This window comes from Bacillus sp. 220_BSPC (assembly GCF_001054655.1).
Lineage (GTDB): Bacteria > Bacillota > Bacilli > Bacillales > DSM-1321 > Peribacillus > Peribacillus frigoritolerans.
On record NZ_JVPL01000054.1, the window covers coordinates 1 to 57671 of the forward strand.

Below are 57671 nucleotides of genomic sequence, written 5' to 3' on the forward strand. Positions count from 1 at the left end.
CAGCGAAACTCACGAGTAAAGTCGTTGAATTCACGAGTAAAACAGCGAAATTCGCGAGTAAAGTCGTTGAATTCACGAGTAAAACAGCAAAACTCACGAGAAGACGTTGAATTCACGAGTAAAACAGCGAAACTCACGGGTAAAATCGTTGAATTCACGAGTAAAACAGCGAAACTCACGAGTGTAGCTAATTTGACCCCGTAACAAGGGGGGCCAGCAGGGGGAATGAATCAATAAGCTTAGGAATATGTCTTCTTGCCAGCTTTTTTCATAGGATGTTGCCCGAGGAAGGGGCTATCTTTTGGAAAGAACAAAGCTTACCGGGCGTATCGTTACACCATTAAAGATTGACCAGCTGCGTATTATGGAGAAAATTTCAAACGGCTTCGAGTAGTGAAAACGAGGTATGATCCATACAATGCGTTTAAGTTCCCGCAAAGCATACCGCCATTAAATAAGTGGGGGTGAAAAAGCTTGGATTCAACAAATACATTCGTTATATAAAGGCCTATTCCTGGATTTGGATATAGGCCTCTTTATTCTTGTTTTGAATCAATTAATCGAGATAATCCCCAAAATCATTCCGCTTGCTGAGCTTGTACTGTATTGTAAACCTGATTTACGGAAGATTGGGCTTGGGCAATTTCTTGAGCAGCTTGTTTAATGGCTTCTTGTGCCAAAGTTGGATCAGAGGAAGATTTTTCAATTGCTTGTGAAAGTAAGGTTTGCGTAAGGGTAACGTTTGCTTTTGCTTGATTTAATTGATATCAATTTGTTGTTGAGGAATTAATCCATTAGGATGACCGTTCTTTTCTATTTTGTAAAAAAGATGCACACTTAGGATTGAAAAGCGGGCAGTAAGAGAATGGGATTATTCGTTTTATTTACTTAGAATACTGAAATTTTCATCTGCATAAATAGTATTGAAATCAAATTGTAAGATAACGGAAAAAAATGTGATCTATTCGTTGTTGTGATGTTTAAATTATACTTTACTTATTGGATTTATCAGATTAAAATCGGAGAAAGAATCATTATAAGTGGATGGGCTGATTGGACAACCGAAAGCTCCTGAACGCGATAAGCGAACAGGAGCTTTTTGCGTTCATTTTGGAAAAAGGAGTTGGCAAGATGAATATTGATCATATTGAAGCGTTTATGTATGTTGTTCACCTTAATAGTTTTCATAAAGCCGCAGAGGCGATGTTTTTATCACAGCCAACGGTTTCGGCAAGAATTAAGACGCTTGAGAGTGAACTCGATTCAGTACTATTTGAGAGGCAAGGAAGAGGGATTATTTTAACCGAAAAAGGGAAAGCCTTCATTCCATTTGCGGATCAAATTATTCGTACCTTTCACCAGGGGAAACAGCAGTTGAAGACAGGAAGCGAACTGGAGGAAATAACGATAGGGGCTAATATCATTACATCGCAATACTTTATTCCATTTGCTCTTCCTCTATGGAAAAAGGAAAACCCAAATTTACGCTTTAAATTCATTTCAGCAACAAATGATGCATTAATGGAAAAATTGCTTCAGAAACAGGTTGATATAGCCTTTATGAAGGATATTACACATAGTGGTCTGCAAAATTACAAAACCCTTGATAATTCGATTCGTTTAGTCGTGTATCCAGGACATCCATTTCAACTTCGAACTGGGCTAACAGTACAGGAATTAGCAATGGAGCCGTTGGTATTTTTTGAGTGTGGTGCGCTTGACTGGAACCACGTTCATAAAATTTTTGAAGTATCAAATGTAGAGCCGCGCATTGATTTTCAGGTTGATCACCTGGAAGTGGCGAAGTCGCTAATTCTTAGCAGAAGCTGTATCGGATTTTTACCGTACTTATGTATTAAAAAAGAGTTAGAACAAGGTACGTTGGTTGAAGTGGATGTGTCACATTTAATCAAGATAAAGCAGCACATCTATCTGACGCATTTAAATCATGGAGTGGAATCCCCTTTATTATGGAAAGACATTCTTTTATCAATTCGGAAATTTGAGAAAAAACATCAGCAATTACCAATACAATCGAATTGATAGATATTTTCTATCAATACAATAATTTTTTCTATTAGTAAAACCATTGCCATTAGCATGTTTTAGGTGATAGGATATGTCAAAATATAATTATTCGCATAAGTAAACTTTGAATTAAAAAGGAGGAGAGAATATGAGTTATAAGCTTGGCATTTTAGACCAGAGCCCGATATTTCCAGGAGCTTCAGCATTTGATGCACTACAGCAAACCATTAATCTGGCTAAACATGCAGAAGAGTGGGGGTATACCCGTTTCTGGGTATCGGAACATCATCATGCCGAACAGCTGGCGGGGTCTTCCCCGGAAGTTTTGATTTCTTATTTATTAGCTCAGACAAAGTCGATTCGGGTAGGGTCCGGAGGTGTTATGCTTCAGCATTATAGTCCATATAAAGTGGCGGAAAACTTTCACGTATTATCGAATCTTTCGCCAGGCAGGGTAGACCTTGGCATCGGAAAGGCACCAGGTGGGCTCCCCTTATCAACGAAGGCGCTACAGTTTGGAACTGTGAATGATGGAAAAGATTTCGAAGAGCGGTTATCTTTCCTGCAAGAAATAATCGAGAATTCAGTTAATGAATCTCACCCGCTTGCAGGCATTCAAGCGACACCGCTACCTTCCGAAAAGCCTAAGATGTTTCTGCTTGGTGCAAGTACTGACAGTGCCAGGTTAGCAGCCGAACTTGGGATAGCTTATGTATTTGCTCGATTTATCAACAGTAATGAGACTGTACTTGAAGATGCTGCACACATTTACCAAAGTATCTATCCAACTGGTAGCTTTAAGGTATCGGTTTCAGTGATTGCTGCTCCTTCACAACAAGAAGCAGAACAGTTAACAGGTGACCGGAAGATTGTGAAAGTTCATCTCAAAAGCGGTCGTTCTGTCACGGTCCAAACCTTAGCGCAAGCAGAGATATTCGGGAAGCAGTCTGGGGAGCCTTACGAAATAGAAGAACAGGATTCCGATATTATTGCTGGAACTCCTTCTTATGTAAAAGAAGTCTTAGCAAATTTACATGAAAAGCACGGAGTAGATGAGTTTATCCTACATTCGCCAATTTTAAAGGAAACAGAAAGGTTCAGATCTTTTCGATTGTTGAGTCCACTTCAATTAGCCTTATCTGAAGAGAAACACGTTACGAGCCAAAATTAAAAAGGCATCAGCAATTAGGGGAGATGTGGGATGTCAGCAAAGTTGAAAACCGACTAATTAAAGGAGGAGTATCGATGTCTGAACAGAGAAAGTTGAAATTTGGAGCGCTTATTCATGGAGTTGGAGGGAGTATATCCGGTTGGAGACATCCAGACATTCAAGCAGATGCCAGTGTTAGTCTTGAATTTTATAAGGAGCAGGCCCAGAAGGCTGAAGAGGGAAAGTTCGATTTACTTTTCATTGCTGACGGATTGTTTATCAATGAGAAGTCAATACCGCATTTCTTAAATCGATTTGAACCACTTACCATTTTATCCGCACTCGCTGCTTTCACATCAAGAATAGGGCTTGTCGGTACAGTTTCCACCTCATACAGTGAGCCATTTACTGTAGCTCGGCAATTTGCTTCACTTGATCACATTAGTCAAGGTCGTGGCGGATGGAACCTTGTTACTACCCCTCTTGAGAGTACGGCCTTGAACTATAACAAAACGATTGAAGAACACCCTGATCATGCCAAACGCTATCGGATAGCATCAGAATATATACAAGTCACCAAGGGACTTTGGGATTCATGGGAGGATGACGCGTTTACTCGGGATAAAGAGACCGGTGAGTTTTTTGATCCTTCTAAAATGCATCAATTAAAGCATAAAGGAGAATTTTTCTCCGTGCAAGGACCACTCAACATTGCCAGATCAAAACAGGGGAGACCTGTCGTTTTTCAAGCTGGTTCATCAGAAGCTGGCAAAAATTTTGCGGCTAAAGAAGCGGATGCAATCTTTACAGGTCAACCAACATTGGAAGATGCCAAGATATTTTATCAAGATGTAAAAAACAGGGCTATTGCATTCGGGAGAAATCCTGATGAAATTGTTATTCTGCCAGGTATCGCGCCAATCATTGGTGCAACTGAGGAAGAAGCGGAGCACAAATATCAAGAACTCGCTAACCTGGTTTCTATAGATAAGGCGCTTGACTATTTGGGACGATACTTCGATCATCATGATTTTTCCCAATATGAACTGGATGCACCTTTCCCAGATCTCGGAGACATCGGAAAAAACAGTTTCCGAAGTACGACTGACCGAATCAAACAGGAAGCGAAGGAGAAACAGTTAACGCTCCGTCAAGTAGCACTTAAGGAGACAACACCCCGGACTTCTTTTATTGGAACTCCCGAGAAAGTGGCGCATCTGATTCAGCAATGGTTTGACGAGAAGGGTGCGGACGGATTTATCTTTTCTTCAAGTGTTCCAAATGCTTTAAGTGACTTTGTAGACTATGTGATCCCTATCCTTCAAAAAAGGGGAATATATCGTACTGAATATGAAGCAGAAACATTAAGAGGCAACTTGGGGCTTCCATTCCCGGAAAATCGTTATGCGAAAGAAAGCATTAATCAATGATTGAAGAATCAATTTAAAAATTGAAGGAGGAATAAGAATTGGGAGAAGCGTTATCTGTCGTCGTTTGGTCAAAACAAGGATGTCACTATTGCGAAGAGGTTAAACAATACTTAAAAGAAAAGGAGATCGCTTATCAAACGGTGGATGTTACCAATCATGATGATCGACGAGATATTCTAGAAATCAAATATGGTGTTCGGTATGTGCCCATTATTGAAATTGGGCGAGGTAGCGTATATGAGAGCGTTACGGAAATTGGAATTCCTAATCTTGAAAAAGTACTTAAACGTGTACAATAACAAAAAATCACGCGATTAAAACTGAGTCTAAAAGAATGACTGATTGAATTAAGGAAAGATTGCATAAATAAATCCGACTATTCTTGTGTAATTAATATGTTATAGAAAAGGGGAGTTAATCATGACACAGCTAATCCGTCTTGCCACTGTAAAGGATGCTCCCGAAGTGCTAAACGTTACACTTCGGGCTTATGAACCAATCAGGGAATTGAATATTAACTTTCTCGCTGCGACTGCTGATTTGCAGCTAGTGACGAATAATATTCGGCGGAATCTCACTTATGTTTTAGAACAAGAGGGCCAAATTGTTTCCACTGTGACAGTTCGTCATCCATGGAATGATCCTGATCAGTTCAGTCCGTACCCATTCATTTGGTGGTTTGCAGTCGACCCCCTATACAAACAAAAAGGTTTTGGCTCGACTTTGTTAACCTGGGTGGAAGAAAACATACTTCGGAAACAGGTGAAAGCGCCGGCCGTCTATTTGGCGACAGCTGAACGTCATCCTTGGCTTGGTTCCATTTGAAAGAAGGGGCTATGAGATTTTTGCTGAACGAGATCACGATGGAGAAAAAATTGTGTATCTTCGTAAAATTCTAGATGAAACGCTGTATCGCATTATTGAAAATAAAGAACCAATTGTTAGTAATTAAAAATGTTCGGGGGAATTGAGATGAAAAAAACATTATTACTTGTTATGGCACTGCTACTTACCTTTTTGGGAGCTTGCTCTTCGAATGAAACAACGAGTACAGCAAAATCCAGTTCTGGAGATTCAAAGGATAAAAAAGTACGGAAAATCATTGTCGGAACTGGGACGCAATTCCCTAATATTTGCTTTTTGGATAGTAATGGTAAGCTGACAGGGTATGATGTCGAGTTGGTTCGTCAAATCGATGAAAAGCTGCCTGAATATGAATTTGAATTTAAAACGATGGAATTTTCTAATCTATTATTAAGTTTAGAAACGAACAAAATAGATTTTGTTGCGCACCAAATGGAGGTGAATGATGAACGAAAAGAAAAATTTCTATTTAATAAAGAACCATATAATGTCTTTCCCCTTCAAGTTACAGTTCATCAGGACAACAATGATATTCACTCCATTAAAGATCTAAAAGGAAAAAAAGCGATAGTGAGTGCAACGAGCAATTCTGCTGTTTTTCTTGAAAAGTATAATAAAGAAAATAATGCCGGTATTGAAATTGTCTATTCTGGTCAAGGCGTAGATGATACGAAGAATCAAATCAAAACTGGTCGGGCGGATGCTACCATTACTACACCATTTGCCGTCGACTTCTTAAATAAACAAGCAGATGCACAGCAAAAGGTTGTGGGTGAGCCACTTCTTAATTCAAAAGTATACTTTTTGCTAAGAAAAGACGAAACGCCATTACAGAAGAGAATTGATGAAGCACTTGTGGAGCTTAAAGAAGATGGGGTAGTTAGCGAACTAAGTAAAAAGTGGCTTGGCGCAGACTATTCAGTAGGATTTTAATTAGATAGTAGCAAGCGCGGAGGTGCTAAAGCATGGGGAAAGCATTTGATCCTTCATTAATCGTCGATTTCATTCCGACGTTAATATATTACCTTGGAGTAACATTGCAAATTCTGGCAGCATCCGTTTTATTAGGAATGGTAATCGGGATAGCGTCAGCCATCCTGAGATTATTTCGTATCCCAGTATTGAATCAACTAGTCATTTTGTATATTTCATTCATTCGAGGAACGCCTATTTTAATACAATTATTTCTAGTTTTTTATGGACTGCCTGCAATTCTTTTATTCATTAATATTGATATTTCAAGAATGGATGCTCTGTATTTCGTCATTATTACTTATGCATTAAGTAATGGGGCGCATTTCGCAGAAATATTCCGAGGAGCGATTAAGGCTGTAGATTATGGGCAAACGGAAGCAGCCTATTCTGTTGGTATGAATAATAGTCAAAGTTTTTTTCGAATTGTGCTTCCTCAGGCCATACGGATTGCTTTCCCGAATATCGCAAACTCAATTATTGGATCCTTGAAGGATACCTCACTTGCCTTTACCATCGGCGTAATGGATATGATGGGCAGGGGAGAGACATTAATTGCTGCAACTGCACACGCTCTCGAAGTCTATCTCTCATTAGCTGTCATCTATTATGCAGTCGTGCTATTGTTCGAGAAGATATTCAGACTTTATGAAAATCGCATTAATCGGCATCAATCTGTTGATGTGTCTGTTACTGGATAACAAAGGGAGGAGGGAAGGACTTGACGATTGATATATTATTCATTTGGACTGCTTTTAAGGAGATTATTAGAGCACTTCCGATCACACTTATCTTAACGATTCTTCCTCTTCTTGCAGGTTTTATTATCGGTCTCGCTGTTGCCTTGATTAGGATTTATAAAGTGAAATTTCTAAGTAGAATTGCAAATGGCTATGTCTCCTTCTTTAGAGGAACACCGATTATCATGCACATAATGCTCATTTATTTCGGTTTTCCATTATTAATCGATCAAATCTCTAAGAAATTTGATTTGGGTATACAATCTAATTCCATTCCGATCATTTTATTTGTCTTAACCGCTTTATCGTTGAGTGCGGGTGCTTATTTATCAGAAATATTCAGATCGGGAATTATCAGTGTCCCCAATGGCCAAATGGAGGCAGCCTATTCCGTGGGGATGAATTCGTTTCAAGCCATGACGCGAATTGTTTTGCCACAGGCCATTGCTCAGTCCATCCCGAATTTCACGAATATTTTCATTGGATTTCTGCATACGTCATCCATTGCTTTCATTGTATCCCAAAAAGAAATGACAGGAGCAGCCAATATTGTTGCATCCACCAATTTGAAATTTTTGGAGTCTTTTATCGCTGCTGGTTTAATTTATTGGGGTCTCACAATCATTGCAGAGGGGCTTTCGTTTTTAATTGAGAAAAAGGCCACTGCCTATAATCGAGGAGGAATACAATGATTTATTTAAAAGATATAAAAAAATCATTTAACCAGCAGCCTGTTTTAAAAGGGATTAATTTGAAAATAGGCAAGGGAGAAGTAGTTACCATTCTAGGACCAAGTGGATCTGGGAAAACGACCCTACTTAGGTGCTTGAATTTTCTGGAGAAACCAGAAGAGGGTATCGTTCAAGTGGGAAATATACAGGTGAAGTCCAAGAAGGCGACCAAAAGGGAAATCTTATCCCTTAGGAGACAATCGGCAATGGTTTTTCAGCATTATAACTTATTTGCTCATAAAACTGTTTTGGAAAATGTAATGGAAGGGTTAATTGTTACAAAAAAATTTAAGAAAGCTGAGGCGAAACGGGAAAGTGAGCTGTTATTGGAAAAAGTAGGTTTGGGAGATAAGCATGACCATTTCCCTTCGCAATTGTCAGGAGGTCAACAGCAACGTGTTGGAATTGCCAGGGCACTTGCTTTAAATCCGGAGGTCATTCTATTTGACGAGCCAACGTCGGCACTCGATCCTGAGTTGGTTGGGGAGGTGCTTTCTGTCATTAAAGCAATTGCACAGGAAGGCATCACGATGGTGATTGTAACCCATGAAATGAGTTTTGCTAAAGAGATTTCGGATCGTGTTCTTTTCATGGATGGCGGGGTGATTGTAGAAGAAGGGTCACCATTGGAGATTTTCAATGCTCCAAAGGAAGAGCGAACACGACAATTTTTAAATCGGATATCAAGAGATTTTTCCGTATCGTTTTTAGAAGAAAGGGCGAATTAAAGGAAGGGGGCCAAGGGAGGACGTATGATTAATACAATCGTAGTCGATGAATTGATTGAAGCAGATAAAGAGACGGTGCGCCGCTTATTGGTAGAAAGTTATCAACAATATGAACATGAATATTCGAACCCGGAAGCTTGGGAAGGATATTTAAAAAATATTGAATCCTCGTTGGATAATCCACATGTTGATAAGGTGTTGGTTGCAAAGTGCAATCAGGATATCCTTGGCACATTACAGCTTTTTCAGTCATCTGAAAAAGCATATGAAAAGCCGGAACTTGGGATTTTTTCACCAATCATTCGGTTGTTGGCGGTTCATCCCGAATCAAGGGGACGCGGTATCGCTCAGGAATTATTAAAGGCTAGTGTAAATTATGCAAAATCGCAAGGTGCGTCCAGTTTGTATCTACATTCTACTGATAAGATGCATAAGGCCATTAAACTATATGAATGGTTTGGCTTTAAACGGGATCGAACGAAGGAATTTCAAAATCATGATATTTTAGTAAAATGCTATCGCTTAGATTTATAGAAGGAGGCGACTGTATGAGTCGAGAGCTGGAAAAGCGCTTAATATCGATACGGCGCCATTTACATCAATATCCTGAGTTATCAAATGAAGAATTTGAAACGACAAAATCAATTCAAAATTGGCTCGAGGAAGAGGGCATTGAAATCCGTCATACAGGATTGAAAACAGGTGTTTTTGCAGATATAAAGGGTGGCAGACCCGGACCGACAGTAGCCATAAGGGCGGATATCGATGGACTTCCGATTGAGGAACGAACCGGGCTGCCATTTGCTTCGAAAGTAAAAGGGGTGATGCATGCTTGCGGCCATGATTTTCATACGGCAGCTGTTATAGGTGCTGCCTACCTTTTGAAAGAATATCAATCAGAGTTGTGCGGGACAGTGCGATTGCTTTTTCAACCCGCAGAAGAATTAGGTGGCGGAGCGGTACATGTGATAAAAGATGGTCAAATTGACGATGTAGCGGCTGTGATTGGGCTGCACAATAAACCCAATTTGCCTGTCGGCACCATTGGGATAAAAGATGGTCCGTTAATGGCGGCAGTAGACCGTTTTCATGTTGTTCTTCAAGGGAAGGGGAGCCACGCGGCCATCCCTCAACACGGAAAAGATCCAATAGCGGCAGCGGCTCAGCTTATTACCGCTCTTCAAACTATCGTCAGCCGGAATGTATCCCCATTAGAAAGTGCCGTGGTGAGTGTTACGAGAGTAACAGGTGGAAACACGTGGAATGTAATTCCGGGTGACGTCATATTGGAAGGAACGATCCGAACCTTTAGTTCTGGGATCCGCGAAGAAGTAAAAGAAAAGTTTTATTCGATTGTGAATCATATTGCTGCTGCTTTTTCACAGGAAGCTGAGATTGGTTGGTTTCCTGGACCGCCCGCGCTTCTTAATCATCCGGCAGTCACAGAGATGGCACGCAGGTCTGCTCGGCAGCAATCATTGCATGTAATCAATCCAGAACCTTCAATGGGTGGTGAAGATTTCGCTTATTACCTTCAACATATCCCCGGTACCTTTGCCTTTTTTGGTACAAACGGAAACGAAGACTGGCATCATCCAGCTTTTACTGTTGATGAAAAAGCCATTATTAAGGCCGCTCATTTTTTATATGAAAGTGCCAAGGATTTATTATATAACCATGATAAGTGGTGAACATACATGACAAAGGTGCCAGACACATTTTCGTGCCTAGCACCTTTGTTGTTGTAATTCCTAAGGTTTCGGTCAAATTTGATTTCAAGCATATTCATGATGCGAACATTCCCCCCATTTTAGCTTCCACACATAGCCACTCTTCATTTTTTTATTCCAGCTTTTCATAGACTCCTCTCTCCATTTCTCTTCCTCTCATTGATTAATCCTATTCTGATAGCGGTAAGAAGAATAAATCTCAAACCATGATAGGCGAGAGCGTGGTTAATTATTAGGCAAAGGCATTCCAAATTCATAAGTAATTGATAGAATTTTTTTATGAATTAAATAAATTTTTCTATCAAATAAGGTGTTGTCAAGTGCTTGTTCACAATGTTAGGATGAATTTCAATTACATTAAAACAACTAATTCAATTTGTTAACTCGGTATTAATGATTGGAGAGAAAGTCATATGAGTTTTAAGCTTGGAATATTAGATCAAAGCCCCATTTTTCCTGGGAGTTCGGCAGTTGATGCACTTAAGCAAACCGTAAACCTAGCTCAAAAAGCTGAAGAATGGGGATATACCCGTTTTTGGGTATCGGAACATCATCATATGGAACAAGTTGCTGGATCTTCACCGGAAGTATTAATTTCTTATTTAGTATCGAAAACCACATCCATTCGTGTAGGTTCGGGAGGTGTCATGCTTCAACACTACAGCCCTTATAAAGTCGCTGAAAATTTTCATGTTTTATCCACTCTTGCCCCGGGCAGGGTAGATCTTGGCATTGGTAAAGCACCAGGTGGATTTCCTTTATCAACAAAGGCGTTACAATTTGGAACTCTGAATGATGGAAAAGATTTTGGGGAACGTGCATCCTTATTACAAAAGATAATTGAAAATTCAATCGATGATGTTCACTTGCTCTCTGGTATTCAAGCAACACCGATACCGCCTGAAAAGCCAGAAACCTTTCTGCTTGGTGCAAGTTCAGACAGCGCTCAACTAGCCGCTAACCTCGGAATGGATTTTGTATTCGCCAGATTTATTAATAGTGATGATACCAAGCTGTATGAAGCGTCTTCTGCTTACCGAAGCAAGTACCCAGAAGGGCGCTTTATCGTATCAGTAGCGGTTGTGGCAGCTCCTACCCAACAAAAAGCAGAGGAGCTGGCAAGCGAACACAAACTATTTAAAGTTCATCTACAAAGTGGCCGGACGCTGACAGTTCAATCACGTGAGCAGGCTGAGTCATTTGAGAAGCAGGCTGGTGAAGCTTACGAAATAGAAGAGCAGACCGCAAGTGTTATTGCTGGAACTCCAGGATATGTTAACGGGATTTTAAAGGAACTTCAGAAAGTTTTTCAAGTGGATGAATTTATTTTGCATACACCGCTTCGAAGAGAAGCAGAACGGGTCCAATCCTTTCAGTTGTTGAGTCCGCTTCTCTTAGGGGAAGAGACTAACATATAGAAGGAAAAGAAAAGATCCAGAGGGCATGAAGCAGCTGATTAATGTTTGTTATTCCAATATAAAAGGATAAAAAAGGAGCGAGAAACATTGAAGAAAATTAAATGGCTGTCCGTTACGGTTTTAACAGTAGTATTGCTGGTATTAGGAGCTTGTGGAAATAATGAGCAAACATCATCGGGGAGTAAAGGAGACAAGGATGAGGAAGTGACTTTGAAAATTGGTGCAGCCTCAATACCACATGCAGAAATTTTAGAGTTTATCGCACCGGATTTAGAAAAACAAGGCGTGAAACTGGATGTAGTGATTTCTACGGATGGTATTCAAACGAATCAACAAACAGCAGACAAAGAATTGGATGCAAACTTCTTCCAACATACCCCTTACTTAGAGCAAGTAAATAAAGATAGTGGTTTGAATTTGGTTAATGTGAAGGGTGTACATATTGAACCATTTGGTGTCTATTCCAAAAAAATTAAGTCTATAGGTGAATTGTCAGACGGAGCGAAAGTAGCCGTACCGAAAGATCCAGTAAACTTTTCGCGGTCGTTACAGCTTTTTGCGGCAAATAATATCATTGAGTTGGATGCTTCCAAGTCAGGGGATTATACGATTGAGGACATTACAAAAAATGATAAAAAAATAGAATTCATTCCAGTCGATTCCCCTCTTTTAGTTCACTCGCTAGATGATGTGGAAGCATCGGCCATTAACACAAACTATGCTCTGGAAGGACGGTTAAAACCTCTCGATGATGCATTGATAATTGAAGGGAAGGACTCACCTTATGTAAACATTTTAGTTGCTCGTCCAGACAATAAGGACGATAAAGCGATCCAAAAGCTTGCGAATGCATTAACGACGGAAAAGGTCAAAGAATTTATTTTTGATCAATATGAAGGAGCCGTCGTGCCCGCGTTTTAAGGGGTGTCTATACCAAGCTAGTTAATAAGAGGAGGTGGCCACTTTGATAGAATTTCGTCGGGTTTCAAAAGTTTTTGATGGCGGGGAGAAGAAAATTGAAGCGTTAAAGGAGATTAATATAACCGTTGAAAAAGGGGATATATTCGGGGTTATCGGTTTTAGTGGAGCCGGAAAAAGTACACTCATCCGAACTGTGAATCTACTTGAATATCCTACTTCAGGCGAAGTGATTGTAGAAGGAAAAGACCTTGCCAAGATGTCTGAAAAAGATTTGCGTGAAGCTAAGAAAAATATTGGCATGATATTTCAGCATTTTAATTTACTTAATTCCAAAACAGTCTTTGATAATGTGGCGATGCCATTATTGTTAAGTAAAAAAAAGAAAAAAGAGATTGAAGAACGAGTTAATGAGATTCTCCGCTTTGTTGGTCTAGAAAACAAAGCAATGAACTATCCAAATCAACTTTCAGGTGGACAAAAGCAGCGTGTCGGGATTGCCCGTGCTTTGGCTACAAACCCTTCGATTTTATTATGCGATGAAGCAACATCGGCATTGGATCCACAAACAACAAAATCAATCCTGAATCTGTTGAAACGGATTAATGAAGAATATAAAATTACCATTCTAATTATCACGCACGAAATGGAAGTGATTAAAGAAATTTGTAATCGGGTTGCAGTGATGGAGGATGGGAGCGTGATTGAATCAGGAAATGTAATCGATATTTTTGCCCGTCCACGAACAGAAACAACACGTAACTTCATTCGATCGGTTGTTCGTGATGAAGTGCCATCAAGTGTATATGGATTGCTCAATGAGGATGCCTATTTCAGTCGAATTTTTAAAATTGATTTTTTGGGATTGAGCTCTGGGCAGCCTATCGTTTCAAAAACAGCGAAGAGGTTTAGTGTGGAAATAAACGTTTTGTTCGGCAATATTACTGAGTTACAAGGCATCCCATTTGGTAATTTAATTGTTGAAATAATAGGAAATGAAGATGAAATTGATCGGGCATTACAGTTTATAAAGAATCAAAATGTCAAAGTGAAGGAGGTTACGAAGGATGGAAGTAAGCAAAGAGCTCATTTTAAACGCCTTGTGGGAAACTCTGTACATGGTTAGTATTTCACTTTTTTTTGGAAGCATCATTGGAATATTCTTAGGCATTTTATTGGTTGTAACTAGAAAAGGTCATATTTATGAAAATAGATTTATTTTTTCTATCGTGAATCCGATTGTAAATATTTTCCGATCAATTCCGTTTATTATCTTACTTGTGGCGATTATTCCATTTACAAGACTAATGGTTGGTACGTCGATTGGTACAACAGCAGCAATTGTGCCACTCGTGCTTCATATTGGCCCATATATCTCAAGACTTGTGGAGAATTCGCTAATGGAAGTGGATGAAGGCATTATTGAAGCTGCGAAAGCCATGGGAGCAACGCCGTTACAAATTATTTTCAGGTTTTTAATGCCTGAGGCTTTTGCGTCATTAATTCTAAGTATAACAACTGCAACAATTGGTTTAGTGGGCGCTACAGCCATGGCAGGAGCTATAGGTGGCGGTGGACTTGGAGATGTAGCGATAACATATGGCTATCAACGCTTTAGCACTATTACGATATTCGTCACCGTTGTAATTCTAGTAATTGTTGTTCAGGGAGTACAAAGTTTAGGAAATTTATTCGAACGGAAAATTAGAAGAGTGTAGTGGCGGTAGTGTACAAAGGGAGAGTGGAATGAATGATGAAAAAATATATTTTACCTATACTGCTTATCTTGGGGGTGTTATTGGCAGGTTGCTCAAGTGATTCAACGAATGCAGGAGGGAAACAGAAAGTGAAGGTAGGGATTAGAAATTCTGAACTTCGAACATGGGAATTTTTAAAGGAACAGGCTGAAAAAGAAGGGGTGGAAATTGAACTTGTTAATTTCTCTTCGGCATATGATCCGAACGAAGCGCTGGCAGAAGGGGATATTGATATCAACGCCTTTCAACATGTTGCCTATTTAGATTCATTTAATGCGAACAATAATACAGACATCGTTCCAATTGGGACTACGATTATTGCTCCTCTCGGTTTGTATTCAAGCAAATATAAATCGGTGGAAGAGATCCCAAATGGTGCACAAATTGCTGTGCCCAATGACCAAGCTAACTGGGGAAGAGCTTTATTGCTATTACAAGAAGCAAAACTCTTAAAGGTTGTGGATGACTTTGACGGGAATGGCGGACAGGACAAAATAAAGGAAAATCCGAAGAAAATCAAAATTGTTCCTGTCGATGGTGCCAGTGCCCCGCGTGTGATGGAAGATACAGCTGGTTCAGTGATTAATAATGGGGTTGCGGTAGAAGCGGGACTAAATTTAATAGATGCTCTTATTTATGAAAGCAGTACTGCAAAGCCTTATATTAATATCATAGCGGCTAGGAGTGAAGATCAAGACAATGAAATTTACCGAAAATTAGTTGATCTCTATCAATCAGAGAAAACCGCTAAATTTATTGAAGAAACTTACAATGGAAACTATATTCCAACATTCATTACCTTGAAAGAATTGAGCAGTTATAAGGAGATTTATTCTAATAAATAAGGAAGGAGAGATTAGAATGGCTCAAGACAGACAGATGAAGTTAGCTGCTTATCTGATTGGAACAGGTATGCATGTTGCGTCGTGGCGGCATCCGACATCAAATCCGAATGCAAGTATTGATGTGAAAGCTTTGCAAAGACTCTCGAAAATTGCAGAAAAAGGGAAATTTGACCTTGCCTTTGTGGCAGATAGTTTGGCCATTAATCATGAATCGCATCCTCAAATACTTAATCGATTTGATCCGATTGTACTAATTACAGCATTAGCTTCAGCGACAGAAAAAATCGGCATTGGGGCGACAGCTTCTACAACGTATAGTGAACCATATGTACTCGCTCGCCAATTTGCTTCTGTTGACCATATAAGCGGCGGACGGGTGGGATGGAATGTTGTTACTACAGCTGATGCGACCGGAGAGACGGCCTTGAATTTCAGTCGTGATAAACATTTGGCACACGATCATCGTTATGAACGAGCGGAGGAGTTCATCGACGTTGTCCAAGGATTATGGGATTCGTGGGAAGATGATGCGTTTGTGCATAACAAAGAAACGGGACAATTTTTTGATCCTGATAAAGTGCATGAGCTTCGGTATAAAGGCAACTATTTTTCGGTAAAAGGTCCGTTGAATATTGCACGTTCGGCGCAGGGGCAGCCGGTTATCATTCAAGCGGGTGCGTCTATACCAGGGCAGCGATTAGCCGCTCGAACAGCCGAAGTCGTTTTCACACATTGGGATAACATTGAAGAATCCAAACGATATTATCAAGAATTAAAATCGTCTTTAATGGCCTTTGGAAGAAGCGTGGAAGAGCTTCACATCCTTCACGGCATTTCCCCTATTATCGGAGAAACCGAGGAAATAGCCATTCAAAAATACAATAAACTCCAAAGTCTCGTCGACCCTTATGAGAGTTTGAAATTCGTTTCTGGTTATATGGGCAACGTGGATTTTTCAAAATATTCTTTAGATACACCAGCGAAGGATGTCGAATTTCCATTAGTAAATAGCATACAAAGTAACTTTAATGAAATGAAGAAAATTATTGGTGAAGAAGACATAAAAGTGGGTGAATTATATGCGAGATTTTTCAGTCCTGCCAGACGAGATAGATTTGTCGGTACACCAACTCAAGTAGCTGATGAAATGGAGGTATGGTTTACTGAAAAAGCTGCTGATGGCTTTATGCTTCAATTTCCATTGTTACCAGGCGACTTAGAGGATTTCGTCGAGAAGGTTGTTCCCATTTTACAGGAGAGGGGTTTGTTCCGTTTGGACTATGAAGGAGACACTCTCCGTGATCACCTTGGATTAAAGAATCCAAAAAATCGCTTTGCTAATGAAGAAATATCAAATTATTTGGAATAAGGGATATCTCGCATTTTCATTAGAATCATTAAAGTCATATATAATGGGAGTAAAAAGGAATGAGGGACATAGGAAAAATCCTAGTCCCTCAAATTCTTTTCTCCTAAATATCAACCGCTACTAAAACTAACAAGTTAAGTTCAGCCTTTTCCTGCTTGGAAACCTGGATATTTGGTCATTCCGCCATCAGCATATAAGGTCATTCCCGTTACATAGCTCGATTCAGCGGAAGCGAGCCAAGCGGCACAAGCGGCAATTTGTTCCGGTTTTCCGATGTATCCCATCGGTATCAGGTTGATGACTTCTTGTTTAGCTTTCGGGTCATTGAATTTTTCGGCATTGATGGGTGTGTCGATTGCACCAGGTGAAATATTATTAATGCGGATCCCTTTAGGAGCATATTCAAGTGCAAGGGTTTCTGTCATCATCTTGACTCCGCCCTTACTAGCTGCATAGTGGACAAAATGAGGCCAAGGTATCCGGTCATGAACGGAAGACATGTTAATGATATTGCCCTTAATGCCATGATCGAGCATATAACTGATTGCTTCCCTGCTTGCCAGGAACATCCCCGTTAAATTTACATCGATGACTTTCTGCCAATCTTCAAGAGTCAATTTTTCGCTGGGCACTTCATTTTCAATACCAGCATTGTTGATCATGATGTCGATTGTACCAAAGGTGTCCACAGCGAAAGAAAGCAATTTCTTCACATCCGCTTCCTTTGAAACGTCACCTTGAATGGCTGCGGCTTTCCCGCCTGCTGCTTCAATCGTTTTGATGATTTCCTTATGGCCGCCATTTTCAGTGTGATAATTTAATACGACATGTGCTTTTTCTTTACCGAACCTTTCGGCCATGGCTTTTCCTAATCCTTTTGCCGCGCCAGTGATCACGACCACTTTTTTCTCTAAATCTTCATACATCATTCAGCTCTCCTTTGACTATTCTTTTGTAAAGCCAATCATGATTCCACCAGCAATTACGAGTACACACCCGATGATGACAAAGGCCATTTGCTTTTGGGATTTTTTCTCTCCTAAAAGAAAGATGCCGCCTAAAGTGGAAATGACGATTCCCATTTGGGAAAATGAGAATGCGATGGCCACGCCCACTTTAGGATTAGCGAGCAGGAGACCGATATTACCGACAGCCCACATCATTCCGGTAAGGATATTTCGTCCGGCATACTTATTAAATGGTTTATGTTTAATGGAAAGGAGCAAGGCAGCCAGGAACATGCCAATTGCTTGCGGCAGGATCGCCGACCATCCGTCAACCTCATTCCATCTGACGACGATGACATATGTAACATAACCCACCGTAGAAATGGCAAGGTAAAAAACCCCTTTTTTCATGCTTCCTTCTTTTTTGTTATCACCATCGCCATAGCTTGTTAGCAAGACACCTGTAATCAAACAGATGATTGCAACAATGCCGATGATGATTGTCATCTTGTCATTCCATTCCCTGAAAATGATAACCGCAAAAAGTGTATTTCCTAGAATTTGCAGTCCTGTTGAGATTGGAACGGTTTTCGATACCCCGATTTCCTTGACGCTATTGAATTGAAATAACTGCCCGAATGCCCAGCCTATCCCGGAAATGATGCCGACAATCCATACTAGACTGCTCCATTCCGGCGGATTGATGAAAGTCATCATGATGGCGAACAGTAATGAACCGATTGTAATGCCAAGTGTTTGATTATAAGAGTTGCCTCCGAGTTTTTCGGAAACAAGCACTAAGCTGCCCCATGTCAATGCAGGGAGTAGCGCAAAGAGAAAGCCTTCCACAAAATTTCATCTCCTAAACTAGAAAACAATGTTTCTATCAATATAAAATAGTTAGTAAGCTATTGAGTGTATGTATAGTTTTCCCTTTACACGGGAAAGAAAACATGGTTTTAATTTACCAATTTGTCATTTTATTCTTCGGAGTGGAAACAATGAAATAATAAGTGGTTTATGGTACTTTTAATTTAAAAAATAGTTAGGAGAAATACGATGAAGACACTGAATGAATGGTTTGAAAAGGGGATTCCTGCTCAAGAATTTGTATCTTCGATGAAAGTTCATAAAGAAAACTTACAATCGATCCAGCAAGGTTTTTCCACTTCTGCAGAGGACCAAGATTTTTTTGATGCATTAAAGAAGAAGGAACTTCGAGTTATTGTCATTACTGAAGACTGGTGCGGAGACGCGATGATGAATATTCCTATACTGCTGAATATATCTGAAGCGGCAAATATCGAAACTCGCATGATTTTACGAGATCAAAATCTTGAACTGATGGATCAATATTTAACGAATGGAACAGCGCGTTCGATTCCCATTTTTATATTCATTGATAAGGATGGTGAAGAAAAAGCTGTTTGGGGACCTCGTGCACCAAAGGTACAAGAGTTCGTAATGGAGTTAAGGTCTGACCTGCCTGCCAAGGATGATGAACGTTTCGAGGCAGAGCAAAAAGCAGTTATTAAAAAGATAACTGCGGCTTTTGCTGAAGAAAAACACCTGTGGGACGAAGTATACGGAAGTATAAAGGAAACATTGGGGAGCTGCTGATTGCGGGTGCATCACTTTTAGTCATGACCCATAACGGGTGGTAAGCCCATTATGGAATTTATAGGGCTGTTTCAAAACATGGACTGCAATCTGACTGGTTGGTGAATATATAGATATGTTTCCTAACGGTTTTTTCTATAATATTCGTTTTTGAGTCCAAGGTTTTGGAACAGCCTTTTCATTTTTTATGATTCTGGAATAATTGTAACGCCGATTGTTCGAATAGGAGAGTCTTGTTTGGCACTTTGATTCGTTGCTTTGTAGTATTTTAACATTAAATCGTTCAATTCATTTTGGAAGTTAAGGAAGCTTTCATCATCAAGCTTTAGTTCTAAAAGGGAAAAGGTTGAACCATCTTCTGCGCAGTCTCTTTCTTCCAATTTAGTAAGATAGTTTTGATATTGGGTCATAAGGGATAATTGATAATAAGAAAAATAGTTCACCTTTTTTTCATTAGAGGATTTTTTCCATTCTTCCCCGCTAAGTCGTGCTTCTTCTTCATTTAAAACGTAGTATTTTTCGGAAACGGATCTCACTTTTTTCTCTTTTACTATGCGAATGACCCCTGAATCCAAAAGAACCTGTATATGTCTATATAATGTTGCTTGGGGTACATCTTTAATGATTTTTAACATTTCTAATGGTGTTAAACCATTTTCCCTATTTCTCATTAAAGCTTGGGTAATCTTTATTCTTACTGGGTGCATTAAAATTTCAGCTTTATTAATCATCTTATTCTCCTCACATTGGAAATTATAACTGGATAATTTTTAGTGAACTTTCCTGTTGGTCATGAATAATAAGTTTAATTCGTCATATATTGTAATGTTTGAATCATTGTCATTTAAATAAAAATGACACGGTTCGAAAAATAATAGTACCGAAATATTTTTTCGAAGTAAATAATAAGTATTTTTTAATTGTTTTAATTTTTTTGAAAAATGTCTACATTTAATGAAAATTAATAAATATCGCTATATTTTTATTATTATTCATTATGATAATATTATCATTATAAATAACAATAAAAACTAAAACAATATTTTATTAAGAAAAAAATAGGTGCAAAATTCCAAATTAGATGTTATCATTATCGATAATGATAATAATATTTCGTTACCAAAGGAGTGGTATATATGGAATTGCATTATGGATGGAACGAATTGAAAGATATTGATTTCATGTCTATTCTGCCGATCATTTTACCGGTAATTGCAATTGGAATGATTTTAGTGCTTATAGCATTAATTGATTTATACAGAAATCGAAAGACGAGGAAAAATGTTTTATTGTGGACACTCATCATTATTTTTGCAAATACTATCGGTCCAATTCTGTACTTCGTTATCGGTAGAAAGGACAGTGAAAGAATATGAAATTAGAAATTAAAAATGTTACAAAAAAATTTAAAGAAAAAACAGCGGTCAATAATTTTTCAATGGAATTGCAATCAGGGGAATGTGTTGGATTGATTGGGCCAAATGGGGCTGGTAAATCGACACTGATAAAAGTGATTGCAGATATTATAGATCCAAGTATGGGAGAAGTATTGCTTGACGGTAAGAAAATTTCAAAAATGAAAAAGGAAATAGGCTACTTACCACAATATCCTAACTTCTTTCAATGGATGACCGCCAAAGAAACCCTTACTTTCATGGGGCAGCTTTCGGGTATCAAGAGGGAGGAATTATTAAACGGCATCCCAGAGATATTATCGAAAGTGGGGTTGAGCGGGGAAGAGAATTCAAAGGTACGGACTTTTTCGGGCGGAATGAAACAAAGGCTTGGCATTGCACAGGCGCTGTTACATAAACCGGCATTGATTGTCATGGATGAACCGGTTTCGGCATTAGATCCCATTGGCCGGAGAGAAGTGTTGAATATCATAAAAGAGATAAAGAAAGATACGACAATTTTATTATCGACGCATATATTAAGCGATGCAGAAGAAATATGTGAGAGGTTTGTCATTATAAAAAGCGGTAAAAAAATTGAGGACACAACGATGTCAGAATTATTGAATAGAAATAGCGGAAATAAAATCAATGTCGACATAACCTCTAAAAGTCAAAAATGGATTGAAAACGTTAAAAGCTTGAACTTCGTCAAAGGTGTAGAGGTAATGGGAAATAAATTGAAGATAGAAGTGGAAGATATTGAGTCAAACAAGAATATGTTACTGGCGAATGCTTTGGAGCATAATGTTGATCTTGTTAGGTTCGAAATAGATAACGATACATTGGAAGAGATATTCTTAAAATTGGTGGTGGAAAAATGAATAATTTTGCCGTTTTAGCTAAAAAGGAATTTGTTCAGATGGTACGTGAATTTAAAGTGATTTGGCTGCCGCTTGTATTTATATTTTTAGGAATAACTCAACCAGTTGTAAGCTATTATTTACCTTCAATATTAGAGGCACTGGGCGGGGGCCAAGGGATCACCATTGATCCAAGCATGGCTGCCCAAAAAGGCGGCGAAGTTCTTGCCAGTACTTTAGGGTCTCAATTTGATCAGCTAGGGGTCATGATCATCATCGTTTCCATGATGGGAGTCGTTCAATCCGATAAAGCAAATGGGATGCTTGCTTTCATACTTACAAGGCCTGTGACGGTTGGATCTTATATAAGCGGGAAAATCATTTCCAATTACCTGTTTGTTGCCTGCAGTGTGGCATTGGGATATTTGGTTTCATATCTGTATGTAGTTTTTTTGTTTACGAGTGTTGATTTTGGGGATTTAATAGTGGCTTTATTGTTCTATCTGCTGTGGATCCTATTTATCGTTTCATTCACGACGATGATCAGTACCATTTTTAATAGCCAGGGTATCATTGCATTAATTTCGATAGTATTTCTCCTTGGCTGTAGAATCATAGTTGGATTAAGTCCGGTAATAGACAATGTGAATCCGGCAAGCATGAGTAAGCATGCCATGGAAGTACTGATTTTAGGCACAGTCAATTCACAGGCGATTTGGGGTGCATTAGCTGCACTTGCATGGACGGCAGTAACGATATTGATAACGAACATATGGATTTCTAAAAAGAAGTTCAATAATGAATAAGTTGGGGATGGAAATGTGTTAATCATGAAGAGATGGGAGGATGATAACTTTGTTAAGCATCACAGATTTGGAGAAAAGCTACTCGGCCAAGAAGATTTTGAATGGTGTAAATCTAGAAATCAAAAAAGGGGAAACCTTAGGTTTTATAGGAGCAAATGGTGCAGGGAAAACCACGACGCTGAACATTATTACAGGCATTTTAGATTCAGAAAATGGTAAGGTTGAAATAAATGGCCTGACCAAAGAAGACGGCATTGAATATAAAAAACAATTTTTCTTCATTCCTGATACTATCAATGTGTTTAACAATGTTTCGGGATTTGATTGGATTCGTTTCTTGATGAACCTATATGGAAATGATGACAAAGAACGGTTGGGGAAATATATCAATCGGTTTGGGATGCAGGAGTCCATTAAAAAGCCAATGGGAAGTTATTCTTATGGAATGATGCATAAGGTATCCCTGATAGCGGCTTTTACCATTAATCCCCCGATCATCATTATGGATGAACCATTGAACGGATTAGATCCAAACGCCGTTTTAGTTTTTAAGGGGTTAATCAAACAATATGTTGAAATGGGCGGTACAGTGTTTTTCTCGACGCATCTGCTGGATGTGGCGGAGAAAATTTGTAATACAGTGGCTATTTTAAAAGAGGGAAAAATCATCCTGCATGATGAGATACAAAATATAATAGGTGAAAGTTCATTAGAATCTACCTTTATGGAGGCTCAGGTATATGAAGGAAAAACTTCAGTTAACTAGATTTTTCGTTTCTTCCTTCTATAAAATGCCCAAGCAGACAATGTTGCAGGCTGTCCTGATAATAGCCGTTTTTTATATGTTTTTGCAGCTGACTGTCGTTAACGCCGTTGTTTATTTTCTTGGAGATACCCAGGTCTTCCTATTTTATAATTTAACGATTTCCAGCATTCTCGTCTTTGCGTTGGTTTGCTATTTGTCCACATCACAAATATTTTCTTATGATGAATTTAAAGTATTGGCACCTCTGCCACTCACCTATAAGGAAATATCAAGGGCCAAAGTGTTAAGTAGCTTATGGGTCCCGATCACCTTATCAATGATGATCCAAGTGCCAACATTAGGCTTCTTGATAGTCGATCTAAAGTTTATCGAAGCGATTAAATTAATCACGTTTTTACCAATTGTCAATGGTTTAACGGCTTTGTTCCTGCCTTTTATCCTATCGTGCATGAATAGGCATTATTATAGATTCAAAAGTAAAGTAGCATACTTAATGGTTAACATTGCTATCATCCTAACGCTTACGATTATTTCGATTGTATATTTTGCAGGAAAATCATCAGTTGCCATTTCAAAGGTCATCTCGGAAATAGATTTGAATTCTTTTGAAGGGCTAAAAAACTCGTTGGAATTGTTGATGAGACATATATTTGAAACCGCAAATATGATTCCAGTGATTAAATGGATACTGGATGCTTTTGTATCAAATGAAATAACCGTTCAATTCTTTATTATTTATATTTCGATACTGGCAATTGGTTTCCTTTTGTATTCAATGATTATAGAGAACATTTCTGTTCATTACTTTAAAAACGGGATATTGGGAAACAACAAAACGAATGTGAAAAACTCAAAGGTTAATATATCAAAAAATCAATGGAGTAACTATTTACAAAGAGAGATATGGATCATTAAGTCAGAAGCATATTTTAAGATGCAAATCGCTTTAGGTCTTCTTTTGCCGCCGATTTTTTCACTTGTCATGTTATTGCTGATTCAGAATGAAGTGTTCCCGAATTATTTGAATATAACGAAAGAGGGAGTCTTTGATAAATATTTTTCCTATTCGGTCCTTTTCTTGTGTTGTATAAATAATATAAGCGGAACCCCATATTCAAGAGAAGGTAAATATCATTATTTACTGAAAAGCGTCCCGTTTGATGAAAAATATGTTTATTTTTCTAAAGTGATATTTTCATCAATAATCAGTATTATAGCCGTAGTGATCAGCTTTTTGATATTTGCCCTATTTGGCTATTGGGAAATGGAACATGCAGTCATGTTATTAATCACTTCTTGTCTAGTGGTTTGCTATAATCTTCTAACACCATTATATGATATGAAAAATCCTAGTATAGAATGGGAGAACCCATCTGCTGCAATTAAATCCAACCCCAATGTATTAATAAGCCTGCTTTATGGATTGCCATTATTAATCTTGGTAACAGCGATTCATTTTGGCTTGGTGTGGTTCAGTGTCCAACCCCTGATTGGAGCGCTAATGATTTTAGTGATCTCAATAGCGATCAATTCCATTTTGATTAATAGATTGAAATTAAATTTATGAAAGTCTTTATATTAGAAAAATATTTTCGTTTGATAAAGGAAGTACAGAAAATCGGCACTAAATAAATTTAAAAAAGGAGTGTCTTATTATGGGGAAGCACCATGATAAAGATTTTAAAATTTATGCTGCTCGATTAGTATTGGAAGAAGGCAGAAAGCCTAGAGAATTGGCCGAAGAACTTAATATATCCATACCTACATTAAGAAATTGGATCAATATCTATAAGGAAACAAATGAAGTTGACTTGGCGGACTCCAGTAAAGGTTTTTCGGGGCTCAGTCTGAAAGAGGAAAAGGATAAAATAATTAAAGATCTACAGGAAGAGAATGAGATATTAAAAAAGGCCATGCACATTTTTATTAAACAACCAAAATGATGGAACAGTATTAAAGCCATATTTTATTTTTCACAAATTATAGTGAAAAATAAAATATGGCTTTTTTAATTAGAAAATTTCAAGGGATTTTTTCATTCTAAATTCCCACGATAAGTCCTATGAAAATACTACTAAAAAAGAAAAATAATAAAAATTGGTAAAGTTATTATGTAATGTAGATAATTTACAAATTTTTAATAGACTCGGCAAAATTGTTGTGATAAAGTGTTATCGATAATGATAATAGGTAATATTTAACCCAGGAATTGAAATAATTGTTTTAAAAAAGAAATTTTAGAGGGAAAAAATGGAGAAAAATGCGGAATAAAAGAGGGGAGGAAAATTATAATTGATTGAATATTTTATGAATAATAAAAAAATTTATAAATCTTATATCAAGTTTTATGAAGCGGATTCAGTCAATTTGGACTATATTGATGATGTTTTCAACGAAAAAGAATGGAATTATCTAAATTTGCAAAATGGTCCCAAAAGATCCATCGAAGCAAGGAAAAGTTTGTACTTTGGAAAAAAAGCAATTATGGAGTTTTTAGGTATTGGTTTGGATGAAATAAAGAATGTATCCCTGTTGAAAGGAGTCTTTGGACAGCCGGTTATTGTTACTAACTTGTTCTTATTAATGAACATGGGTATATCCATCACACATACGGATAAAACATTCGGAATATTGCTTTTTGATCAATTGCATCCAATGGGAATCGATATTGAGACTAAAACGAAATCAGATTCTGAATTTTTAGAAACCTATTTAACGGAATCCGAGAAAAAAATGATTAAGGAAAGCGATGGTGTTTTAAGTAAAGAAGTTTTCTTTAGTGCAAAAGAAAGTCTATCAAAGATACTAAAAACAGGATTGACCTCTCCACTTGAAATCTATGAAATTTCCAAGGTTGATATGGATCAAGATAGCATCTCACTTTTCTATAAAAATTTTACCCAATATAAATCAACGGTTGTACTCGTGAATGATGAAATAAGGAGTGTTACCTTTCCGATAAATTCTACGAAAATAATTGAGGGGGAATACCAATGGAATTGAAAATGGAAGCGAATGCTGAATTAAAAAACAATAACAGATTAGTACACTATCTTTTTAAAAAAGAGGAAAGAGTTCACAAGTTAATCATTTCGTTATTGCTACTCAGTTTAATAGCAGGTGTCGAAACGACGCTTTTGTTATATTCTGCAGATCAAAAAGGGATGAACGTATTAAATGGCATGTCCATTTCAGAGATCGGGGCAACGAGTTTTGCCATTAACACAATTGTAATGGGAGCTCTTGGATTATTGGTTACATTCATCATTCAAATATTAATTGTGTGCCTATTATTTTTAGTTTTAAAAGAAAGGCCGGTAAATATAAAAGGGATTTGCCAAGCTGTCATAAATGCAGGGATATGCATCGTGATTGGATCTGGTGTTAATGCAATCATCGCATTATTGGTTAAGAGCAAGGAAACGACATTCACTAGTTTATCCTTACTGGTGCATGATAAAAACTCCATCCTTCACACATTCATGGCCGAGTTTGAGTTGTTTTACATTGTCAGTTTAATTCTATTCAGCTATAGTCTCGAAAAATTGGCGCTCATTAAGAGAAGAAACGCATGGATCATAACGATTGTAATCGCTTTGGTTTCTTTGGTTTTTCATATGTTGACAGTTGCATCAGGCACATATTTAAAATAATGGGGGAAAATGATGAATATGAATTCTTTAGCGAATTTATTTGAAGAAAGTGTCAGGAAATATGGAGACCATATTGCAGTAAGAAATAAGGATATGCAATTTACATATAAAGAAACGAATATCTTGGCAAATAAAATGGCAATGTACATAAAGGACAAAGGGATAAATAAAGGAGACAATGTCGGAATCTATATTGAAAAATCCGAGCATGTTTTATTTTTAATCATAGCCCTGCTTAAATTGGGTGTTACTTATGTACCTATCGATCCTAAAAGTCCTGATGAAAGAGTAAAGCATATAATAAAGAATTCAGAATTGAAGTTATTAATTGGAGATAAAAGCCGGATTAAAGACATTGATTGTAATTATGTATCCATTGATGAAGTGATAGAGAATTCAAAAGAAATGACAGGTGAGAATCTACATACTTTAATTGACCCAGAGGATCCAGCCTATATCATTTTCACATCGGGCTCTACAGGAAAACCTAAAGGAGTTTGCGTTTCACATGAAAATGTCATGAACTTATTTTATGGCTGCGACGATTTGTTCGAATTTACTAATAAAGATAAATGGACATTTTTCCATTCCTACGCATTTGATTTCTCCGTCTGGGAGATATGGGGGGCTTGGATATATGGCGGAGAAGTTGTAGTGGTTTCATTTGAAGAAAGCAGAAATCCAATATCCTTTGTTGAATTATTGATAAATACACAAACAACCGTTTTTAATTGTACGCCAAGCGCTTTCTTCGAAGTGAGTGGTGAGCTCCTAAATCGTCAAAATGAATTAAGTTTAAAATACATTATTTTTGGAGGGGAAGCATTAAACTTCAAGAAATTGACGCAGTGGTTTTCTCCCAAAAATGGCAGGCTGCCAAAGCTAATAAATATGTATGGAATAACAGAAACTACCGTTCATGTAACATACAAAGAAATCGCCAATAGTGATGTGGAAAAAGGAATGACCAATATCGGAAAAGTCCTGCCTCATCTTGGATTCAAAGTGATGAATCAAAATGGACAAGAAGTAACTGGAGATGAAGAGGGAGAGTTATACGTTTCAGGAAAAGGTGTATCGCTTGGCTACTATAAAAATCCGATGATGAATGAGATGAAATTTACGGATATTGATAATGTCCGCTACTATAAGTCAGGGGATGTAGTGAAACTGTTGGATGATGGTGATCTGCAATATATCTCCAGGAATGATGAGCAAGTGCAGCTAAGAGGTTTCAGGATTGAATTAGGGGAAATTGAGAGCGCGTATAATGAATTGCAAAACATCAAGAATGCAGTTGTTACGATGGATAAAGCGTTTAACGATGATATGCATTTATTTTTATACTATGTTGCTGATGAAGAATTCGCTGCTGATTATTTGAGGGAAAGTGTAAAAAGCTCATTGCCAGCGTATATGATTCCAAGCTTTTTTATCAAGGTGGACAACATCCCCCTAACTGTAAATGGAAAACTGGATAAATCACTATTACCAAAATTCATAATAAAAGACTGTGAAGCTACACCGAATATCAAGAGTCCAGCAGATGAAACTATAAGTGAAAAAGTAAGGGAATTGGTTGTTAGCATCATAGGCAATGGGGTTATAAAAAATAATCAGTCGCTACTTGAAAGTGGAATGAACTCATTATCGATAATGAGATTGATTGTCAATATTAAAAATCAATTTCAGATTGAAATTGCTCCTTCCGTTTTATTGGAAAACGATACGATTATGAAATTATCCGAAGTCATAGAAGCTCGTCAAAAAGAAGAGGTAAAGCAAGATTATACACCTATCCATATCAATGTCAGAAATACATACCCTTTAACATATGAGCAAGAAAATTTGTGGTTCATTCATCAAACCAATGTGGACAAATCATTATATAACATCGTTTTTTCGTATGAAATAGCAGGTGAAGTGAATGAAGGAAACCTGGGATTATCGTTAAATAAGCTAAGCAATAAACATCAAATTTTAAAAAGTGTCATTAGGGAAGAAGCTGGAATGGGCATCTTGGTTTTCGATGAGTCGATTCATCATGTTATTAATTATTTCGATGTTTCGGACCTTCCTTTAGACATGCAGGAAGAAAAAGTGAATCACTTCGTGAAGGAAGAAGCGGAACGGCAATTTGATTTAGAAAATGGTCCCCTCCTATCAATTACGTTAGTGAAGACGAATGAAAGTGAATATCAATTATTATGTAACATCCACCATATTATTTTTGATGGTTGGTCGATTCCAATAATGATCAATGATTGGTTTTCCATTTATGAGGAAATCGAGAATGGCGACCGAAATGATAGAGATAACCAAGCAATCCAATATGGTGATTATGCTTTATGGCAAAAAAACTCACCAAATTATGTAACAGGTAAGGATAATGAGTTCTGGATCAATGAAATAGCGGCATTACGGCAAAAGTCTTTTTTACAATATGATCATCAAAAAAACGGAGAAGGTAAAAGCGCGTCCGATATTATCAGCTTTTTGTTACCTAAAGAAATTAAAGACAACCTGGAAAGCCTTCATAAAAAAACGAAATCGACTTTGTTCATGAGTTTACTTACCGCCTATCAAACCTTTTTATCGGTTTACTTTGATGAAGAGCAAGTTGTCGTCGGCAGCCCTTTGGCGAAGAGAAACCATGTGGATACTGAACAATTGATAGGATATTTCGTCAACACCTTGCCCTTTAAATTACATGTATCCCAGGAAGATTCATTTGAAGGGATTTTGCGAAAAAACATAAAAAAAATTGCAGGTGTTTTTGACCATCAAAATTTACCTACTAAGGAGATTTTGAAATATTTATCGGCAGAAAGAACCATGGAAAATACGCCATTGTTCGATACAGTATTCGTCCTGCAAAATAACCAAAAAGAAAAGCTGGCATATAGGAATTTCAAGTTAAAACCGAGAAAAATCAATACCTTTAAAGCTAAATTTGATTTGGTTGTTCAGGCAGAAGAAATGGATGAGGATGAATTAGTCATTTCATTTGAATTCAACAACTCATTATTCAACAAAACGACGATTCAAAGAATGGCTAGTAATTTTCAGCATTGGCTGTTAGAGATTACAACCAAGGCAAGCAAGCGGATAAAGGACATTACCTACTTAGAGCCTGCACAGTTGCGATCATTAATCGAAATGGGGACAGGCAATGTAACTCAAGAAGTGGAAGATCATCGTTTTGAAGATGTAATAACCAGGTTTGAGAATAAAGTGAGTACAAATTTCAATGATGTTGCCATTGTTCATGGTGATGATCAGGTGACGTATAGCGAGTTAAATGCCCGGGCAAATCAAGTGGCACAACGCTTATTCCTAAATCATGTAGGTGTAGAGGATAGAATTGGGATTTTTATGGATCGATCGATCAATATGGTTACGGCCATTTTAGCCATTATGAAAGTTGGGGCGGCATATGTGCCTTTGGACCCATCACAGCCAGAGTCACGGCTGAAACATATGATTGAGGATTCTCAAATCACATATTGCTTAAGTAATGAAGAAGGACTTCCAAAGTATCCCGGTGAAGAAGGAAAACTATTATGTATCGAAGACATACTAAAAGAACGGGAAATGGAGTGCTCAGAATTCCATTCAAGAAAGATATCGGAAAGTGATCTGGCCTATATCATCTACACTTCAGGAACAACGGGAAAACCTAAAGGGGTCATGATTGAACATGGAGGGTTGGCCAACCTCTGTAATTGGCATATCAATTATTATTCAGTAGATGGAAAGGATGCAGCAGTACTGGTTTCGAATACATCTTTTGACGCTTCCGTTTGGGAGATATTCCCTTATCTGACGAATGGGAATAAACTCCTGATACTGGATTACTATGATTTATTGGATGTAGAGATCCTTTCGGAGAAGATGGAAAAGGAGAAGGTAACACTCGCTTTTTTTTTAACGGGGCTGCTCGAGCAATTATTTATTAACGATATGAAATTTCCAGAATCTATCAGAGCTATTTTGACAGGGGGAGATCGTTTAAAAACGATACCCGAGCGTTTGAGCTTTGATTTATATAATAATTATGGTCCAACGGAGGGCACGGTCGTTGCGACAGCATATAAGGTACTTCCAAGTGATGATACAGTGATTCCGATCGGAAAGCCAATCTTAAATGCAGAAGCATACGTGTTCAATTCCAGGATGAAGCCTGTTCCTAAAGGTCAAATAGGCGAGCTGTATATCGGTGGGAAAGGCATTGCAAGGGGGTATATAAATAATCCGGGGAAAAACGATGAAAGTTTCATTCAAAATCCGTTCAATCCCTCAAGGAAACTATATAAAACTGGAGATTTGGTTAAGTATGCCGAAGATGGAAATCTACTCTTTGCAGGCAGGGCTGATGACCAAGTGAAAATACGCGGATATCGTATCGAACTTGGGGAGGTCAGTGCAGTTCTAAATAAATGCCCTGGTATAAAGGATTGCTATATAGCGATAAAAGATGAATCTAAATCGAAGAAATTCATCATGGCCTATTATATCTCCGACAATGACCTTGAAGAAAATTATATCCGGGATTATATGAAGAATCATCTTCCCCATTATATGATTCCTTCTTATTTCATTAAAATGGAGTCCTTTCCGCTAACCGTTAACGGCAAGGTGGATGCGAAGAACTTGCCGGATACAAAAACGAACCCGGAAGGAACTAACAGTAAAAGTGTCATGAATGGAACGGAACAAAAATTGTTAAAGATATGGAAAGAGGTGCTGAATAATCAGGAAATAACCATCTTTGATAACTTTTTCGAATGTGGGGGAGATTCCATCCTAAGCATTCAAATTTGTTCACTTGCCAAGAAAGAAAATCTTCTCATCACATCAAAAAACATCTTTGAAAAACAAAGTATCGAAGAGCTGGCAAAGGTTGTGGAATTGGCGGGCGATGTAACGATAAATCAGTCTGATGTTTTTGGAAAGGCACCATTTACACCTATTCAAAGTTGGTTTTTCACTCAACAAATAAATAATTTTAATCATTGGAATCAATCTGTAACGTTAAAGGGCTACCCGCAATTGAATGAGAAAGCACTGCAAAGAATCATGGCCCATATCGTCAGACATCATGATGGGCTCAGATCAAGGTTCAATAGAGAAGAATCATTTTCGCAGGTGGAAAAGCAAATCGGCCCGTCTGAAAATTGGACTTTGAATTACGTAAATCTATCAAACCTGAATAAGGACCAACAGGAACGGGAAATAGCTAGACTCGGGATCGGTGCACAACAGGGCATCAACATTTCAAACGGACCACTAATGAAAATAGTATGCATCAATACTGGGCAAAACGAGCATGTAATCATTTGGATCATTCATCATTTACTTGTTGATGGGGTTTCCTGGAGAATCTTGATCGAAGATTTTGACCGGCTATATATTCAAGATATAAACAATCAGGAACTAAAACTGGATAATAAAACGACATCATATAAGGAATGGGCGAATAACCTCAATGAATATAAAAATAGCATTCCTTTAGGCATTAAAGAGTACTGGCTGAATGAACATGAAACGGTATATGAAAACGCCCTGGTCAAAACAGGAAATGTTTACGATGGAAAATCATTTGAAATGAAACTGAATAAAGAGATTACAAACAAAATCTATAATGATATGACAAAAACGTATAAAGCATCTATCGATGAAATATACTTATCCATTTTCGCAGCGCTAATCGGGAAATATTTTAATAAAAAAGATATTCATTTTACTTTGGAGGGACATGGTCGCGAAGAGTTATTTGCAGGTGTCGATCTGTCCAGGACAGTAGGCTGGTTTACGACCATGTGCCCGGTTTATATAGAAAATAAAGAATCGATTTCGAACACGATTCAAGGTACAAAGAAAAAATTAAGGTCCCTGCCTAATAAAGGGATTGAGTATGGAATCATAACCGAATTATGCGGCGAGACACATATGAAACAAAATAGGCCGATCATCAGTTTCAATAATCTAGGTAGATTTCATCAAAACAATGAATGGGCTGCAAAAGACGTCACCTTTTTTAGTGAACAAGATATTCAACATAATTCCTATACCGAACATGAAGTCGATATCGAATTGCTTGTAGTGAATGAGGAGCAAACCATAAAAATAAACTATAACAGACATTTCGTAAGAGAAGATTTTGAGCAATATATGCAACATAATATGCAGGAATTGTTACGGACATTGGAAGAAACAAGGGGAAAACAGATGTACCGTCCGGAAGACTTTCCATTGGTGGATATGCCTGAAGAGGAACTTAACCAACTCTTGCACAAAGAAACAAGAATTGTTGATATTTATGAATTGACGGCTTTGCAAAAAGGGATGTTGTACCATAGCTTGTTTGATAGTGAAAGCAGCCAGTATAAAGTGCAGCTCATTTTTGATATTAAAGGTTTTCTGGACGTCGAAAAATTAACCAATGCCATTGTGACAACTGCAGGGAAACATGACATTTTAAAAACCAAATTGTATTCAAGCAGAAAAGGGGTATTCTACCAACTGTTATTGAGTTCCATGGATACCGAGATTGAATATGAAGAAATGATCGATCATCAAGAGAAGTTGGAAAAGTTGTTAGCTGATCAATATAAGATCATAGATATCGAGAATAATAAGCTGAATCGCTTCATGATCGTTAAGCTTGCGGAAAATCAATACCAATTAATATGGACATTCCATCATATTATTATGGATGGCTGGAGTTACTCGATGGTGATTAATGATATTTTTGCTGCTTATCATTCAATAACACCATCATCATCCGTGAGTCCTTCATTTAAAAAGTATGTTGAATATATGAAAGATTATACAAGTAATAAGGAACTGCGGGACTATTGGGCAGGAAAGTTGGAAGGTGCCCGAAATTCCGGATCCAGTTTAATGGGAGTGCAAGAAGGCGAGGGGTACATTGAGAATAGCTACTTGAAAGTATTGGATGAAGAATTAAGTGATTCCATTCAACGATTCTGTCAGGAATACAAGATTACCATGAATACTTTCTTTCTAACCATTTGGCTAGCCACTTTGAAAGAAATAAAAGGTACGGAATATGTATGCTGCGGCGTAGTGACATCCGGCAGGAATATTCCTATCCAAAATATTGAGGCAATGGTTGGTCCATTTATCAACACTGTGCCGTTCATCAAGCATATCAGCCATGAAAAGACCTACATGGAAATACTGGATGAGGTTCAAAATGAATTTTTGGAATTAAGTGCCTATGAGAATACACCTTTATCAGAGATTTATGAGTGGGCTAATTTGGAAAACCAACTATTTGAATCATTATATGCTTTTGAAAACTATCCGATGAAACTAGCTAATAATGATGAAATCAATGTGAGTTTGAAAGAAGGACGGGAAACGACCCATTATCCAATCGTCATCATCATCACCCCTGGTTCAAGTGTTCAAATTAAATTTAATGAGGCAGCGGTCAATCCAAAGTTAAGGTCATCCGTACTTTCTATATTTAATCAAATCTTAAGTGAAATGCTGGAAAAATCAAAAGTGAAATGAGGGGAAATATATGGAGATAACAATTGCGGTGAAGGAAAGGTTAATTGAGGAAAAACTTATTGGATTTTGGAAAGAAATTTTAGAACAAGAGACAATAGATACAGATTCCAACTTCTTTGACTTAGGGGGGAATTCCCTTTTAGCGATGCAATTTATTCAAATGGTGAAGAATAACCTGGGAGTGAGATTACCAATCAAGGTGATGTTCGAACAATCCACCATCAAGGAACTATCAGTACTCATCAAACAATTGGACGATATGCATAAGTTAAGTTGAATGGAAAAGAATTGAGGTGTTTTTCTATGAACAGGATGATCAGTGAAACGGAAGATAGGCTATTAAACTTGATTTCAATTGTTATTGAACCTTTTAAACTATCACTAGTAGAGGACATGAATGAATCACTAAGCACAAATGAAAAAAAAGATGAGTTTTTGTCTTCGATAAAACAGGAGTTTGGTATTCAATTAACACCGGAAATCATTTCAAGTCAATGGAATATAGAAAAACTGGCAAGTTTTCTGGACATGCTCCTCGACATGAGGGAAGACGAGGTAAATAAGCCTTATAAACGTGGGAAAAGTGAAGGAATGCTTTCTCATAATCAAGATAGAATGTATCTGTTCGACAGCCTGGATGAAAGGAAAATGCTCTATAATATGCCATTTAAATTCATTTTAAATGGCGTTGTGGACATTGATGACCTGCAACAGGCATTAGATTTCATGATTGAACGCCATGAAACTTTGCGAACTAATTTCAAAGGAGAAGAACATCAAATCCTTCAATTCTTATCAAAAAAAAGCCGAAACATGATTGCCTATGAAGACTGCCGGGGATTAGATCCCGAAGTCAGCGATATAATGGTCACCTCCCATCTTACTGAAGAAATGGAAAGATGCTTCGACCTGGAAAATGATCATTTATTTAATATGAAACTATTTCGAGTTGATGAAGAAAAACATTATTTGGTATGCAATTTTCACCATATCATTTTTGATGGAGTATCGTTTGTCACCTTTTTCGAAGAGTTATTGGAGATTTATGAAGGAATTCAAACAGGCAGGGTTGGGGATATTCCCCCTCTGGACATGCAATATTTAGATTATGCTGTCTGGCATAAGGAGTGGGTCAAGGAAAGTACGTCAAGCCAAAGGAGGTTTTGGGAAAGTTATTTAGATCAAGAGGAAGAAGCATTAGAACTTCCATTTGACTTTCAACGTCCAAAATCACCTTCTTACTCAGGCGAAAGACTGGAAATGGCCATAACGAATGAACTTCGTGCATGGATTGACAGGGTTTTAAAGGAGAATGGTACGACTTTATATGCTTTTATGATGACTGCCTATCAAGTGTTTTTAAGTCGGTATACCGGGAAGGATCAAATCATTGTCGGGAGTACCGTGGCAAACCGTGGCCAAGAAGAATTTGCCCGGACAGTTGGATGCTTTGTCAATACGCTGCCATTGAAGCTGACCGTTGATCCATCAGAATCATTTCATGAAATATTGAACCGGAATCGTAAAGTGATTTTGGATGTATTGGAACATCAGGCTTTTCCATTTGAAAAAATCGTTGAAATCATTAATCCAGACAGGGATCTCAGTCATTCCCCACTGTTCCAAACAGCTTTGGCAATGGAAGAAAGCTTTGAGGGGAACTTTAGCAACGCATTCTTCACTCTTGAACAAGACAAATTCGAAATTCCCTATTCAAATTATGACCTGACTATAAAGGTGAAGGGTTCACATGACTTAATCCTGGAATTCGAGTATTCCGATGAACTTTTCAGACGGGAAACAATTGAAAGACTCATGCTGAGTTTCGAAAAATGGTTATTCCAAATTTGCAGAAATGCGGATATACCTATCTGTCATTTGGAGTATTTAGATGACAATCAAATGAATCATTTGTTATTTGAGTGGCAAGGTGAGGTTTCGGATGCACATCAAAATGAGACGATCACCTCCATATTCAAAAGAATCGTCAAGAAGCATTCAAACAAATTAGCCGTTGCTGATAATGGTCAGGCCATTACTTATTTGGAATTAGATCAAAGGTCGAATGTGATAGCGAAATTGGTTAGAAAACATACCGAAAACGGTTCTAATAAGGTAGGCCTGCATGTAAACAGGTCGATTGATATGGTAATCGGCATGTTGGGAGTCATTAAAGCCGGGTGTGCATACGTTCCGCTGGATCCTATGCTGCCGGCTGAAAGATTGGACTATATCGTCAATGATTCGAAAATGGATGTATGCATTACGAATCAAGTTGAGGCTCCTGCCATTAAAAAAATAGCTAAGGTGATTGATCTTGAATCCGTACATTACATGGCTACCGAGTGCTGTAACGAATCTATTGCACCTTCCGATCTGGCTTACATAATCTATACTTCGGGGACGACAGGAAAACCTAAAGGTGTCATGTTATCCCATAGAGGCGTAGTGAATTTAATAATAAGTCAAAACAAGTACTTACAACTTGATGAGACCTCAAAGGTATTACAATTTGCGACTTTTAATTTTGACGCTTCTATATATGAGATTTTTGGAAGCTTATTAAATGGTGCAGAGCTGCATATCGGGAATAATAAGGAGGAAATGTTTGATTTACTCGCATTGGAAAATCAAATCAAAAGTGAAAAGTTAACGCATCTAGTATTGCCGCCCGCAGTATTACAAGAGCTCAATATAGAGGGATCCCATGTGAAATTCGTCGGTTCAGCCGGGTCTGAATGTCCAATAACCTTGCTGGATCGCTATCAAAATATAAATTTTTATAATGCCTACGGTCCAACGGAATATTCAGTATGGACCACGATTGAAATGTTTAAAGCGTATGAAAACAATGAGACTACCAATAATAAAGTTTCGATAGGCAAACCCATCCTGAATACTGACGTCTATTTATTAAATCCTGAGCAAAGACTCGTACCAATCGGTGCTGCAGGGGAAATATATATTGGTGGTGAAGGATTAGCTGTTGGATATGTGAATAATGATGCTTTAACAAAAGAAAAGTTCATTCAACATCCTTTTAAACCTGGAAAGCGTTTGTATCGCAGCGGTGACCTTGCAAAATTCACGAGCGATGGTGAGTTGATTTTTCTGGGGCGTAAAGATAATCAAGTGAAAATCAGAGGTTTCCGTGTCGAAGTGGATGAGATTTCGGTCAACCTCAATGCTTATCCGCAAGTAAGTGACTCATTCATTAAGGTTCAGGATCAGCCCAACTTAAATAAACAAATAATCGCTTATTTCACATCCAAGCAACAAGTAGATTACGATCACTTAAAAGCATTTTTAAAAGAGAGATTACCAAGTTACATGATTCCTTCATTCTTTATGCAAGTGGACAAATTTCCGTTAAATGCAAATGGGAAAATTGATTCAGCACTTCTTCCGGTACCCGTAACCAGAAGCAATACAATGGAAGAACCTGAGACGTTCAATGAGAAAGTGCTTCTTCAAATATTCAAAAGTGTCTTAGGATTGGATGACATAAGTATCCGAGATAACTTTTTTGAACTTGGCGGCGATTCCATTCAGAGCATTCAAATATGTTCACTAGCAAGGCAGGAAAGTATAATCATCAGTCCAAAATCAATTTTTGAAAATCAAACGGTAGCAGAGCTGGCAGCGATAGCGAAAACTGAAAATAAGGTCATGATTCAACCTATAGCCACTAGAGGGAATGTGGAACTGACCCCCATCCAAGAATGGTTCTTTGCGGAGCACACTGCTTTCATCAATCATTGGAACCAGTCCATTGTTTTTAGTAAAGATTCCTGTGCTCAAATGGAGGATATTGAAAAAATCCTATCACATATCGTGGAACATCATGATGGATTGTTAACCCTATTTGAAAAACGTGACAATAAATATATCGGGAATATAGACTCCGAACACAAAACATGGGAGTTAGTCTATAAGGATATACATCATTTGGATGAGGAAACGCGAATATGGGTGAGAGATGAATGGGAAAGTAAGGCTCAAGGTTCATTGGACATAAGTAATGGACCGATCATGAAAATACTTGTTTTAAAAGAACAACCGAACAAGTATCGCTTCTTTTGGGTAATCCATCATTTATTGATTGATGCCGTTTCCTGGAGGATTTTACTTGAGGATTTCAATACTCTCCATGATCAGGCATTAAACAATCAAACAGGAAGGCTTGCTCATAAAACGTCATCATTCAAAGACTGGTCAAACTTCTTGAAGAAATACAATGAATCGTTGATGGACCCTGAAACACTCCGTTATTGGGAACAAAAAACAAAAAGTGAAATAACGGATTTTAAGATAGCGGAAGACTTTATAGCTAAAGAAGAAAGAACGATGGAGAAATCATTCAGTGAGGAAGAAACTGAATTCTTGATCCAGCAATTATCAAAGCAATCAAAAGCGACTGTGGAGGAAGTATTGTTGTCATTAATCGCAAAGGGTTTGAAACAATCTTTCGAAGTGAAGAACTTCTGGTTGGAAGTAGAAGGGCATGGCAGGGAAATGGTGGATGAAACAATCGATGTTACTAGGACCGTTGGCTGGTTTACTGCGATGTATCCAATATTGCTGCATTCAGATGGGACGTTTGACGATACTTTAAAAAACACGAAGAATGCTATAAGGGAAATCCCAAATAAAGGTTTTGATTATGGCGTCATCAAGTATTTACGACCTGGGGTCATTCAGGAGCCGGATATCTACGTTACTTTTAATTACTTAGGAAGATTGGATTCTCAATTTGAATCATCCAATAGCAGGGACTTTGGTGAGTTTGAAAATAAACCAAAACTGCATTTCCTGTCATTTATCCAGGATGGAAAACTAATCATAAAAATAATTTCAAAATTAGCCGAAGAAAAGATGAATCTAATAATGGAAGCTATTGGTGATGTTGTCATGGAAATCATGGGAACTGAATTTGACCAAGGTTCTTTAATAGAAAGTGATTTCCCGGATGCGATGCTCACTGAGGAAGATTTGTTTCATATATTGAATTCTTACAAATAAAGTGATTACTGGTTTAATAGAATGATTGTGGTCTGCGGGTATGGATGACACGAAGATAATGGAATCGGGAGGCGCAAAATTGGAGAAATCTATTCAGAATATCTACTCATTAACTCCGCTTCAAGAAGGAATCCTTTATGAACTGGAAATGAACAATACAGCAGAGAACCTTTACATTTCTCAAATGCGAATCAGGATAACGGGCGCTCTTGAAGTGAATGCATTGTTCGAGGCGTGGAGTCAGGTTGTAGAACGACATGAGGCATTAAGAATGAAGGTCATCTCTAAAAATATTGAAAATAATGTTCAGGTTGTCTTCAATACAATGGATTATCAACCGGAAATGATCGATCTGACAGAGTTGAGTGAACATGAACAATTAAATGAAATTCAAAGAGTGACTTCCGAATCCCAGGAGATGGATGTGAATAACTCCAATTTGATGAAACTCCAGGTAGTGAAAATTGAAGAAAATCAGTTTATCTTGATTTGGACTCATCACCATATAATTTTGGATGGCTGGAGTACCAGCATAGTCATCGATGAACTCTTTGTTATTTACAGCCGAATTGTAGGAAAAGACTCCAAAGGACTTATTGAAAAGCCCAAGCAATATGGAGATTTTATCCGGTATATGAATAAAACAGATGCGGAAGATTTAAATCGTTTTTGGAAAGAGCTTGCAAAGGATATTGAGCAGCCGACGATCACATTTCCCGTCATGAAACATGTGAAGGAAAACCACCAGGACAATGATCTCTTCTGGGAGCTGGATAAAACACAAAGTAAGCTTTTAAGAGAGTTTGCCGCTAAAAACCATGTAACGCTTAATGTATTGCTGCAGTTAATTTGGTCAATCGTCCTAAAGGAAATGTCCAATCAAAATCGAATCGTCTTTGGAATCGTTAGCTCTGGCAGGTCGAACAACTTATTCAAATCGGAAGAAATCGTTGGGATGCTCATTAATACGATTCCTATGATAGCTGATATAAACGATACAGATAGCGTTACCGATTTACTGAAACGATTCCAGGAAACATTGAACAATATGCTGGATTACTCCCAAATTTCTTTAGTGGATATCAAAAAGCATACGAAATTAAAGAAGGAAGATCCGATTTTCCAAACTTTATTTGTTTATGAAAATTATCCGGAAGCGAAAGATGAAGGCTTTAGCATTAACTGGGAGGTCGAAGGCGGAAAAGAGTCACATAGCTTTCCATTATCGTTACAAGCCCAGGATAATAAAGAAACGATAACATGCAAATTGTATTTTAATACGTGCTTCTTACAGCGTTCGCTAGTATATGATATCCAATCAGCCTTCATGCAGGTTGCCCATCAAATTACTGAAGCTCAGCAAATTGATGAAATATATGTGGATATTGATTTTTCAAAACTAAAAAATAATGTGAGTAAAGACGATCAAGCAGCTGATGGCCATTCGGTCACATCCACATCGGTTAATCAAGAACTTAAAGAAATATGGCAAGAGTTTTTCTTGAACAGCGATATTAATGGTGATTTCTTTCAATTGGGCGGGCATTCGATAACAGCCATGAAAATGGTGTCTAAAATAAATAAAAGACTTGATGCGAATATGAAATTAGCTGATTTGTTTGAAAATCCTACATTGAAAATGCTAAATCATAAGATCTTTCCGGAAATGAGTACACCTCCGGGAAATGAAACGCAGGTCGTTTCATCTTTCGTGGAAAAGACATTTTTGGAAGTCTTATCAACAAGTCAAATCGATAAAGATGCCGATTTTTTTGAAATGGGCGGACACTCGATTTTAGCTATGAAATTATTGACGAAATTAAACAAAGAATATAATCAAATTCTAACTTTGAAAGATATTTTTCAAAATTCAACAATCGATTCGTTGACGGACTTCATCATTAATGAAATTTCAGATCATGACATGGAGCACATAGAAGCGCAACAAGAAAATCATGTTTTATCCAGTAACCAAGAGGCCTTATGGTTCAACGAAAAACTCAACGGTAAGACAGCCAATTATAATATCCCTCAGAAATATAAAATGATTGGAGCAGTGGATACTTCAATGCTGGAAAAAGCCTTAAATCATGTCGTTACTAGACATGAGATTTTGAGGACCACCGTCCGTGAAAACGCTGGTAAAGGCTATCAGGAAATCAGGGAAGATTTATACATTAAAATAGATGAAATCGATCTCTCTGCGTTAAAGCCCGAACAGCAAAAGACTCGTATGCTGCAAATTGAAGACGATGTCCAATCGGAAATCTTTGAAATTGAAAAAGGTCCTCTCCTGACAGTGAAACTTGTTAAATTGAGTGAAAAGGATTTTGTTTTATTTGTGAATCCCCACCATTTCGTTTTTGACGGATGGTCAGTGAGTATATTTTTAGATGAATGGTTATCGTTTTATGACAGTGAAGTGAATGAAAACGAACTTATCCTTGGAAAAGACTTTAAACAATATAAGGATTTTGCATTAGAGCATAAAAACTGGTTGGAAAATAACATGAAAGAAGAATCGCTATTTTGGGAAACAAACTTAGCTGGGGAATTACCTAAATTGGAGCTTCCTTTAGATAAGATACGTTCAAAAGAAAATCGCAACGATGGCAGTAGTTTTATAGTGGAACTAACGAGGGAAGAGCTCCAGGGTTTAAAGCGGATGTCCCTGGAAAAAAACTCGACATTATTCATGACACTGCTAACGATGTACCAGTCTTTCCTAGCAAAATATACAGGTCAGAACGATATCATCGTTGGAAGTCCTTTGGCGAATAGAATGATTGAAGGGACAGAAAAATCGATAGGTTATTTTGTCAATACACTGCCCTTTAGATTAAAGCTGGGACATGAGGAAACATTTGAAGAGATACTTCAAAGAAATACAGGCCATATCATCGATATCTATGATCATCAGCAAATGACATTGGAGAAAATCGTTGAAGTCATTAACCCTGAAAGAAATTTAGCAAGCACTTCTTTATTTCAAACCGTCTTCATTTTACAAAATAATGCCAAAGCTGCATTGGAAAGTGAATACATAAAGATAACGCCTGAAGTAATAAAATCAAAGGCAGCAAAATTCGATTTGAGTTTAGCTGCAGAAGAATATGAAGATAAGCTATTATTCGCCTTCGAGTATAATTCAGGGATCTTCAATGAACAAACCATTCAATCATTAGCTGAAAATTTCCTGGAGTGGATCAGGAAGATTACTTATCAGCCTGAACAATCCATTGACAAGGTATCCGTCGTGAGTAAGAAGCAGGAGAAATTATTATTGGAAGAATGGCAGGGAGAAACGATTCGCTTTGAGGGGATCAATGACACAATCCCACAAGCCTTCCATAAAATTGTCGAGCGATTTCCTGATAAGGTAGCCATTGTTGATGGTTCCAAAACCATTACATATCGCGAATTGAATGATAAGAGCAATCTGCTTTCACACTATTTACTAAGCAAAGGGATTGCTAAAGAAGAAAGAATCGGAATTTATGTGAATCGATCAATTGATATGGTGACAGGGATGTTGGCAGTAATTAAAGCAGGTGCTGCGTATGTTCCATTGGATCCTCATTATCCTAATGAACGATTAAGCTACATGGTTGAAGATTCGTCCATTTCCTATTGCTTGAGTCACAAAGAACTCGGAAAGAATGATTTGATTGACCCATCCAAAATAATATATTTTGAAGATATTGAAAATGAATCGGATTTGTTAATGACAGAGAATCTTCACATTGCGGATCAACGAGACTTAGCATATGTCATTTATACCTCTGGAACGACAGGCAGGCCAAAAGGAGTCATGTTGGAACATAGAGGAATCATTAACTTGGTTCATAACCAAAATAAAATGATGTGTTTAGATACAACAGCTAAAGTGCTGCAATTCGCTACGTTTAATTTTGATTCATCCGTCATAGAGATTTTCAGCACACTATTGTTCGGTGCCGAGCTGCATATAAGCGTAGATAAAGAAAATCAATTTGACATGAGTAAACTTGTTGAACAAATTAAGCGTGAAGGAATTTCTCATATTATTTTACCGCCTGCTGTGTTGAAGGAACTGCCAATCAATGATTTGAGCACGCTTAAAGTGTTGGGATCTGCAGGCTCTGAATGTCCAGTTGAGCTCGTTTCGAAGTTTAAGCATATATCGTTTTTCAATGGCTACGGGCCTACTGAATATTCGGTGTGTACAAGTTTTAAAATGTTTCCCCCGAATGAGGATGCTACAGATGAATTCGTTGTTTCAATTGGGAAGCCACTGACTAACACTGTTGCATTTGTGCTGGATGAAAACCGGAAACTAGTGCCGGCAGGAGCGGTTGGTGAACTTTATGTCGGAGGAATTGGGTTAGCGAGGGGATATCTGAATAATGAGAGCCTGACAAATGAAAGATTCATATCCAATCCATTCAACCCTGCTGAAAAAGTATACAGAACCGGGGATTTAGTTAAGCATAATAAAGCTGGGGAATTAGTTTATATAGGCAGAGCGGACGACCAAGTGAAAATAAGAGGATACCGAGTTGAACTATCGGAGGTTAATGTTTCATTACGAAAACTAGCAGAAATCAAAGATAGTTATGTAACGGCAATGGAAGATGGATTTGAGAATAAGAGGCTAATTGCTTATTATACGGTGAATGATGAGGTTTCGGTGGATTCAATCAGAAGAAGACTGAAAGAAACACTGCCTGCTTTCATGATTCCTGCTCATTTTATGCAACTGGATAAATTCCCTTTGACGCCGAATGGAAAAGTTGATCGGAAATCCCTGCCGAAATGGACGGAACAGTTGGATGAGAGGAAGAAAAAAGTGCCGGATGTGCAAGAGCTGTCCAAAACTGAAACAGAGCTTCTGACAATATGGAGAGATGTATTAAACGATCCTACTATAGGACCGGAAGATAACTTCTTTGAATGTGGCGGTGATTCAATCATCAGCATTCAAATATGCTCGGCTGCAAAAGAAAAAGATCTATTTATAACGCCTAAAGATTTATTTGAATACCAAACGGTCCGTGAGCTAGGGAATGTTGTAAATGATCTGAAACAAAAACAAGTGGTCCAAGAAAAAATATCAGGTTATGTACCGTTGACGCCTATTCAATCTTGGTTTTTTAATGAAAATCATGACAATATCCATCATTGGAATCAGTCAGTCGTTTTGATGAAGGATCATGCATTGGCGACCGAACAATATAAACAAATCATCATGAAATTAATTGATCACCACGACATATTAAGGACATTATTTGAAAAACATGGTGATTCATATATTGGCAATATTTCAAATGCTGATACGGCATGCGGTTTTCATGAGTATCAAGTTTCCAGTTTTACAGATGAAAAAACTCTGAAAGTAATTAAGGAGCTGGAAGAAAACGCCCAACAAAGTTTAAACATACACAATGGCCCCATGATGAAGTTCCTTCTATTCAGGGATCAAAAGGACATAAGGATTTTTTGGGTGATTCATCACCTTGTGGTTGATGGTGTTTCGTGGAGGATACTTCTTGATCATTTCGAAAGATGCTATCAACAGATAAAGAATGGACAAGAACCATCACTGCCTTTAAAAACGACTTCTTATAAACAATGGTCCGAGAAACTGAACGAGTATCAGAACACTGGCCTACCGGAAGATGCCGTTCAATATTGGGAAAAGGAAATGAATATTCCAGTTTCTCCGCTGACGCATAGCTTAGGAGAAACATGTGATTTTGAAAACATGTACAAAATACAAGTGGATGAGGACCCAACACAAAACCTCATTAAAAACACTTTAAGAAAACATAAAACGACGATTGATGAGGTTCTATTATCCGTTATTGCCCATGTAGTTTCCAATATAATGGGAATTGATGAATTTTGGCTCGATTTAGAAGGTCATGGCAGAGAGGATATTGAAGATGATATTGATCTATCAAGGACAGTAGGGTGGTTCACCTCCATTTATCCAGTAAGGATTAAAGGAATGCCGTCTTTGGGCTCAACCTTGAGAAATACAAAAAACAGATTAAGAAGTGTGCCAAACAAAGGGTTTGACTTTGGAATCCTAAGGTATATTTTCGCTCGGAATCATAACTATCCAGACAGCCTTGTGAGTTACAACTATCTAGGTCAATTTAATAACACTGGTGATATGGAACAAACCAATAGCAGCAATATCGATTTGGACTATACATTTCCATATAAGCTCAATTTTGTCGCCAGCATCGTAAACAATAGACTCATGCTGAATATAATTGGCGATAGCAACAATGAAAACTACCAAATGATATGTAAAGAAGTTGAAGTACACTTAAATAAAATTTTAAGTGGAAGCGCAGATTTGAATGACTCCATTGTGGAAACGGATTTTCAAGCTCAGAAGATAGTCGATGGAAGTACGATCACCCATTTCATTAAAAAGTTTAATAACATTGAAGAGATTTACCCCGTGACATCACTTCAAGAAGGGATGTTATTCCATAGTGAAGTAACTCAAAGTCCTGAATATATTTCACAGCTGTCCATTGATTTAATAGGTGATCTGGACTTGGACGAATTGGAAGAAGCCTGGAATGAAACCTGTAGAAAATACGACGTTCTTAGATCCGTTTTCAGGCGCAATCAATTGGGGGACCGTTACCAAATCATACTTAATGACATTTATTATGTGTTTAATCATGTGGATCTAACGATGTTTAGTGAAGACGAATCGGCATCCAAGATAGAAAATCTTTTAGAGCATAGTAAAAACAGACAAATGGATTTAGAGAATGGTCCGCTCATGAACATCACCTTGATCCAGCTATCGGATCATCGCTATAAGTTCATATGGACACATCATCATGCTTTAATGGATGGCTGGAGCCTGCAAATCGTCATTAATCATTTTTTGGATAATTATCGAAACCCATCCAATTTGGTAAAAGACAGTGATGAACATAAGATTGCCTATAAACAAGTCATGAATCATGTCAGGAATATGAATAAACAGGATGAAGCAGCTTTTTGGAATGAAGAATTGAGGGATTTCGAACAAGTAAAAGCACTAGTAGGTAAGAAAACGGATAAGGAAGCTTTTACATCGGATAAAGTCATTGAATATAGCCTGCCTGAAGAGCTTACCGAAAGATTAATAGAATTATCCAAGCGGCATAGAAAGACAATCAATACCGTTGTTCAAGGGATTTGGAACATCGTTCTATCGTGCCTCAGTGAGAGCGACTCAGTTTGCTATGGGGTGACAAGCTCAGGAAGGAACCTCAGCATTCCGCATATTGAAACAGCTGTAGGCTTATTGATCAATACTCTGCCATTCTCGTTGAAAATCGATTGGGAAGATGATTTGCAATCCTATCTTACTGCGATTCAAAACAAGCAATTACAAATGAGAGAGTATGAGTTCAGTTCACTTACGGATATAAAGCGATACGCTGAAATTCCATGGGATAAGGAATTGTTCCAACATATATTTGTATTCGAAAATTATCCGAGCACAGAACTGGCAGAGGATTCGCGAATCATGATCGAAAATTCAGTCGGAAGTGAATCGACCAATTTTGATCTTACATTCTCTGCAGCTGTAGTGCAATCCAAGTTGCATTATAAAATCATTTATAAAGACAGTAAATTCTCCGAAAATGAAATTTTACGTTTTATGGATTCCATGCAGGAAATATTCTTAAAACTAACAGAAAATGAAACGCTTCCATCTATTGGAAAATTAATAAATCACTTGAAAGTTGGGGCCCGATGATAAGTAAATCCATGACGACGAATAAATTGATGTCAATAACTGAAGCTTTTAAAAAAATCGTGGAAGATAATCAATCAAAAGCGGCACTTTGCGAAAATGCACGTCAAATTACTTATAAAGAATTAGACATGCTTTCAGATAATCTTGCCAAAAGGATCATTGATCTGGGGATTCAAGAAGAAACAATGATCGGTATTCCAAGCAAAAGGTCCATTGAACTGATCATAGGGATGCTTGCCATAATAAAGTCAGGCTGTTGCTATGTTCCAATCGACGAAAATTACCCATTAAAAAGATTGGAATATATGCTTGCAGATACGGATATGAAGTTCTTCTTATCGTTTAATGGTAAAGGAGGGAAGCTCAGAGAATTGGATATTGAACCAATTCCATTTGAGATGAATGAACTAAGCAGGGATGGGCATATTCCCGTGAACCGTTCCTCGGAGAATGGTCTCGCATATGTCATCTATACATCAGGAACGACCGGAAATCCAAAAGGTGTAATGATAGAGCATAAAAGTGTAGTCAATTTAGTATTGAACTCTGAAATACTTGAAATAAACGAAAATAATAGAGTGGCTCAATTTTCCAACCCATGTTTTGACGCCGCAACCTTTGAGATATGGGGAGCTTTATTGAATGGAGCGACTTTATTCTTGATGCCGAATGAGTTCACTTCTTTTGATGATTGGAAAGAAGCGATATCCATTGGAAAGGTGGATGTAGCTTTTTTTACGACAGGTCTTTTCAATGCAATGGTAGATGAGGATCCTATGATTTTTGAAGGATTAAAGAAAATTGTGGTTGGCGGAGATAAAATCTCGGTTTCCCATGTGAGAAGATTGAAGCAAACAATCGGTCACTTCTCCTTGATTAATGGGTATGGACCAACTGAATGCACAACTTTTGCCATTTGTCATGAGGTCGAAGACAAAGATGCAGATGTTATTCCCATTGGAAAACCATTGAGCAATGTAGAAATCAAGATTTTATCTGAAGGACTAGTCGAGGTAGCAGATGGGGAAATAGGCGAAATCTACATTGGCGGTCAAGGGGTCATGAGAGGCTATTTAAATCAGCCGCAATTAACGGAACAAGCTTTGATCATGGATGATTTGAATCAGATGAAGTGGTATAAAACAGGTGATCATGGCATCCGGTTACAAAATGGTGAGATCCTGTATAAAGGTCGAAAAGACAGTCAAGTGAAAATTCGCGGTTTTAGAATTGAACTGAATGAAATTCAAGACAAGCTTGATCAATACATGAAGGTTGAAAGTTCAGTAGTTGCTGTTAAAAACATCAATGATGAAAATTATGTGATCGCTTATTACAAACATGAAGATGAAAAAGCGGAAAACGCTGAAAAGGATATTAAAGATTATCTGAACAATGAATTGCCGAAATATATGATTCCCCACTTTTTTGTCAGAGTGGATGATTTCCCGCTAAATGCCAACGGCAAAGTCGATAAAGAGAAATTATTGGAAATGGAGATCGTGCAAAATAAAACTTCCTTAGCCAATCAGGAAACTGGAAAGAAAAAAGAAGTTTTGGAGATTTGGAGAAATGTATTGGGAAATCAAAGTCTAGGATTGGACGACAACTTCTTTGAACATGGAGGCCATTCCATTTTAGCTACCAAACTGGTCTATGTAATGAAGGAAACTGTACTTCCTGACGCCACTTTACAAATCTTATTGGAAAATAATACAGTGAATAAATTTGTTGAGGCACTTGAAGTCGATTATTCTTGCAGCATGGAAGCAATGATGGAGAAGGATTCCATGCTCAATCGAGAATTAATGGAGAAAATAAGGGAAATATCCGCTAAACCAGTTCAAATTGAAAAAAATATGATGATTACAGGTGGAACAGGTTTTTTGGGAGCACATCTATTAAACAAATTATTACTGGAATTGGAAGATGTCAAAATCTATTGTTTGGTTAGATTTCCTTCAAGAAATAGATTGAAAGATACTTTAATGAAATATGGTCTTTGGCAGGATGAATTCGTAAGTCGAATCGTTGTAATTGAAGGGGATCTTAGTAAACATCAATTCGGTCTGGATGATGTGACATATGAGAAATTAAGCAATGATGTTTCTCATGTGTATCATGTCGGTGCTGAAACGAATTTCTTCGAGCCGTATAGCAAATCAAAAATATCGAATGTGGATGGTGTAGTGGAAGTCATTAATTTTGCTTCATCATGCAATCGGAAAAACATTTATTATGCATCAACGCTTTCTGTCTTGACCGGAGAAAGGAAATGGGACGAGGAAGACGAATTGGTTTATTCCCCCGATTTAATGATCGGATACAGTCAGTCCAAATGGGTTGCCGAGAAATTGCTTCTTCAAGCAAGGGAACTCGGACTGACAATCGATATTTTCCGATTAGGCAGGATTTCATCTAATTCAAATGGGGTTTGGAACGAGAAGGATATGTTGTACAAGGTTTTTGAATCATTTATTGAACAAAGGATATTGCCATTTAAAGAGGAAATTCATTTTGAATTGATGCCAGTCGATTTTGTAAGTGAGTTTATTTACAAAATATCAAGATTGAAAGAGAATCAGAAGCTCGGAATCTATCATATGTTCAATGATCAGAGAGTTTCAAGTGAATTCGTGACCTCGTTCTTCGAAAAGAATGAAATACCTTACTCCAATATGGATTTGGAAGAGTGGTTACAATCTTTAAAAGAAAAGACACAATCTAACGAGATTCATTCATTAAGTGCTTTGTCCCAGTTAATAGATGAATCAACAAAATTAAAAGAGTCGGAAATCCTGCAATCAAAAACCAAGAAGGAAATGGAACTGCTATCAATGAAAATGCCGGAAATCGATTCAAGGTATGTTGAAAGCTTTATGAAGTACATGTTGAAATAATGGATCATAAGAGAAGGGGGATGAAAGGACTGAAGAAAACACTTTTTTGTTTCCCTTATGCTGGGGGAAGTTCATCTTTTTATAGAGAATGGAAATTTGATGATGATGTGATAGAGGTAATCCCGCTGGAATACCCTGGACATGGAAGTAAATATAGTGAACCATTATGTGAAAATATGACGGATTTGACGGATATATTATTGAAGGAAATGGAAACGAAACATCAAATGAATTCACTGGAAAACATCTCTTTGTTTGGACATAGCATGGGTGCGATCGTAGCCTATGAAATTGCGGCAAAATTAGAAGAGAGAGATGATAATAAAGTTGAACATTTATTCATTTCAAGTAAGTCGTCCCCAAAATATAAAGTAGATCAAATCGATTGCTCTAATACAAAACATTTAAAACAATCGCTTGAAAAAATCGGGGGAACAAACAAGGAACTCCTGGAAACGGAAGATTTCATGAATATATTCCTTCCGATAATCCAGTCCGACTTGAATGTATTAGCCAACTATCACCATGAAAAAAAACGCGAGAAAAAGGTGGGAAACAAGGCCGTTTTGCTATTGGGATCGAATGATACAGTGACGAAGGAAAGTATCGAAAGCTGGAATGAATACATTGAACATATTGAAGGATTGCATATATTAAAGGGTGATCATTTCTATATAAAGCAAAACCAGGATATCGTTTTAAAAATCATTCAAGAGTATGTACTCAATAGTCGTTGTGGAGTCTTGATTTAAGAGAGCGGACTGTCTGACTTGACCAAAACTTGCTCTAATGTAAGCATCCGTTTGGATACCAATGAAACCCAATCTTCATCTAAAAAAGGACTGATTTATTTCAGTCCTTTTTACTGTAGACAAATTTAAAAAGCACCAGTTGCTTTCAGAAATCCACTCCCATACGGCCGACTGTCTGCTAAGCCTCCTCGACGGAAGCGCCTGTGGGGTCCCGGCTAGCCAGTTATTCGGCAGGAATGTCGCTGATTTCTTCAATCAATGATGGGTCCATCCTTATAAAAAAGTAAAAACCAATCGAACCTTCTTTTAAAAATGGAACGGAAATGGAGATCCGTTCCGTGTTTTAGATTCCACACAAATCGATTAAATGAGAAACATCGCTACTATTGTAGTCACTGCTAAACCAATGGTTACCGGAAGCAGATTCCGGCGGGCAAGTTCAAAGGGACTGACATTACATATGGCAGCTGCCGGGATCAGTGCCCATGGAATCAGGGTACCTCCGCCAACCCAAATCGCGGTTATTTGCCCAAGTGCAGTCAAGGTGGCGGTTCCGCCTCCGATTGCCGTGCCAAAGAGTTTAGCGACAGATCCCGCTAAAGAAATGCCTGAGAAGCCCGATCCATCCAAGCCGGTGATGGCACCGATGCCGGTTAATGTGACGGCGGCTATTTCTTTCGTTAAAGGAACGGAGGCCGCCAATGCGGCACCGAGGTCATTGACGATGCCGAGGGATGTTTTCGGTAAGTAGTCACCGATGATCTGATTGAATCCAGAATCACCTAAATAGAAGAATGCGGCGATCGGAATGACGGGTCCGAATACTTTGAAGCCAAATTGAAAACCCTGAATCAAATAGGCCGTTGATTTTTCAAGCCCTTGCTGTTTATGTGCGGCAAGGGATAAAACCAGCAAAATGAAAACCGCTGTACCGCCAACTAACGCGGTTGCATCTCCGCCTTGCAACTTCAAAATCGACAATGCCACAACATCCAACAGAAAGGCGATCGGAATGAAAACGGCAAAAAACTTCTTTTGTCCCAGTGTGAGCAGACCTTCACTCATTGTTGGATCTTGGACAAATCCCTCATTATCCGCCTTGATTCTTCCAAGCTTCATATCCCGCTTTAAAAGGATAAAGGCGGAGAGGGTGGTGACAACCCCCATTGTAATGACAAGGGGTATGCTCGCAGCGATGACATCACCGACTGGTATGGAAGCCGCATCGCCTGTTAGTTTAGGGGCAGCCTGAATGATGAAATCCCCTGATAATGCGATTCCGTGACCAAAAAGGTTCATCGCCATCGCCACGCCGAGTGCAGGTAAACCAGCCCGTAAGGCTACGGGGAGCAGAACAGCCCCAAGTAAGGCAACGGCAGGTGATGGCCAGAAAAACCAGGATATCACCATCATGACGATGCCGATTACCCAAAAAGCAAGTGTAGGGTTCTTAATGAATTTCGCAAATGGTGCAATCATGACATCATTAATGCCCGACTTCGTTAAAACCGTACTCATGGCAACGATGATGGAAATGATTAAAATCGTGGACATTAATTCCGTTATTGCGAAAATGAAGCTGTTGAATATCCCGCTTATGGAAGAGGCTAAACTGCCTGTAGCCACTAAAGCCAAAAGGAAAATGCCAATTATGCAGATGAGGGTAGTATCACGACGTTTTACCATAAACCCGATTATCAATGCAATAAAAACAACATAAATCCAATGGAGTGCCGTTAATTCCATCTCCATGATCCGTCCCCCTCATAAATGTGCCTAGTTACAGATTATGAGGGAGGTACGGGGTGGTGAGTTGTTTCATGAATTTTAAAGGCTTATCTTCTTTATTTTCAACAATACTTCAAGTATCCTTAATTTGAAAAGCAACTATTGTAAATGAGGGATAAGCCGTGAAGCAAATATATAGTGATGTCATACAATTTCGGGGTACACATTATGAGTTTGGATACATGCAAGGGGAGGAATTAAAAGATTCACTAACGGTAAAAAACCGTGAAGATCAGTGGAAGATCAGGCAGCCGCGGTTTACGGTTGAAGAAGAAGAGGTCAAGAGAGCCATTACACAATTCGCTCCTGGGGTTTGGGAAGAATTACTGGGGTTGCAAGAAGCGTTGAAATGGCCAATGGATCGCGTGCTGCAAGAGTTCGGTGGATACCGATTGGATTATGTCCGGTCGGGCTGTTCGATCATGACAGGCAATGATTATCTCATTCGTAATTATGATTACCACCCTAAGACTTATGAAGGACGCTATGTCTTATTCCAGCCAACCGATCAAGGGTATTCAAGCATCGGCCCTAGTCAGCGAGGGACTGGCCGGATGGATGGAATGAACGAAAAAGGGTTGGTGATAGGCTATAACTTCATGAATCGCAAGAACCCTGGTGATGGTTTCATCTGCTGCATGATTGGCAGACTGATCGTTGAATCTTGTGCGGACGTTCAGGAAGCTGTGGCGATGCTGAAGGAAATCCCGCATCGTCATTCTTTCACTTACGTCGTCTATGATAAAAGCGGAAGTACCTATATTGTGGAAACCTCCCCAAGAAATGTAGAAGTGCGCACGTCAAATGCCTGTACGAATCACTTTGAAATCATGAAAAATGAAAACCGTAACCATCTTATCGATTCGAAACGCCGATTGGAGATCATCCAAGATCATGAAGGGAAACTTGAATCTGCCTACGATGCTTATCGGTTGTTTAATGATACCAATCAAGGTGTCTTTTCGGATTTATATAGCAGCTGGGCGGGAACGATTCATACATCCGCTTATTTACCTAAAGAGATGAAAGCTTGGATTGCCTTGGGAGGGAACCAGGAGCCGACTTCCATAGATTTTGCGAAATGGCTTGAAGGGGAAGATGTTAAATTAGAACGAATCAACGGTGTAATTGATACGGATATTCCCTTCGTGCACATGGATGAGGGAGCGAATTGGTTTCGGAATTGAGCGTTTTTAAGTGAATTTCAACCTTACGTTATTGACAGGCCCAATCCTTGGATTGGGCTTCTTTTGTTGTTCTACTTTTAGGAAAACCTGGTACTATTTATTAGTGGGTGCCAACGTAATATAATATGATAGAGTAACAGATTTTGGATTGGGACAGGAAGCTGGATTTGTGTGCCGTACTTGTATAATGAATAAGGGGATGAGCGAATGTTTTCGACAGCTATTGGATGGTTTCGGTTTATTACAATAATTGAGGGAATCTCATATGTTCTATTGCTTGCCATTGGTATGCCCATTAAGTACATATTGGATATTGGGGAAGCAACACTCATTTTAGGCAGCATCCATGGTTTCTTGTTTGTCGTGTTTGGGCTTTTATTACTATATGTGAGCATCATATCAAAATGGTCCTTTTTAAAAATGGCAATGATTTTCATCGTTTCATTCATTCCATTTGGTAATTTTGTTATCGACCGCAGGCTTCTGAAGCAAAGTTAAATACTTTTACTTTTTAAAAAATATAAAAACGCCTTTCCATTTAAATGGGGGGCGTTTTTTTATGGATTTAAGCTTGCTGTAAGGTTGGCACAAAGATGTTGTAAGAATGAGCATGTAAAGTAAATGTATCAACAATACTGAAGAGGTGAAACAAATGGAACCATTATTAAAAGTGGAAAAGATAAAAAAAACGTATGGTAAATCAAACGCTGCCTATACAGCGCTGGAAAATATATCTTTTGATATTCATGAAGGGGAGTTTGTAGGAATCATGGGACCTTCTGGAGCGGGGAAATCGACGTTGCTCAATATGTTGGCAACTATTGACTCGCCGACTGAAGGGAAAATTTATATGAATAATACGAGCATTCACGATATGAAAGGGGCGGACTTAACGGATTTCAGACGTGAAAATCTTGGTTTCATCTTCCAGGACTACAATTTGCTAGACTCATTGACTGTGAAGGAAAATATATTATTGCCACTGGCGATTGCGAAAATTCCAGCGAAAGAAATTACTGCATTGGTGAATCGTATTGCTAAAGTATTTGGAATTGAAGATTTATTAGCTAAATATCCATACCAAATCTCCGGTGGGCAAAAGCAAAGAACAGCTGCAGCCAGAGCGCTTGTGACAGAGCCGGCATTGATCCTGGCAGATGAGCCAACAGGTGCACTTGATTCAAAATCGGCAACAGGTCTGCTGGAAAGCTTAAGTGAACTAAATGAAAATAATAATTCCACCATCATGATGGTGACACATGATGCATATGCCGCAAGCTTCTGCCGGCGGATCATTTTCATCAAGGATGGTACGCTTTCAACAGAAATTTATCGTCGTGACCAATCACGTAAAGCTTTCTTCCAAGAAATCATGGATGTCCTTGCAACAATTGGAGGTGAGGTAGATGACGTTATTTAGTCTGGCGAGAAAAAATATTGCCCGGAACCTTTCCCAATATTTTATATATATCGCATCCATGGTATTTAGCATTATCATCTACTTCACATTTGTAACATTGAAGTATAGTGATGCAGTTGCAGAACAAACGGCTTCATCACAGAAATTAGGTTCATTAATGAGTGGTGCGGCCGTCATCCTGATTTTTTTCGTTGCCATTTTTATTGCCTATTCCAATTCATTTTTCATGAAAAAACGTAAAAAAGAAGTGGCATTATATGCATTGCTTGGCGTACGTAATCGCCAGATTGGCTTAATGCTCTTCTTTGAAAATCTATTGCTAGGCTTGGTTTCATTAGTTGTGGGGATTTTACTTGGATTTCTATGTTCAAAAGGGTTCATGACGATCTTGATCTATTTAATGGGCTATGATGTCATCGCCCCTTTTACATTTTCGGGATCTGCAGCTTTGAACACCTCTATCGTATTTCTTATTATTTTCTTGGTGACATCATTCCAGGGCTATCGTTTAATTTACCAATTTAAACTAATTGATCTTTTCCATGCATCGAAAAAGGGGGAAGCGGCTCCGAAGCCATCTATGATTGTAGCCTTTCTGGGAATTTTCCTGATTGTCATCGGATATTGGTTGGCGATGCAAGATCTTTTTACTTCTAAAGTGTGGGAAAAGATTGGCTTTTTGATGACGGCACTCATTATTTTGACAACTGTTATTGCCGGTACATTTTTATTGTTTCATAGCGTGACAGGCTTTGTGTTAGCCGTGATCAAGAAAAATGAAAAATGGCTATGGAAAGGCCTGCATCTGATGACGGTCTCGCAATTGCTTTATCGCATTCGGGGGAATGCAAGGACATTGACCGTAATTGCGGTGTTAAGTGCTACAACGGTAACGGCTGGCGGTGCGGTTTATGGTCTTTATTATAACGCGAATGACCAAGTTATGACCGTTGATCCGAATACCTTCATGTATCAGCAAACGGATGTAAAAAGCGATCATCAAGTCACCGCCATTTTGCCAGATACAAAGTATGATGAAAATGTTGAAGCGCTATCCATTACATTTAATACGAAAGAACTTAGCGAGGAATCAGCATTCGATAACTCGGATAAAAGGATTTACACGGTAATCGATGAAAGAACATATAACAAATTGGCAGATGTACAAGGTAAGGAAGCACTGCATGTGAATCATGGCAAAGCAGTCATTTTAGATATTGGATATGACAAAAGATTCTCACCTGAATACAAGGACAAGACGATAAGGACAGAAAACAGCACGGCGATAACATTCCAAAGCTTTAAAACACAAACGGTTTTAAATGCCAAAACAGCAGGCATTGCAGTGGTTGTATCGAATGATCAATTTAAATCATTACAAAAAGAAGGGGAAGCCCTGAACTATCGTGCTATCGGTGTTGATCAAGCCTCCGTGGATTTATCTGAAAAAATATCAAGACAAATACCTGAAGAAGCTCTATTTTCCAGTGCGCCTCAAGATTTTCAAGCAAGCATTGAAAGTGTAGGATCATTGCTCTTTATCGGCAGTTTTCTTGGTCTGGTTTTTTTAGCGGCAACAGGCAGTATCATTTACTTTAAAGTTCTAACGGAAGCTGAGGAAGATAAATCACAATACAATATGCTTCATAAAATGGGCGTTAACGCAAAAGAAATGCGGAAATCCATTGCATCCCAAGTGTTTGTAATCTTTTTCGTCCCGCTGGCAGTCGGGCTATTGCACAGTGCGGTTGCGTTAAAAGCCTTCTCGGGGTTATTGATGATGAATTTGGCAAAACCTGTATTGATCTGGATGATCGCTTATACGATTATTTACGGTCTGTATTATATCTTAACGGTAGCTTCTTATAATCGTATTATCACACAAAATAATAAAACAGAAGGATGATCTAAATGAAGAAATTTTTTATGGTAGTTGTCATATTGTTCATACTTGGAGCGGCAGGAGTATTCGCGCTTACTAAAATTGACTTTAATCGCATGAATGCCGATAATTATTATTTGCAAATTACAGAGGATGGGGTGCAGCATGAAACCAAACTGGATGATGGTACAGTGATGACTTCCTATTCTTATGAACTTGACGCCAAAAATGCAGATGGTGAAACGATACCGCTTGAATTCACGGCACAAAAAAATCTTCGAAAAGATGCTTACTTAAAGATGTACGTGAAAAATGGTGATGAAGTTTCGTCATATGATGAAGTGAAATTTGAAGATATTCCAAAAAAGGCACAACCAAATTAAATAGGAAAGAAGGGCTGTCTGTAAGTTATGGACAGCCCTTTCTCTGTAGAAAAAATAAATTATATAAGTATCGTGATGGTTGTTCCCTTATTTTCAATGCTAGTCAAATCCAGTTTACCTTTATGAGCCAGAATGATGTCCCTTGCAATGGCCATTCCTAAGCCGGTCCCATGTGTACTGGCAGTATTCGTACCTCGATAGTAGCGTTCAAAAACCTGATCCAAATCTTTGGAGGGAATACCGCGGCCATTATCGGCAATGGTAATTTGGGCATGATGTTCTGATTGTAGATGAATATCATCAA

Annotated in this window: 41 protein-coding genes and 2 pseudogenes (1 of these 43 running past the window's edge); 38 read left to right on the forward strand and 5 right to left on the reverse strand. The window is 38.1% G+C overall.

The annotated features are described in order from the left end of the window. Positions 1 to 351 precede the first annotated feature (351 nt). The 18 genes and pseudogenes from ADA55_RS30260 to ADA55_RS03395 all read left to right on the forward strand — a co-directional run. A pseudogene (locus ADA55_RS30260) lies at positions 352 to 468 on the forward strand (BBE domain-containing protein); the annotation flags it as partial. Between the two features lie 663 nt (positions 469 to 1131). Next, positions 1132 to 2043 carry a LysR family transcriptional regulator gene (locus ADA55_RS03315; protein ID WP_048679107.1) on the forward strand — a complete coding sequence of 304 codons (912 nt, stop codon included), beginning with the start codon at positions 1132 to 1134 and terminating at the stop codon, positions 2041 to 2043. A 133-nt stretch (positions 2044 to 2176) separates the two neighbouring features. After that, the gene (locus tag ADA55_RS03320; RefSeq protein WP_048678982.1) at positions 2177 to 3199 is read left to right on the forward strand and encodes an LLM class flavin-dependent oxidoreductase; all 1023 of its coding nucleotides are present in this window, start codon (positions 2177 to 2179) and stop codon (positions 3197 to 3199) included. A 74-nt stretch (positions 3200 to 3273) separates the two neighbouring features. Next, complete coding sequence (locus ADA55_RS03325; RefSeq protein WP_048678985.1) at positions 3274 to 4608, forward strand: LLM class flavin-dependent oxidoreductase; 1335 nt, start codon at positions 3274 to 3276, stop codon at positions 4606 to 4608. 38 nt (positions 4609 to 4646) lie between these two features. Continuing rightward, on the forward strand, positions 4647 to 4907 hold the full coding sequence (locus ADA55_RS03330) for a glutaredoxin family protein (protein WP_048678988.1): 261 nt from the start codon (positions 4647 to 4649) through the stop codon (positions 4905 to 4907). Positions 4908 to 5028: 121 nt separating this feature from the next. Continuing rightward, positions 5029 to 5560, forward strand: a pseudogene (locus ADA55_RS03335) (GNAT family N-acetyltransferase). Positions 5561 to 5580: 20 nt separating this feature from the next. Beyond that, positions 5581 to 6405: a transporter substrate-binding domain-containing protein gene (locus ADA55_RS03340; RefSeq protein WP_048678991.1), complete on the forward strand. Its 825-nt coding sequence runs from the start codon at positions 5581 to 5583 to the stop codon at positions 6403 to 6405. Positions 6406 to 6437: 32 nt separating this feature from the next. Further along, the gene (locus tag ADA55_RS03345; protein ID WP_048678994.1) at positions 6438 to 7145 is read left to right on the forward strand and encodes an amino acid ABC transporter permease; all 708 of its coding nucleotides are present in this window, start codon (positions 6438 to 6440) and stop codon (positions 7143 to 7145) included. 20 nt (positions 7146 to 7165) lie between these two features. Then, a complete protein-coding gene (locus ADA55_RS03350) occupies positions 7166 to 7876 on the forward strand; it encodes an amino acid ABC transporter permease (protein WP_048678997.1) in 711 nt (236 codons plus the stop codon). Then, on the forward strand, positions 7873 to 8643 hold the full coding sequence (locus ADA55_RS03355; RefSeq protein ID WP_048679000.1) for an amino acid ABC transporter ATP-binding protein: 771 nt from the start codon (positions 7873 to 7875) through the stop codon (positions 8641 to 8643). Before ADA55_RS03350 ends, ADA55_RS03355 begins: the two co-directional genes overlap by 4 nt. A 24-nt stretch (positions 8644 to 8667) precedes the next feature. Then, on the forward strand, positions 8668 to 9177 hold the full coding sequence (locus tag ADA55_RS03360; protein ID WP_048679003.1) for a GNAT family N-acetyltransferase: 510 nt from the start codon (positions 8668 to 8670) through the stop codon (positions 9175 to 9177). A 14-nt stretch (positions 9178 to 9191) separates the two neighbouring features. Further along, positions 9192 to 10334, forward strand: a complete 1143-nt coding sequence (locus tag ADA55_RS03365) for an amidohydrolase (protein WP_053087358.1) — start codon at positions 9192 to 9194, stop codon at positions 10332 to 10334. 452 nt (positions 10335 to 10786) lie between these two features. Further along, the gene (locus ADA55_RS03370) at positions 10787 to 11791 is read left to right on the forward strand and encodes an LLM class flavin-dependent oxidoreductase (RefSeq protein ID WP_048679011.1); all 1005 of its coding nucleotides are present in this window, start codon (positions 10787 to 10789) and stop codon (positions 11789 to 11791) included. Positions 11792 to 11878: 87 nt separating this feature from the next. Continuing rightward, positions 11879 to 12712: a MetQ/NlpA family ABC transporter substrate-binding protein gene (locus ADA55_RS03375; RefSeq protein WP_048679012.1), complete on the forward strand. Its 834-nt coding sequence runs from the start codon at positions 11879 to 11881 to the stop codon at positions 12710 to 12712. Between the two features lie 43 nt (positions 12713 to 12755). Then, positions 12756 to 13835, forward strand: a complete 1080-nt coding sequence (locus ADA55_RS03380) for a methionine ABC transporter ATP-binding protein (RefSeq protein ID WP_048679015.1) — start codon at positions 12756 to 12758, stop codon at positions 13833 to 13835. Beyond that, a complete protein-coding gene (locus ADA55_RS03385; protein ID WP_048679018.1) occupies positions 13777 to 14427 on the forward strand; it encodes a methionine ABC transporter permease in 651 nt (216 codons plus the stop codon). Before ADA55_RS03380 ends, ADA55_RS03385 begins: the two co-directional genes overlap by 59 nt. A gap of 35 nt (positions 14428 to 14462) precedes the next feature. After that, a complete protein-coding gene (locus ADA55_RS03390) occupies positions 14463 to 15311 on the forward strand; it encodes a MetQ/NlpA family ABC transporter substrate-binding protein (protein WP_176702886.1) in 849 nt (282 codons plus the stop codon). A gap of 16 nt (positions 15312 to 15327) precedes the next feature. Further along, a complete protein-coding gene (locus tag ADA55_RS03395; protein WP_048679024.1) occupies positions 15328 to 16680 on the forward strand; it encodes an LLM class flavin-dependent oxidoreductase in 1353 nt (450 codons plus the stop codon). Between the two features lie 140 nt (positions 16681 to 16820). Here ADA55_RS03395 and ADA55_RS03400 read toward each other — a convergent pair whose 3' ends face one another. Beyond that, positions 16821 to 17606: a glucose-1-dehydrogenase gene (locus tag ADA55_RS03400; RefSeq protein WP_048679027.1), complete on the reverse strand. Its 786-nt coding sequence runs from the start codon at positions 17604 to 17606 to the stop codon at positions 16821 to 16823. Between the two features lie 18 nt (positions 17607 to 17624). Then, on the reverse strand, positions 17625 to 18476 hold the full coding sequence (locus ADA55_RS03405; RefSeq protein WP_048679030.1) for a GRP family sugar transporter: 852 nt from the start codon (positions 18474 to 18476) through the stop codon (positions 17625 to 17627). A gap of 210 nt (positions 18477 to 18686) precedes the next feature. Between ADA55_RS03405 and ADA55_RS03410 the strand changes: the two genes are divergently transcribed. After that, entirely contained in the window at positions 18687 to 19247 is a 561-nt protein-coding gene (locus ADA55_RS03410) for a thioredoxin family protein (protein WP_048679033.1), read from the forward strand. A gap of 185 nt (positions 19248 to 19432) precedes the next feature. Here the strand turns inward: ADA55_RS03410 and ADA55_RS03415 are convergent, their stop codons facing one another. After that, positions 19433 to 19978 (reverse strand): helix-turn-helix domain-containing protein, encoded by a 546-nt coding sequence (locus tag ADA55_RS03415; RefSeq protein ID WP_034305549.1) that lies wholly within the window; start codon positions 19976 to 19978, stop codon positions 19433 to 19435. Between the two features lie 405 nt (positions 19979 to 20383). Here ADA55_RS03415 and ADA55_RS03420 point away from each other — a divergent pair, with 405 nt between their 5' ends. The 14 genes from ADA55_RS03420 to ADA55_RS03485 all read left to right on the forward strand — a co-directional run bounded on the left by ADA55_RS03420 (position 20384) and on the right by ADA55_RS03485 (position 50707). Continuing rightward, the gene (locus tag ADA55_RS03420) at positions 20384 to 20623 is read left to right on the forward strand and encodes a PLD nuclease N-terminal domain-containing protein (protein WP_034305547.1); all 240 of its coding nucleotides are present in this window, start codon (positions 20384 to 20386) and stop codon (positions 20621 to 20623) included. Beyond that, positions 20620 to 21525 carry an ABC transporter ATP-binding protein gene (locus ADA55_RS03425; protein WP_048679037.1) on the forward strand — a complete coding sequence of 302 codons (906 nt, stop codon included), beginning with the start codon at positions 20620 to 20622 and terminating at the stop codon, positions 21523 to 21525. The genes ADA55_RS03420 and ADA55_RS03425 overlap by 4 nt, the downstream gene beginning before the upstream one ends. Then, on the forward strand, positions 21522 to 22310 hold the full coding sequence (locus ADA55_RS03430) for an ABC transporter permease (protein WP_048679040.1): 789 nt from the start codon (positions 21522 to 21524) through the stop codon (positions 22308 to 22310). The genes ADA55_RS03425 and ADA55_RS03430 overlap by 4 nt, the downstream gene beginning before the upstream one ends. Before the next feature lie 49 nt (positions 22311 to 22359). Continuing rightward, on the forward strand, positions 22360 to 23076 hold the full coding sequence (locus ADA55_RS03435; RefSeq protein WP_034305539.1) for an ABC transporter ATP-binding protein: 717 nt from the start codon (positions 22360 to 22362) through the stop codon (positions 23074 to 23076). Further along, a complete protein-coding gene (locus tag ADA55_RS03440; RefSeq protein ID WP_048679043.1) occupies positions 23051 to 24643 on the forward strand; it encodes a hypothetical protein in 1593 nt (530 codons plus the stop codon). Before ADA55_RS03435 ends, ADA55_RS03440 begins: the two co-directional genes overlap by 26 nt. 88 nt (positions 24644 to 24731) lie before the next feature. After that, a complete protein-coding gene (locus tag ADA55_RS03445; RefSeq protein ID WP_048679046.1) occupies positions 24732 to 25019 on the forward strand; it encodes a transposase in 288 nt (95 codons plus the stop codon). A 349-nt stretch (positions 25020 to 25368) separates the two neighbouring features. Further along, entirely contained in the window at positions 25369 to 26079 is a 711-nt protein-coding gene (locus ADA55_RS03450; protein WP_048679049.1) for a 4'-phosphopantetheinyl transferase family protein, read from the forward strand. After that, on the forward strand, positions 26070 to 26729 hold the full coding sequence (locus ADA55_RS03455) for a hypothetical protein (RefSeq protein WP_048679052.1): 660 nt from the start codon (positions 26070 to 26072) through the stop codon (positions 26727 to 26729). The genes ADA55_RS03450 and ADA55_RS03455 overlap by 10 nt, the downstream gene beginning before the upstream one ends. A 12-nt stretch (positions 26730 to 26741) precedes the next feature. Next, positions 26742 to 34274, forward strand: a complete 7533-nt coding sequence (locus ADA55_RS03460; protein ID WP_048679061.1) for a non-ribosomal peptide synthetase — start codon at positions 26742 to 26744, stop codon at positions 34272 to 34274. A 10-nt stretch (positions 34275 to 34284) separates the two neighbouring features. Then, entirely contained in the window at positions 34285 to 34551 is a 267-nt protein-coding gene (locus ADA55_RS03465) for a phosphopantetheine-binding protein (RefSeq protein WP_048679062.1), read from the forward strand. 26 nt (positions 34552 to 34577) lie between these two features. Continuing rightward, positions 34578 to 39296 carry a non-ribosomal peptide synthetase gene (locus ADA55_RS03470; RefSeq protein ID WP_048679064.1) on the forward strand — a complete coding sequence of 1573 codons (4719 nt, stop codon included), beginning with the start codon at positions 34578 to 34580 and terminating at the stop codon, positions 39294 to 39296. Positions 39297 to 39375: 79 nt separating this feature from the next. Then, on the forward strand, positions 39376 to 47055 hold the full coding sequence (locus tag ADA55_RS03475) for a non-ribosomal peptide synthetase (RefSeq protein WP_048679067.1): 7680 nt from the start codon (positions 39376 to 39378) through the stop codon (positions 47053 to 47055). Further along, positions 47052 to 49955: a non-ribosomal peptide synthetase gene (locus tag ADA55_RS03480; protein ID WP_048679070.1), complete on the forward strand. Its 2904-nt coding sequence runs from the start codon at positions 47052 to 47054 to the stop codon at positions 49953 to 49955. The genes ADA55_RS03475 and ADA55_RS03480 overlap by 4 nt, the downstream gene beginning before the upstream one ends. Positions 49956 to 49975: 20 nt before the next feature. After that, a complete protein-coding gene (locus ADA55_RS03485; protein WP_048679074.1) occupies positions 49976 to 50707 on the forward strand; it encodes a thioesterase II family protein in 732 nt (243 codons plus the stop codon). A gap of 363 nt (positions 50708 to 51070) precedes the next feature. Here ADA55_RS03485 and ADA55_RS03490 read toward each other — a convergent pair whose 3' ends face one another. Beyond that, positions 51071 to 52459 carry a hypothetical protein gene (locus ADA55_RS03490; protein ID WP_048679077.1) on the reverse strand — a complete coding sequence of 463 codons (1389 nt, stop codon included), beginning with the start codon at positions 52457 to 52459 and terminating at the stop codon, positions 51071 to 51073. A 158-nt stretch (positions 52460 to 52617) separates the two neighbouring features. Here ADA55_RS03490 and ADA55_RS03495 point away from each other — a divergent pair, with 158 nt between their 5' ends. From ADA55_RS03495 to ADA55_RS03515, 5 genes are all read left to right on the forward strand, one after another. After that, positions 52618 to 53682 carry a C45 family autoproteolytic acyltransferase/hydolase gene (locus ADA55_RS03495; RefSeq protein ID WP_048679080.1) on the forward strand — a complete coding sequence of 355 codons (1065 nt, stop codon included), beginning with the start codon at positions 52618 to 52620 and terminating at the stop codon, positions 53680 to 53682. A gap of 207 nt (positions 53683 to 53889) precedes the next feature. Beyond that, complete coding sequence (locus ADA55_RS03500; protein ID WP_034305497.1) at positions 53890 to 54180, forward strand: DUF3817 domain-containing protein; 291 nt, start codon at positions 53890 to 53892, stop codon at positions 54178 to 54180. Between the two features lie 154 nt (positions 54181 to 54334). Beyond that, positions 54335 to 55102 (forward strand): ABC transporter ATP-binding protein, encoded by a 768-nt coding sequence (locus ADA55_RS03505; protein WP_048679082.1) that lies wholly within the window; start codon positions 54335 to 54337, stop codon positions 55100 to 55102. Continuing rightward, a complete protein-coding gene (locus ADA55_RS03510) occupies positions 55089 to 57008 on the forward strand; it encodes an ABC transporter permease (protein WP_048679085.1) in 1920 nt (639 codons plus the stop codon). Before ADA55_RS03505 ends, ADA55_RS03510 begins: the two co-directional genes overlap by 14 nt. Positions 57009 to 57013: 5 nt before the next feature. Next, positions 57014 to 57367: a YxeA family protein gene (locus tag ADA55_RS03515; protein ID WP_048679088.1), complete on the forward strand. Its 354-nt coding sequence runs from the start codon at positions 57014 to 57016 to the stop codon at positions 57365 to 57367. Positions 57368 to 57426: 59 nt separating this feature from the next. Here the strand turns inward: ADA55_RS03515 and ADA55_RS03520 are convergent, their stop codons facing one another. Beyond that, positions 57427 to 57671, reverse strand: partial view of a sensor histidine kinase gene (locus ADA55_RS03520; RefSeq protein WP_048679092.1) — the 3' portion only. It continues 1144 nt past the right edge of the window; only the last 245 of its 1389 coding nucleotides appear in the window; its start codon lies beyond the right edge, outside the window; the stop codon is at positions 57427 to 57429.

What these genes read in the sequence shown, in the direction of transcription:
- ADA55_RS03505 (WP_048679082.1), top strand. Translation starts at nt 54,335, where the DNA reads ATGGAACCATTATTAAAAGTGGAAAAGATAAAAAAAACGTATGGTAAA.
- ADA55_RS03510 (WP_048679085.1), top strand. Translation starts at nt 55,089, where the DNA reads ATGACGTTATTTAGTCTGGCGAGAAAAAATATTGCCCGGAACCTTTCC.
- ADA55_RS03460 (WP_048679061.1), top strand. Translation starts at nt 26,742, where the DNA reads ATGAATATGAATTCTTTAGCGAATTTATTTGAAGAAAGTGTCAGGAAA.
- ADA55_RS03500 (WP_034305497.1), top strand. Translation starts at nt 53,890, where the DNA reads ATGTTTTCGACAGCTATTGGATGGTTTCGGTTTATTACAATAATTGAG.
- ADA55_RS03410 (WP_048679033.1), top strand. Translation starts at nt 18,687, where the DNA reads ATGAAGACACTGAATGAATGGTTTGAAAAGGGGATTCCTGCTCAAGAA.
- ADA55_RS03465 (WP_048679062.1), top strand. Translation starts at nt 34,285, where the DNA reads ATGGAGATAACAATTGCGGTGAAGGAAAGGTTAATTGAGGAAAAACTT.
- ADA55_RS03470 (WP_048679064.1), top strand. Translation starts at nt 34,578, where the DNA reads ATGAACAGGATGATCAGTGAAACGGAAGATAGGCTATTAAACTTGATT.
- ADA55_RS03355 (WP_048679000.1), top strand. Translation starts at nt 7,873, where the DNA reads ATGATTTATTTAAAAGATATAAAAAAATCATTTAACCAGCAGCCTGTT.
- ADA55_RS03415 (WP_034305549.1), bottom strand. Translation starts at nt 19,978, where the DNA reads ATGATTAATAAAGCTGAAATTTTAATGCACCCAGTAAGAATAAAGATT.
- ADA55_RS03420 (WP_034305547.1), top strand. Translation starts at nt 20,384, where the DNA reads ATGGAATTGCATTATGGATGGAACGAATTGAAAGATATTGATTTCATG.
- ADA55_RS03320 (WP_048678982.1), top strand. Translation starts at nt 2,177, where the DNA reads ATGAGTTATAAGCTTGGCATTTTAGACCAGAGCCCGATATTTCCAGGA.
- ADA55_RS03360 (WP_048679003.1), top strand. Translation starts at nt 8,668, where the DNA reads ATGATTAATACAATCGTAGTCGATGAATTGATTGAAGCAGATAAAGAG.
- ADA55_RS03370 (WP_048679011.1), top strand. Translation starts at nt 10,787, where the DNA reads ATGAGTTTTAAGCTTGGAATATTAGATCAAAGCCCCATTTTTCCTGGG.
- ADA55_RS03455 (WP_048679052.1), top strand. Translation starts at nt 26,070, where the DNA reads ATGGAATTGAAAATGGAAGCGAATGCTGAATTAAAAAACAATAACAGA.
- ADA55_RS03480 (WP_048679070.1), top strand. Translation starts at nt 47,052, where the DNA reads ATGATAAGTAAATCCATGACGACGAATAAATTGATGTCAATAACTGAA.
- ADA55_RS03365 (WP_053087358.1), top strand. Translation starts at nt 9,192, where the DNA reads ATGAGTCGAGAGCTGGAAAAGCGCTTAATATCGATACGGCGCCATTTA.
- ADA55_RS03385 (WP_048679018.1), top strand. Translation starts at nt 13,777, where the DNA reads ATGGAAGTAAGCAAAGAGCTCATTTTAAACGCCTTGTGGGAAACTCTG.
- ADA55_RS03425 (WP_048679037.1), top strand. Translation starts at nt 20,620, where the DNA reads ATGAAATTAGAAATTAAAAATGTTACAAAAAAATTTAAAGAAAAAACA.
- ADA55_RS03345 (WP_048678994.1), top strand. Translation starts at nt 6,438, where the DNA reads ATGGGGAAAGCATTTGATCCTTCATTAATCGTCGATTTCATTCCGACG.
- ADA55_RS03315 (WP_048679107.1), top strand. Translation starts at nt 1,132, where the DNA reads ATGAATATTGATCATATTGAAGCGTTTATGTATGTTGTTCACCTTAAT.
- ADA55_RS03390 (WP_176702886.1), top strand. Translation starts at nt 14,463, where the DNA reads ATGAAAAAATATATTTTACCTATACTGCTTATCTTGGGGGTGTTATTG.
- ADA55_RS03325 (WP_048678985.1), top strand. Translation starts at nt 3,274, where the DNA reads ATGTCTGAACAGAGAAAGTTGAAATTTGGAGCGCTTATTCATGGAGTT.
- ADA55_RS03340 (WP_048678991.1), top strand. Translation starts at nt 5,581, where the DNA reads ATGAAAAAAACATTATTACTTGTTATGGCACTGCTACTTACCTTTTTG.
- ADA55_RS03440 (WP_048679043.1), top strand. Translation starts at nt 23,051, where the DNA reads ATGAAGGAAAAACTTCAGTTAACTAGATTTTTCGTTTCTTCCTTCTAT.
- ADA55_RS03400 (WP_048679027.1), bottom strand. Translation starts at nt 17,606, where the DNA reads ATGTATGAAGATTTAGAGAAAAAAGTGGTCGTGATCACTGGCGCGGCA.
- ADA55_RS03430 (WP_048679040.1), top strand. Translation starts at nt 21,522, where the DNA reads ATGAATAATTTTGCCGTTTTAGCTAAAAAGGAATTTGTTCAGATGGTA.
- ADA55_RS03490 (WP_048679077.1), bottom strand. Translation starts at nt 52,459, where the DNA reads ATGGAGATGGAATTAACGGCACTCCATTGGATTTATGTTGTTTTTATT.
- ADA55_RS03395 (WP_048679024.1), top strand. Translation starts at nt 15,328, where the DNA reads ATGGCTCAAGACAGACAGATGAAGTTAGCTGCTTATCTGATTGGAACA.
- ADA55_RS03445 (WP_048679046.1), top strand. Translation starts at nt 24,732, where the DNA reads ATGGGGAAGCACCATGATAAAGATTTTAAAATTTATGCTGCTCGATTA.
- ADA55_RS03515 (WP_048679088.1), top strand. Translation starts at nt 57,014, where the DNA reads ATGAAGAAATTTTTTATGGTAGTTGTCATATTGTTCATACTTGGAGCG.
- ADA55_RS03485 (WP_048679074.1), top strand. Translation starts at nt 49,976, where the DNA reads ATGAAAGGACTGAAGAAAACACTTTTTTGTTTCCCTTATGCTGGGGGA.